This window comes from Candidatus Polarisedimenticolaceae bacterium (assembly GCA_036275915.1).
Taxonomy (GTDB): domain Bacteria; phylum Acidobacteriota; class Polarisedimenticolia; order Polarisedimenticolales; family DASRJG01; genus DASRJG01.
In genome coordinates this window covers 1-57671 of the sequence record DASUCV010000008.1, presented here as the reverse complement: position 1 = coordinate 57671, position 57671 = coordinate 1, and the positions used below count along the sequence as shown (strand labels likewise).

The following is a 57671-nucleotide window of genomic DNA, read 5'->3' as shown; positions in this document are numbered from 1 at the left end:
GACGGCTGGCCGGCGAGCTGGCTCATCGTGCAGGACAAGAACGTCCCGTACGATCTCGTGCTGCGCGTGGCGTTGTCGCAGGACGGAACGTCGATCGAGGACCCGGCGACGATCTTCCTCACGGCGCGGAAGGCGTGGGACGACGACGCGTTCGACGCGGCGTACCAGCTCGCGACCGGGAAGAAGCCGCCGCGCGAGAAGAGCCGCAACGTCGTGCTCCAATCGTTCACGAGCAAGAGCGTCACCGACTACGTCTACACGCTCCCGCCGGCGGGAAAGGGTGCCAAAGGTCTCCTCGCGCAGCTCCCGGAGGGCTCGTACCTTCGCGAGTCGGCGGCGATCGACCTCCGCGACGGCAACCACCACACCGTCGCCGTCGTCCTCAACCATCCGCGTTTCGTCCCGGCCGATTGCGGAACACCGGAGGGGATGAAGACGGGCCACCGCGACGAGGGCGGCATCTCGCTCGTCCTCGCCGGCGAGAAAGAGCTCGAGGACAGCCTCGACATCACCGAGCTCGTCAAGACCGCGACCGGCGCCTCGATGCTCCCCAAGCTCAAGTGCGCCCAGGGCGATGCCGCGCCCGGCGCGATCGACGCCCTCGTCGACGCGAAATTCGAGGGGCGCGAGCCGGTGCGTCTCCTCGATTTCTCCGGCAAGCTCGCCGAGTGCAATCTCGACGGTTTCCCGATCGTCGTCGGCGTGAAGAAAGAAGCGGGGGCGTTCAAAGTGTTCGCGCACCAACGCTGATCGCGGTGGCGCCGAGCCCGCCGGGAAGGATCGAGCCGGGCTGACCCTTTTCCGTCCCCGTTCCGTCACCGATCCGTTTCAAGGCGCTCATACCGTTTCCCCATGGAAAACAGCGCCGTCATCTCGAGCTACCTGAAACGAGTCCACACGGTCCCGAAGCTCAGCCGCGACGAGGAGTTCACGCTCGTCGCCGAGGCCCGTCGCGGTGCGCCGGAGACCGCCGAGCGCCTCGTGCGCACACACGTCGCCTTCGTCATCCGTGTGGCGATGGACTACCGCGGACGCGGCGTCGCGTTCGAGGACCTCGTGCACGAAGGGTGCGTGGGGCTGCTCAAGGCCATCCGCCGGTTCGATCCGGCGAACGGCGCGCGGTTCATAACGTACGCCGCCTTCTGGATCCGGAAGGCGATCCTCGAAGCGATCTCCGACGGCGGCCGTCTCGTCCGCGTTCCGCGGTACCAGCGCGTGCACGGCCGGCCCACGATGCGCGAGCTGCGCTTCGACGACCCGATCTCCGCCGATGATCCGCGCACGCTCCTCGATACACTCGAGGACGAGCGTGGCGAGCGGCCCGACGCCGCCGCCGTCGCGCAAGACGACGTCCGCCGCCTGCGCCGCCACCTCCGCGCGCTGCCGCTCCGGGAACAGGCGGTGCTCGCGTCGCGCTACGGCCTCGACGGCGAGACGCCGATGACCCTCATGGAGGTCGGCACACTCCTCTCCCTCTCGCGCGAGCGCGTGAGGCAGATCGAGAGCGCGGCGCTGGCCCAGCTCAGGAAGGCGATGACGAAGAAGGCCCGCCGCTGATCAACCCTTGGCCTTCTCGGTACGCTTGAGCTCGACGAGATACATCTTGTCGTCCTTCTGGACGAAGTCGAAGTGGACCTTGTCCCCGACCTTGACCTCTTCGACGGCGAGATCGCCCTTCAGCTTGGTCGACGGCGTCCAGAACAGGTTCCACTGATCGCCCTTGTCGCCCTGGACCTGCATGACCATCTGCGACGTGTCGATGGCGGTGACCTTGCCTTCGTGCGGACGATCGTCGGCGCTCGCGAACGAGCCGAGGGTCAAGACGAGACCCAGCACGAGCATCAGGATGGAAACGCTTCTGAGCTTCATAGACACCTCCGTCGGCGCGGTGCTTCAAGAATCGCGCCCACGCGCGATGGCGCGCCATTTCCGGAGATGAGGGCGACACTCCTCGGTGCACGACGTAAGAGATTCACCGTGCCGCGGCGGGGAGGCGTCGACGCGTCTTACGACGGTCGGGGTCCGTGATCGTTGGATGCGGGGGGATCAGTCGAGGGCGCCCGCCGGCCTGCGGTTCGATCCCCACCACAAATATCCGACGAGGGCCAGAAATGCGACGATCGAGACGAGCTGAGAGATCGAGTCCGTGTCGTAGAACGGAAGCTTGATCCATTCTTCCTTGAACGAGGGGACGAGGCGCAGGGCGGCACCGAACACGCCCCCCAATGCGCCGCCGGCCATCATTCCCGACGCGATGACGACGCCGCGCTCGCGCAGCGAGCGGCCCTTGTCGCCTCCCGTCCTCGCGGCCTTGCCGGTGACGAGGTGGTGGAGGAAGCCGCCGACGAGGGCGGGGGAGTTCAGCTCGAGGGGGAGATACATCCCCAGTGCGAATGTGAGCGCGGGCACCTGGAGCATCTCGAGGACGATCGCGATCGCGGAGCCGACGCCGAACAGCGCCCACGCGACCGGCTCTCGGTTCATGAAGCTCTGGACAAGCGCTTTCATGATCGAGGCCTGCGGGGCGGCGAGGATCTTAGCGGCCGCCGTGCCTTCGGGGGCGTCGCCGAAGAAGTATCCCGCGTTGGCGAGGACGGCGATCGTGGCCGCGGTCGCGATCGACGCCGCGATCACCCCGAGGAACTTCACGCGCTCCTGCACCTGCGGCGTCGAGCCGAGCCAGTACCCGGTCTTGAGATCGGTGATCGCCTGGCCCGACACCGAGAGCGCAGTGCAGACCATCCCCGCGATCGCCATGACGAAGAACATCCCCGTCGGCCCCGACAACCCGAACTTCAGCAGGACTACCGATGAGATCATGATCGTCAGCATCGTCATTCCGGAGACCGGATTCCGCGCCGTCGTCGCGATCGCGTTGGCGGCGACCGAGGTAAAGAAGAAGGAGAAGACGAGCATCAGGAGGAACCCGACTCCTACGGCGGTCCATCCTCCAGCCTCGAGGGTCGAGAAGAAGACGATCGCGAGGATCGACGTGACGATCGTGCCGACGAGCATCGTCATGATCGAGATGTCCCGGTCGGTACGGTCGAGCTCGAGATGCTTCTCGCCGTGGCGGAACGCCTTGATCGCGATGCTGAACGATCCCGCCACCACCCGAAGGGACTTCAAGATGCCGAAGATTCCTGCCGTCGCGATCGCGCCGACGCCGATGAAACGGACGTAGCCTCGGAAGACCTCGCCGGCGGACATCGCCGAGATCGCCTTCGTGCCGGGCGGAAGGATCTCCGGAACGTGAGACCCGACGTAGTAGACCAGCGGCACCAGGACGAAGTTCGAGAGCACGCCGCCGGCGCACAGGATCATCGACGACCGGAGGCCCATGACGTATCCCAGGCCGAGAATGAACGCCACAGCGTCGAACTTGAGGACCACCTTCGCCTTGTCCGCGGCGTCCTTCATGAGCGGGACGAACTGGAAGTCGACCATCTCCTTCCAGACGCGGAACGTCGTCACGAAGAAGTCGTAGACGGCCGCCACGACGGTCGCCTGGAGGAGGAGCATCGCCTGCGAGCCCCCCTTCTCACCGGTGACGAGGATCTCCGTGATCGCGGTCGCCTCGGGGTACGGATACTTGCCGTGCATTTCGCGCACGAAGTAACGCCGCAGGGGGATGAGGAAGAGGACGCCGAGACAGCCTCCCGCGAGGCAGATGAATGTCGTCTGGATCGGTTTCGGCGAGAGTTGCAGGGAGTACAGCGCCGGCAACGTGAAGATGGCGCCCGCGACGACCGATGCCGAGACGCCGCCGATCCCCGTCATGATGACGTTCTGGAGGAGCGGCGGATCCTTCGAGACGACGCGTGTGAGCCCGATCGCCAAGATCGCGATCGGGATCGCCGCCTCCATGACCTGGCCGACCTTCAGGCCGGAATATGCCGACGCGATCGAGAAGATGACGCAGAAGACGATCCCAAAGAACACGGAGACCCAAGTCGCCTCGGGAAACGTCGCCGAAGGCGGGACGATCGACTGGTATTCCTCGCCCGGCTTTAGCGGTTCGTAGGCGTTCTCCGGCAGCGACTTGGTATCGACGGCTTCCATCGGCTCTCCCGTGTATCAGGCGTGGGCGTCGCGCCCGGCGTACATCTTCGCGTGAATGAAGAGACCCAGCGCGGCGGCGAGGCCGACGGCGCCGAACGCCCAGAACATCTTCTCGGGGTGGTGAAGCGTGTCGCGCGCCCAGCCGGCGACCGGCCCGCCGATCCATCCGGAGAGCAAGCTCCCCAGCGCGATCGGGAAGAACGCGAACCCGAGATACATCCCCTCCTGGCCGGCGGGCGCCAGGCTCCCGAGGTATTTGTAGAAGTGCGCGGAGTAGATCATCTCGCCGATCGAGAAGACGACGACGCCCGCACCGGCGATGACGGGCGACATCCGGAGCCCGATCACGCCGTACCCCACCGACCCGATGAGCGCCGCGATCCACACCGCGCGCGCGGTCGTCCAGTTGCGGACGAGGTAGCCGACGATCACCTGGGTGCAGACGATGAGAGCGGCGTCGAGCGAGATGATGAAGTTCGCCTTCTGCTGGCTGAGCCCGAGGTCTTGCGTCACGTAGGTCGTGAACGCGCCGAAGAACTGGAAGAAGAGGCTCCAGAACCCCGCGACGAGGAGAAACAGGCTCATGAGGCGCGCCGTCGTCAGGATGCGGAGGAAGTCCGCCGCGAACGCGCCGAGCGTCCGCTTCGGCGTCGCCACGCGCGTCTCTTGATCCGCGTAGAAGATGCGGACGAGCGCGAGCGCCACGAGAATTGCGATCGCGGAGGTCGGGAAGACCATTGAGAGACCTGCCGCCGCCGAGACCGCGCCGGAGACGTTCGGGCCGAGGAAGCCGCCGACGTTGACGAGCGTGTAGTAGATCGAGAAGCCGACGGGCCGCCTCTCCTCGGAGCACGTCCTCTGGACCGTCCCCGTGATCGCCGGCTTGATGACCGACGCGCCGAACGCGACGCACGCGAGCGCGAGCACGACGACGGGGAAGCTGGGCGCCTTCCACACGCCCGCGTAGCCGACGGCGAGCAGGACGTAGGCGAGCATCATCGCGCGGCGGTAGCCGAGCCAGTCGGCGAACATGCCGGACAGCACGGTGACGCCGTAGACGACGAAGCCGAGGTTGCCGCCGACCCGGATCGCCGCGCTCTCGTCGAAGTGCCTCACCTGGACGAGGTAGGGGACGAGGACCGGCGCCATCCCGTAGTACGCGATGCGCTCGAACAGCTCGGAGGCGTTTGCCGCCCAGAACGGACGGCTGAAGCCGCGGACGTAATCGGACAGGGAGAGTCGCGCTTCGGCCATGGCTGCGGATCGTAACCCGGGGCCGCGCGATCCTGCCTCGAAAAGTCGGCACGGAGCCGAACGATTCGGGGTATATGGATGCCCATCCGGGGGGGTGGGCATGCGCGGATTCCGTGTCTCGATCTATCTCGCGTCGTTCCTCGTTCTCTGCGCCGCGCGACCTTCGTTCGCGGACACCTGCACGGGGATGGCCGGCGGTCCCGGCGATCTCGACGGCGACGGCTACGTCGGAGCCAACGACTGCGACGACACGAACCCCGGCCTCTGGGCGCGGATGCAATCGGTCGGGCAGGTCAAGCTCGCGAGAGTGCCCGGTACCGGCGCTGCGGTGCTGAGCTGGAATCCACTCGATTCCGGCGGGCAATCGGCGCCGTTCACGTACGAGGTCGTGCGCTCGCGTGTCGCCTCGAACTTCCTCGACCATCCGACGGATACGTGTCTCGATCCGGGCGGCACGGAGCTTCAGTTCACCGATCCGCAGGTCCCGCCGGCCGGTGGCATCTTCTTCTACATCGTGCGCGGCCGGAACGGATGCGGCGCAGGAGACTCGGGCACGCGATCGGACGGCACGCCGCGCCAGGTGCGCGACTGCGCCTTCAGCGTCGTCTGCAACGACTCGAATACGTGCACGGACGACTCCGCGAAGAACGGCGTCTGCACGCACACGCCCGTCGCGCCGAAGATCGTCACCGGGCCCTCGAGCATCGGTGTGTGCGACGGCGGTACCGCGCGTTTCACCGTCGAAGCGCAGAACGGCTCCAGCGCGAGCTATGCCTGGACGAAGAACGGCGCGCCTGTCGGCGGCAACAGCCCGACCCTCGCGCTGCCCGTGACGCTTTCCGATCATCGGAGCGCGATCCACGTCACGGTCCAGGACGCCTGCGGAAACATCACGACGCCCGATGCCACCCTCACCGTCTTCTCCGATCCCGCGGCCTGCCAGGGAGGATTGAACGGTTCGCCCGCGCCCAACGGCGGTGGCGATCCGGAAGCGGCGAAGCACTGGGTGCCTCCGGTCTACAACGCAGCGCCTGACTTCGGCGCCGCCGCGCGCGTCGATCTGCACTCCGGAGAGCTGGAGGTCGCGCAGACCGACATGGAGATCCCCGGACGCGGCTTCGACTTCGTGTTCACGCGCTACTACCGCTCGCGCCGATGGCAGAGCACGTCGCAGGGCGTCGAATGGACGCATGCGTACGACCGGCGCGTGTCGAGTCCTCCGACCGGGGGCGTGGTCGTCGTCAATCCGGCATCGGGTGAGACGCTCTTCGCCGCCCCGCCGCCGAGTGGCGGATGCTACGTCACGCCCGCCGGCGGCTTCGAGGAGCTGTGCCCGCAGGCGGACGGCACATTGGCGCTGAACTTCCCCGACGGGCAGATCTGGGTCTTCGGCGGGTTCGACGGCTCGGCAGCCGCCGGGAAGATCCTCCAGTCGCGCGATCAGTTCGGGAACGCGATGAGCTTCGCCTACGACACCGGCGGCAAGCTCACGACGATCACCGACACGCTCGGACGCGCGATCACGCTGACGTACAACACGCGCAATCTGGTCACCGCGGTGACGGACTTCACTGGTCGCAGCGTCCAATACGTGTATTACGACGGGACCGAGGCGGGCGGCGAGCTCGACGACCTGAAGTCGGTGACGTCACCGCCGGTGACCGGAACACCCACCGGGAACGACTTCCCTCAAGGCCGCACGACGACGTACACGTACTCGCGAGGCCACTCGCTCGGCGCGGAGAACAGCAACCTGCTGTCGATCGCCGGACCCGACGGGAAGACGTACGCGAGCTTCTCCTACAGCATGACCGACAACGATGCCGATCCCGCGTTCGACCGCCTCTATCGGATGGAGACCTACGCCGCCGTGAATCCGGCGGACGAGATGTTCACCTACGTGGCGCTCACGCCCGATGCGTCGAACGATTTCGCGGTGAGCAAGACGATCGTCAAGGACGCGACCGACCACAGGAGCGACTACTACTACGACGCGCAAGGACAGATCGTCCGCGTTCGCGACTTCACCGGAGTCTTGCCCGACTCTGCGACGTTCGCGAGCGATCTCGACAATCTGCCCGGCCCACCGCCTTCGCCGACCGATCCGCCGTACTACGAGACCAAGGTCCACCACGACGGCAACGCGCTCGTCACGGAGCTGACGATGCCCTCGCTCGCGAGCGTGTCGCGCGTCTATGACTCGGGGAATCCCAGCGTGCTCAAGCGCGGCGATCTGTTGAGCGAGACGTTCGATCCAGGACCGCTCGGCGGCGACCAGGCGCAGATCACGCGCTCGTGGACGTACGCGACGCCGTTCGGAACCGATTGGGGGGCACGCCGCGAGCCGCGCATCATCTATCGACCAGGCGTTCCGTCCGGCGTCTTGCGCCGTATCAGCGACGTCCGCATCGTGCACCCGCCGGCGACGCCGCCTGGAACGTGGAGGACGATCAAGGACATCCACATCGTGCATCCTCCGGCCGAGCCGCCGGGGCTGTGGCGGAAGCTGAATCCCAAGCTCTACCAAGAGAGCGTCGATCCGTTCGCGGGTGCGGGCGCGGGATCGGAGAAGATTTGGGGTGACACCTGGTACACGATGGACAGCGACGTCTGCACGGCGGCGGGGCGCCGCTACACGAGCGACAGCTCCATCTGCACGGCAGCTCGTCGCTACACCGGCGACAGCTCCATCTGCACCGCCGCTCGATACACGGGCGATAGTTCGATTTGCACGGCCGCTCGCCATGCGCTGGGACGAGACGGAGGCGACAGCGTCATCGACCCCGCGGGCCGCTACACCGGCGACAGCTCCATCTGCACCGCCGCTCGATACACGGGCGACAGCTCCATTTGCACGGCCGCACGCCATGCGCTGGGACGAGACGGAGGCGACAGCGTCATCGACCCGGCGGGCCGCTACACCGGCGACAGCTCCATCTGCACCGCCGCTCGCCATGCGGTGGCACGAGACGGAGGCGACAGCGTCATCGACCCGGCGGGCCGCTACACCGGCGACAGTCACATTTGCTTGGCTGGGAAACAGACGCTGGGATCCACACTCAGCAACGGGCACTGGAACGACTGGGGCGAGGTCTCCATCAAGGAAGACTGCGACGACAGCGATCCCGGGATTTTCCCGGGCGGCCGCGAGGTCTCGCCGGGCAGGCTCATTGCGATCGGAACGTCGCGTGACCGGACGCTCGCGTTCGGCGGCACGCTGCCTTCGTCGGGGTTCCCGACGACGGCGACCGACGAGAACGGCCAGACGTGGACGTTCACGTACGACACGTCCGGCTTCTTGACCGATCTTCAGGCGCCTTCGGTCGTGACAGGTACGCTCACCGGCGCGCCCCAGACGATCCATCATCACTGGGACCGGAATGCCTACGGCCAGATCGTCGCGTACACCGACCCGCAGAGCCACGTCTCGACGCTCGATTGGTCGAGCTCGGGCTCCGACAACGGATACCTCAGAACGCTCACCATCCCGCACGGGACGCTCAGCGCGGGGACGCAATACACGTGGAGCGCGCGCGGGCAGCTCGTCGGCACGACCGATCCGAACGGACATACGACGACGATGACGATCAACGACGACGACCAGGTCGTCCGCGTGACGTCCGCGGCTCCGTTCTCGTATCAGAGCGATTCCTACTACGACGCGAACGGCGATCTCGTCCGCCATGACGTGCAGAACGTCGACGAGAACGGCGTGCTCCGGCCCGACCCTTACCTGAGCACGCTCTACGTTTACGACGGTCTCGGCCGGCTCAGCGGCCTGAGCCGTGAGATCGACAGCGCGCAGTGCATGATCGACGACGTGGAGTACGACCCGCTCGGCCGGATCACGAAGCTCTCGAGGGGCGGCTCCGGGGCGAAGCTCGTCAAGGAGCTCGCGTATGCGAGGGTGAAGGTGAAGTTCCCCACGCTCTCGCAGGACAAGGACGAGCTGGGCTCCGTGTGGGCACGGCAGGCCTACGATTACGACGCGGACGGCAACCTGATCGCCGTGCACGACGGCATCGACCCCTCGGTGGCGGACACGACGTTCCAGTACGACGGCTACGGACGCCTGACGAAGACGACCGACGCCGAGGGGAACGAGTGGTCGTCCCATTACGACGCCGCGGGCAACGAGGTCTCGTCGAGTCTCGACGGCGAGCTGGCCGACGGCTCGTCGGGGCCGAACGTGAAGCTCGCCGAGTGCACGACGACCTACGACGAGATCGACCGCGCGATCAAATGCGACTGCACGCATCTGCGCCGCGCGAACGGCGCTCCGATCGGCGACGGCTCGAACACGTGTCTGGGGTACTACGACGAGAACTCGAATTGGAGCCGCATCCAGGACGACAACGGCCACGGGACCGACTTCACCTACGACTCGGGGCAGTTGCTGAAGCTCGTCACCGATGCGATGGGGAACACGACTCAGCTTGACTACGATCTGGCCTCGAACGTGATCCAGGTGACCGAGACCGACGCCGCGACCGCCGGCGGCCCGCCGTCCTCGGCGGTGACCCACTACGAGTACGACGCGCTCGACCGGCGGACGGCGGACGTCGATCCGGCGGGCGGGCGCACCGAGAGGAAGTTCGACGGCAAGTACTACGTCGTTGGTGTCACGCACAAGACCGGAAACAAGACGCGATACACGTACGACGGCCTCGGCCAGCTCGTGCAGACGCAAGACGACATGACCGACACCGGCGACGGGAACGGCAATGTCGTCGCGACCCTCGTGTCCTCGCAGACGTGGAACGATCTCGGCCAGCTCACCTCGACGGTCGATGCCGAAGGGAGCACGTGGACGTACGCGTACGACGGCGGCGGGCGCGTCTCGGTCGCAACCGCGCCCGACGCGCGGACGACCAGCCTCGTCTGGTCTCCGCGAAGCAACTTGGTCAGTGAGACCGACCCGGACGGCTCGGCGAGCACGTTGACCTACGACAAGCTGGGACGCTTGACCGACGTCTCGGTCGCCCGCGGCCCGGGCGTCGCGGGCACGACGAGCGAGCACTACGTCTACGACGGCAGCGGTGCGCTCGTCTCCGCCTCCGATGACGACTCGACCGTGACGCGCACCTACGACTCGTTCTCGCGCATGCTGAGCGAGACGCAGCAAGCCGGCGGATCGCCGCCGCACACGGTGACGATCGAGCGGGACGCCGTCGGCAACCCGACGAGCATGGTCTATCCGGGCGGCCACACGATCAGCTACGGCTACGACCCGCTCGACCGGACGCAAACCGTCTTCGCGGACGGCGCGCTGGTCGCGTCCTACAACTATCAGGGAGCGACGAAGCTCTCGCGCGTCGTCAACGGCAACAGCGTCGGAACGAGCTATCTCTATGACGCCGCGGGACGCCTCGAGCGCAAGACGGTCACCGGCGCCGACGGCGACATCGTCGACGCCACGATCACGTGGGACCCGCTCGGAATGACCTCGCGCAGCGAGCCGCTCTCGTCGTCGACGACGAGCTACGTCTACGATTCGATGCACCGGCTGACGAAGAGCACGACCACGTCGTCGGGGAGCGCCTCGTCACGCGTCTACACGCTGAGCGCGATGGGCGACCGCGTCCTGGTGAGCGGCGGCATGGACGCGGGCTCGTACACGCGCGATGCGACCCTCCCCGAGCCTGCCGACCTCCAGATGCACCAGTACACATCGACGCCGTCGGGCACGCGCACGTACGACGCCGACGGCAACCCGCTGATCATCCACGGCGGCACGCCTGCGGAGCTCGCGATGACCCACGACTATCGCGGGAACATCGTCACTGCGGGCGGGTTCTCGTACACGCAGGATGCGCTCGGCCGGTACCTGCTACGGGCCGGCGTCCCGTTGCGCTTCGATTCCGCCGGCAGCGATTACATCCAGGAGTACGCCGGGGGCGCGTCTCGAGCGAGCTTCGTCGTCGGCGAGGACGGCCGCCTCCTCCAGATGATCGAGGATGCCGACATCAACGGGAACGGCGTGCTCGACCGGTACACCTATCACACCGACGAGCAGGGAAACGTGCGGGCGCTCACCGACCAGAGCGGCGCCGTCGTCGAACGGTACGCTTACGACGATTGGGGCAACCCGTCGTTCTTCACAGCGGACGGAACGCCGATCGGGTCGTCGGCCGTCGGGAATCCGTTCCTCTACCGCGGCATGTTGTGGGAGCCGGAGACGCAGCTCTACCGGGTCGGAGGCACCGCGTACGACCCGCACATCGGGCGTCCCATCCGGTGCCCCTCCGGTCTTTGCCGGATGTCGAGCTCCGCGGGGGGAATGGACCCGTTCGACGGCGAGCCGCCTCCGGCCAGCACCGGGCTGGGCGCAACGATCCACAACGGCCTCTACGTGCGGCTTCCGCTCTAGCCGGGTCCGCGGCGCCGCCGGGACGAGAGAGCCGCGGCGACGATGCCGCAAGCGGTGAAGCCGACGAGCGTGATCAGGTCGTGCTTCTCGGCGACCTCGATCCTCAAGTACGGCGTCATGAGGAAGAAGTCCATGCTGAGGACCGACGTGACCGCCGTGGCCAGCGCAGCCCGGCGGCCGCCGAACTCCGCTGCGATCATCGTCAGAATGATGAAGGGGTAGGCGACCCACGAGCTGGTCACCGACTCGCGGACCGGCGTCAGTGCGGCACCCAGGACCAGCGCCGCGAAAGGTCCCGCACCGAGGAAAATCAGTCGATCGTCGTCCGCGTCGCTCATGCTCATTTCTCCAGGTGGTACGGCACGCTCGTGACGACCACGTTGCGACGGAACAGGAGCGCGGTCTTGAGGAGGAGCCCGCGCTGATTGTGGTAGAGGTGCTGCCACCAACGCGCCGGGACGAACTCCGGCAGGACGACGCTCACGAAATTTCCCGGCCGCTCGGCATCGGTGATCTCGATGTACTCGAGGAGCGGCTCGACGACGGAGCGAAACGGCGAGGCGACGATCTCGAGCCGGATGGCGTGGCCCCAGCGCTGCCACTCCTCTTGGATCTGCGCCGTCGCGTGGGGATCCACGTCGACGCACACGGCGCGCACGTCCGGCGAGAGCGTGCGCGCGTAGTCGAGCGCCCGCACGACCGCACGGTGCACGCCGGCGATCGGGACGATCACGACGTTGTGCCGCTCCCGTCCGGCCACGAGGCCTTTGAGCGAGAGCTGCGCGGCGACCCCGCGGTAGTGACGGCGGATCGCGAGGAACAGGAAGACGTTCAGCGGGATCAGCGCGACGATGATCCAGGCGCCCTCGCTGAACTTGGTGACGCACACGACGACGAGCACGATCGCCGTCAAGATCGCGCCGACGCCGTTGACGACGCTTCCGGCGAGCCAGCCGCGACGGCGCTCCCGCCACGCCTTCAGGACCATTCCGGTTTGCGACAGCGTGAACGAAACGAAGACGCCGAGCATGTAGAGCGGGATCAACGCGTGCGTATCCCCGTGGAACGCCACGAGGAGCACCCCGGCGAGCAGCGCCAGGACGAGGATCCCATTCGAGAAGGCGAGGCGATCGCCCTGGTTCGCGAGCTGCCGCGGCAGGAATCGATCGCGCGCGACGATCGAGGCGAGCCGCGGGAAGTCGGCGAAGGCGGTGTTCGCGGCGAGCACGAGGATCATGGTCGTCGCAGCCTGGATCGCGTAGTACACGATGGTCCCGCCACCGAAGATCGCTCGGTTGAGCTGCGAGATCACCGTCTCGTCGGTCGTCGGCGTGATCTGGTAGGCATGGGCGAGAAACGTCACACCCATGAAGCAGGCCACCGCGCAGGTGATCATGATGAGGAGCGTGGTCACGGCGTGCCGGGCCTCGGGCGGCTTGAACGCGGGCACGCCGTTCGAGATCGCCTCGATCCCGGTCAGCGCCGTGCACCCGTTCGCAAACCCACGGAGCACGAGGAAGATGGTGAGGGGTGCCGTCGCCGACGGCAGCAGTCCCGACGGAGCCGCGGGGGGCGCCAGGCCTCCCGTCAGGATCCTGCTGCCGCCGACGATGAGGAGCAGAGCCATGCCGCCGAGGAACACGTACGTCGGCGTCGCGAAAATCCTTCCCGATTCCCGGATCCCGCGGAGATTGCCGACGGTGAGGATGACGAGGAATCCGAGCGCGAGCGCGACGCGTGCTTCCTGCCATTGCGGGAACGCCGACGTGATCGCGGCGACCCCGGCGGCGATCGACACCGACACGGTCAAGACGTAGTCGAGGAGGAGGGAGGCCGCGGCGACCAAGCCGGCGACGACGCCGATGTTCTCTCCGGCGACCCGGTAGGCCCCGCCGCCGTTCGGGTAGGCCAGGATCGTCTGCCGGTACGAGAAGCCGATCACGAGCATCAGGCCGGCGATCACACAGCCGATCGGCGTGACCAGCCACAGGGACGCCGTTCCGGCGACGAGGAGCGTGCGCAGGATCTCCTCGGTCGCGTAGGCCACCGACGAGAGCGCGTCCGACGAGAGAATGGCGAGCCCGGTGGCGACGCCGAACCGTTCGCGATGCGCGAGGTGAGAAGGGATCCGGCTACCGACGAGCAGGCGCTTCAAACCGACGAGCAGGGACGGCGACGGCATTGCCGGATCGTACGAAGCCAGCCTGGGACTTGGGGGGACCGCCGGCGATCTTGATGAGATCTTGATACCGGCGGCCCCGCACCCATCGAATCAGGGGCAGGCCACCCCCGACGCCGCGATCTCCCCGTCCCGGAAGCCGCTCTGCGACGGCGAGCCGTCGTCGTAGCTTCCGGCGGAGCAGCTCCCCAGCGTGCCGCGCACGAGGAAGTACCAGCCGTCGCCGGCGGGCGGCGCACCGGTCGTGTCGACGAGCAAGCCGCTCGCGTCGTTCGCGGTGCACTGGTCGAGCGACGTCGTGAAGTTCCCGGCGGAGCTGCGGAGCGACGAGAGCACGCCGCGCACGACGTCATAGCTCGTCGCGCCCGGGATCGAGAGCCACTGAAGGCGCGTGCCGCCGGCCACCGGCGCGAGCGCGAGCGACGTCGTGCCGGTCGGGGGCTCGTCGACGACGCCGTTGCAGTTGTTGTCGACGCCGTCGCACACCTCGGCGTGGCCGGGGTTGACGTCGGCGCGCGTGTCGTCGCAGTCGACGCCGGGGAGCGCGCACTTCGAGCCGGCGGCGCCGTAGCCGTCGCCGTCGAGGTCGAGACAGGGGTTCGTGCGCAGATCGGTCTCGGTCGCGTTGTTCCACGGGTGCGAGGCCCACGTCGACCACGGGAAGAACGGCGAGTTGGTCGCCACGCGCACGCGCCAGCGGTACGCGGTGCCGAAGTTGAGGCCGGTGACCAGCTCGTCGAGCGAGACCGAGCTTCCCGGGTTTCCGGTGGTGACGAAGCTCGCGCCGCCCTTGACGGCGGTGCCGCTCAGCGGAGACGAGAGCGGCTTGACCTCCCACTGAAGCCGGACGCGCGCGCGGCCGGCGGCGCTCATCCCCTTGGCGTGCACGCGGAACGAGACCGGCGAGCTCGAGAGCCCGTTCTGGTCGATCGGGGCCGAGTCGTCCGCCTGGAACTGCTGCGGCGAGCCGGCGAGACCGCGGAGGACGCGGCCATAGAGGTAGCCGGTCCCCGTGGCCGCGTTCTGGACGGCGCCTCCGGTCGAGCCGACCACGATCTCGGAGTCGCCGTCACCGTTGGTGTCGCCCGCGGTCCCGACCGCGATGCCGAAGTAATCGGTGGTCGATGTTCCCACCGCGGTCCAGATCGGAGTCGTCTGAGGGCCGGCGGGGCCGCCGAGGTAGGCGTAGGCCTTGCCGAACGGCTCCATGCCGTTGATCCCGCCGTGGAACTGCGGCGCGCCGATGACGACGTCGGAATAACCGTCGCCGTTGATGTCGCCGGCCGTGGCGACGGCGGAGCCGAAATTCGAGAGGTGCGCGAAGTCCTGCTCGCCGTCCACGTACCAATCGGGCGGAGGATTGTCGATGAACGTCGGTGCGCCGAGGAAGACGTAGGCACGACCCGCGTTGAGCGCCGGGTTCGAGAGATAAGGATCGCCGACGATGAGGTCGGAGTAGCCGTCGCCGTTGACGTCGCCCGCGGTGCCGACCGACGTGCCGAACCGGGCCCCGTGGACGGGGTCGCCGAATGCCTCCCAGCATGGAGAGAGGCTGGGGCCGCAGAAGGCGAACGCCCCTCCCGCCACACCCACGCCGGTCACCGAGTTGGGGAACTGCGGGTCGCCGACGACGATGTCGGAGTAGCCGTCGCCGTTGATGTCGCCGGCGGTCGAGACCGATTGTCCGAAGGCGGTGTTCGCCTGGAGGCCGAGCCGGATGTCGGGCCGCGCCGAGAGACCGTTCGCGGAGCCGTAGTAGACGAAAACCGCGCCGATCTGCGTTCCGAAGGCGGTGTAGTTCGGATCGCCGACGACGATGTCGGAGTAGCCGTCGCCGTTGATGTCACCCGCCGTCCCGACGGAGAACCCGAGACTGCTCGTCGGATCGGAGGCGACGAACGCGGGCGTCGCCCCGAGCCCCGTCGGCGAGCCGTAGTAGACGTAGATGGTGCCGCTGCCCGGAGCGCCCACGACGACGTCCGAGTAGCCGTCGCCGTTGACGTCGCCCGCGGAGGCGACCGAGTAGCCGAACTGGTCGTCGATCGCGGCGTTGCCGTCCGCCTCCCAGGCCGGCGTCGTCGAGAGGCCGCTCGGCGTGCCGAGATAGAGGCGGGCCTGCGGGAACAAGTGGAAGGGATCGCCGACGATGACGTCGGAGTAGCCGTCGCCGTTGACGTCGCCCGCGGTCGCGATCGACTGGCCGAACTCGCCGTTCGTGCGGCCGGAGACCGACCATCCGGCGGTGATCGACGGAGCATCGGGTGCGCCCATGAACACGAAGGCGCGTCCTTCATACGATTCGCCGTCGTTCGCCATCGGGGCGCCGATGATGACGTCGGAGTAGCCGTCGCCGTTGACGTCGCCCGCGGTCGCGACCGACCAGCCGAACTGCGCGCCCGCGTCCGGGATCTGCGTCGCCCACGCCGCGACCGTCGAGACTCCGGACGCGGAGCCGAGATAGACGTACGCGCGTCCCTGGTCGGTGAAGCCGGTGCCGTCGTAGAGGTAGGCGCCGACGATGACATCCGCGTAGCCGTCGCCGTTCACGTCGCCGGCCGCCGCGACGGAGATGCCGAATCCTTCGTTCACCGAGAAGCCCGTGTAGAGGATCGGCCCGGGGGTGGGAACGCCGGTCGCGTTGCCGTAGTAGATGTACGCGCGCCCCGCGTCGACCTGGAATTGATCGTAGGTGTACGCGCCGACGATGAGGTCGGCGTAGCCGTCGCCGTTGACATCGCCCGCGGTCGCGGCCGAGCGGCCGAAGTTGGCGCCCGCCTGATCGCTCTCCGCCGTCCAGATCGGGTTCGCCGCGAGACCGGACGCCGAGCCGAGGTAGAGGAAGACGCGCCCCTCGTCCGTCTGGCCGTTGTCGTAGAGGCGCGCCCCGATGATGACGTCGTCGTAGCCGTCGCCGTTGACGTCGCCCGCCGTGCCGACCGAGACGCCGAACGCCGCGCCCGCCTGGTTCGACTCCGCGGTCCAGCTCGGCGTCGCCGGAAGGCCCGCGGGCGAGCCGTAGTAGACGAAGACTTTCCCCTCGTCGGTCTGGCCGCTGTCGTAGGTGGTCGCGCCGATGATGACGTCCGAGTAGCCGTCGCCGTTGACGTCGCCCGCGGTCGCCACCGAGCGGCCGAAGTTCGCGCTCGCCTGGTCGCTCTCCGCCGTCCACGCCGGCGTCGCGGAGAGCCCGGTCGGCGAGCCGAGGTAGAGGTAGACCCGGCCCTGGTCGGTCAGTCCGTCGTCGTAGCCGTAAGCCGAGACGAGCACGTCGTCGTACCCGTCGCCATTGACGTCGCCGGCCGGCGCGACCGAGGCGCCGAAGAACGCGCTCGCCTGGTTGCTCTCGGCCGTCCACGCGGGCGTCGTCGAGAGGCCCGACGGACCACCGAGATAGACGTACGCGCGACCTTCGTCGACCTGGCCGTTGTCGTACTTGTCGGCGCCGACGATGACGTCCGAGAAGCCGTCGCCGTTGACGTCGCCCGCCGTCGCGACGGAGGTGCCGAAGTCCGCGTTGGCCTGGTTCGACTCGGCGCTCCATCCGATCGTCATCACGAGTGGATCGACGGTGATCGGATAAGCGGCGTCCTTGTCCTCGAAGACGATGCGGATGCCGCGCGTGCCGGCCTTCGCGAACCCTTCCATGTGCGACGGCAGCGTGCGCCCGCGCGCATCGACGACCGACAGCTCGGCGTAGCGGAGGACGTTCCGCCCATCCTTCGTGTGGAAGTCGATCGCCTGCCCGTCCGCGCTGACGCGCGGCTCGAGCGTCCCGGTGAGCGCCAAGTCGAGCGCGGCCGTCACCGGCCGCTCGAGGACGCTGAACTCGTGCTTCAGCCCGCGCGCCTCGTTCACGTACCACTCACGAACGCCGCCCCAGTCGCGGTCGAGGCGGTTCTCCTGCGCGGAGGTGCGAACCGTCGCTGCCGTCCCCATGAACGCGAGACCCCACTCCCACTCGGGACTCTGCGAAAGCCGCGGCGCGAGATGGACGCCTCGCTCGGTGAACGACACCCGGAAGCCCTGCGCCCGGTTCGGCGCCTGCCAGGTCCCGTCCTTCAGGCTGAGCTCCATTTCCCGCGCGGAGAGGTCCGCCGCGATCTGGGATTGCCAACCCGCATCCTGAGCGGCGGCGATGCCGGCCCAGAGCGCCGTCACGGCCAAAATCGGGATGATTCGATGGAAGGCGCGGCCTGTCTTCATGGTCCCTCTCCTCGCGGTGCGCGCAGCGATGGGCTGCGTTCACCGGGTACTAAGGAGAGGGGCGGGCTCCGTTACAGGGCGATCAGCTTCCCGCCGCCACGAACGCTCCCCAGTGGATCGGGCCCGTGTCGAGGCCGCGCTTGCGGCGGTCCTTCAGGATCTCGAGCGACGCGTCGCGGGCGGCGCCGGCGGCGGGCTCGCCGTTCTTGAAGCGGGCGCGGTAGGCCGCGGTCATGAAGCGGCGGGCGTCGCGGTCGTCGACCGGCCAGAGCGTGAGGACGAGGGTCTTGGCGCCGGCGATCGCGAAGGCACGTCGCAAGCCGAGCACCCCCTCGCCGTCGGCGACGGTGCCGCCGCCCGAGTCGCACGACGACAGCGCCGCGAAGCGCACGCGCGAGAGGTCGATCGATGCGATCTCCTCCGCCGTGAGAACGCCGTCGGCGAGCGCGAGCCCCGCGATCTCGAGGGCCGAACGCCCCCGGGACGGGCAGCGGGCGCCGAGGACGATCCCGTGCGTGGCGAGGTGGAGGACGCCGGCCTGCGGCGCGAGCGTCCGGAACGCCGCGGCCGTCGCCTGCGCGCCGGTGAGGACGCGCGACGTGCCGCCGAAGATCGCACCGATCTCTTCGGCCTCGCGCGCGGCGTTCGGAAGCGGCGGAAGGGGGAGCGATGCGGGACCGCATCCTTCGGAACCCGCAGCAGGCGCGGGCATCTCCGGGCCTCCCATCGCGAGGACCCCACCGGCGGGGGGGCTCGCGCCGCCGAGGAGATCGCGCTCCGCGGTCACGTACTGGAAGAGGATCCCGCTCTCCACGAGGTAGCCGTCGCCGTCGGGAAGCGCGCCGAGCGGCGCCAGATGAACGGCGCCGTCGGGGACGATGACCACCGACTTCGTCTTGCCGAGCGAGGGGGCGACCGGATCCCAGAGGGCGCCGCGAAGATCGGCGCCGAGGCGACGAGATTCCTTCTCTCCCGCGCGCGCCGTCTCGACGTCGGCGGCGGCCCCTCCGACCGCCGCGCGCCAGCGCGCGATGCGCCCGTCGATCGCGCCCGCATCGCCGAGCGGACGGAGCGCGACCGTTCCTCCCTCGAGCACGAAGGCGGCGTAGCAGGGCTTCGGTGCGGTCTCGGTCCCGGCGTCGTAGGTGGCGTACGCGACGAGCGCCGTCCCGCCGGTGAGAGGGCGGCGCACGTCCTCGAGCGAGGGCTCCCGCGCCTGGACCTCCCGCCGGAAGTCGGCGCTCGCCTCCGCGAGCGCGCGCTCCGCCGCCTCGACCTCGCTCCGCGCGGCGTCGAACGCCGCGCGCGGGTCTCCTTTCTTGCCGGCGCCTTCGGTGACGAGGCGGCCCCAGGCCGAGACCGCCGCGACGAGCCTCGCCTCGGCGGCGCGTGTCGCCGGGTCGCCGCTCTTCCTGACGGCCCTCGCGCGGCGCGCCATCTCGTCGAGGACGAGAGCGCGCGAGCGAAGCGCGCACTCCCAGACGCGGCGCAGCCGCTCCTGCGAGACGCGCGCGCCGGGCGCGGCCGCGGTCGCGATCGCGACGTCGAGCCCGCGCGCGCGCTTCGCCGCGTAGGCGAGCGAGGTCGACTCCGGGAGGAAGCGCGCGATGCGCCGCACGTCGGCGCGCGAGACCGCCTCGGCCGCGATGGCCGCGTCGATCGCCTCGTCGGTCTTTCCGAGCGCGGCGAGAACGCGGGCGCGAAGCACCTCGGCGCGCGCCGTGTCCGGGTGCGAGGGTCCCAGCTTCGCCTCGCGGATCGCGAGGGCGCGCTCGATCAGCGGCAGCGCGTCTGCGGCGTGCCCCGATTCGTAGTCGACGCGCGCGAGGTTCGAGAGCGACACGGCCAGGTCGGGATGATCCGGGCCGAGCTTCCTCTCGCGGATCGCCATCGATTGCTCGAGCATCGGGACCGCCTCGGCCGTTCTTCCCGTCTCGTGCAGCGCCATCGCGAGGTTTTGCAGGCTGAGGGCCGTGGACGGGTGCTCATCGCCCAGCTTGTCCCGCCGGATCGCGAGCGCGCGCTCGTAGAGCGGCACCGCGTCCTTCGTTCTACCGATCTTCTTCATCTCGAAGGCGACGTTGTTGAGGAGGGAGGCGATGCGCGCCGAGCCGGGCGACGATTTCTCCTGGATCGCGAGGGCGCGCTCGTAGTACGCGTGCGCGGTCTCCGGGTCGCCCAGCTCGTCGATCAAGCCGCCGAGATTCCCGAGCGCAGCGACGGACTCGGGCTGGTCCTTGCCGTGCAGGCGCTCGCGGATCGCGAGCGAGCGCTCGTAATCGTCGCGGGCGAGGCGCAGCTCGCCGAGGTCCTCGTCGACCTCACCGAGATAGTTCAGGCTCATCGCGGTGCGCATGTCGTCCTCGCCGTACCGCCGCTCGATCACCGCGAGCCCGTCCGCGATCATCGGCCTCGCCGCGGTCAGGTCGCCGCTCAGGTAGCGGGCGAGGCCGCCGGTCGCGACCGCGACGCCGTAGCGTCCGTCGGCGGCGCCCCACGCGGCGCGGGCCGCGGCTGCGGCGTCGTCGCACAGCGGGATCATCTCGGCGTAAGCGCCGCGGCCGAGCGCGAGCGTCGCGCGGCCGAGCCTACCCCGCACCTTCCGCCAGGGATCGCCGCCTTCCTCGACGGAGTTCCAGTAGGCGAGGTCGCGCGCGGCCGCGGCATCCGCCTCGGGAGCGGGCGGCGGCGACCCGGCTCGAACGGAGATCGTGACCTCGCCGCGCGCCTCTTCCGTCTCGTCCGCCGGCCGGACCTCGATGCGGTACCGGGCGCCGGCGGCGGCCTCGATCCCGGCCACCGCATCGGTGCCGCCGAGACCGTTGTCGTCCTCCGCGACCGGCTTGGCTCCGTCGGCGTCGAAGATCGCGACCTTGACGTCGAGGTCGAGCGAACGTGCCTCGACGGTGATCGGCCCGGCATCCAGGGCGGTGAGGACGACCGTCGCGACCGACGACGGTTCGCTCGTCAGCGTCAACCGCGCCGGACGGCCGGGAGCGACCTCCGGCGAGGCGGCGAGCGCCGACCACAAGAGAAGGGACGCGGTCATCGAGTTTCCCCCACCGCTCGTGAATTGTACGGCGGAGAGGAATTCGGAGGCGTCGCCCGTTTCTTCCTTCCGGCGGCCGGCTTGACCGTACTCGGCCGCTGGCCGATCCTGGCGGCATGCACGGGGGATCGGTGAACGTCGATCCGGGGATCGACGCCGAGCGGTTACGCTCGCAGCTCGAGCGCGCGGTTGCCCGGATCTGTCCGCGCTGGCTTCGGGGGGAGAGGGACGACCTCGTGCAAAGCTCGCTCGTGCGCATCCTCGAGCAGGTCCGGGGCGGAGGCGTGTCGTTCAACGCGACCTATCTCTGGCGCACGGCGTACGCCGTCGTCCTGGACGAGGTGCGCCGCGCCCGGCGCAAGTACGAGCGCCCGCTCGACGACGAGGGCGTGGGTGAGGCGGAAGCACCTGCCGCCGATCCGGAGCGCCGCGCGCTCGACGGCGAGCTGGTGCGCGCGATCCAGGCCTGCCTGCGAGGCCTCACGGCCGACCGGCGCCGCGCGGTCCAGCTCCGTCTCGCGGGGCTTCGCTACGCGGAAGCGGCCGAGCTGCTCGGCGCGGACGCGAAGCGCACGGCAAACCTCGTCTTCCGCGGCTTCGAGGACCTTCGTCACTGCCTCCGGGAGAAGGGAGCGGCGTGATCGACGACGCGAAGCTCGCCGACGCCTGGTCCTCCGGCCCCAAGGGCGCCGGCTGTCCGGACGATGACCGATACCTCGCAATGGCGCAGGGCCTCTTGGCCCCGCACGAGATCGAGCGACTTCTCGATCACACCGCATCGTGCCCGGCTTGCGCGCTCGCGTTGCGCACCGCCGCGGCGATTCATGAGGCGTCGGGCGAACCGCTCGCGGAGCGACGCGCGTCCCTGTGGAGCCGCCTCACCGTGACCCTTCTGCGGCCGGAGGCGGCGCTCGCGTACCTGGTGCTCCTCGCGCTGATGATCCCGGCGTACCGCTTCGTCCGGCCGTCTCCGGCGCCCGTGGCCGAAGCGCGGATCGTCGGTCTCGAGTCCGAGCCGGTGACCCGCGGTGGAGAGCCGCCTGCGCCGCTCGCGCTCTCCGCCGGCGGGCCTCTCGTCTTGCGGCTCTTCGTGGACCGGGACGATGTGAGGCCGGAGGTACCGCTCGAGCTGACGCTCGGCAACTCGCACACGACGATCCCTGCCGCGACGCTCGACGCGGACGGCGCCCTCGCCGTGACGCTCGATCCCAAGAGTTTTCCCCGTGGCGAGGCTCTGAGGCTCGAGGTTCGTTCGGGGACTTCCGTCGTCTTCGCGCGCTCGATCGTCCTCGAGGGAGATTCTTCGCCCGGCAGGTGAGGAGTTCTCTCCGCCGTCCCGTTCCTCTGCCGCATGGGGGATCACGTCATGCGCAGGAACGGCATCCTCGGCACGATCGCGGCATCGCTCCTCTCTTTCTCGCTCGTCTCGGCGGCCGCCGGCGTCGACGAGGCCTGGCTCGCCCGGGTGAAGGACAACCTCGAGCGGATGGAGTACGAGTTCCATGCGCTCCCGAGCGGCACGATCTCGGCGCCGAACCGGGCGCAGGGGTTCCGCGTCGGGACGACGGCGGCCGGCATCGTGGTCACGCCGCGCGAGGGCGGCGAGGGGTGGCGGCTCGGCCTCGAGGCCGCGCGATGGGGCCGCTCCGGGTCGGAGACCGCGCTCGCCTCCGGAGTTTTCACCCGCACCGGTGCCGCGATCTCGTTCTCACGTGACGCGCTCGTGGAGCGCTACGTGAACGATGCCGCCGGCCTGGAGCAGGTACTCGAGATTCCGGCGCGCATGCCGGGGTCGGCACCGCTCGTCGTCTCGCTGAAGCTCACCGGCGATCTCCTCGGCAGGGCCGACGCCACGGGGAGCGCGATTCTCTTCGCCGATCCCGCCGGGAAGCCGCTCCTCAAGCTCGGCGAGCTCCACGTCATCGACGCCGGCGGGCGTGAGCTTCCCGCGCGGTTCCGGCTCGCGCCGGAGTCGCTCTCGATCGAGATCGACGATCGCGACGCCGCGTACCCGATCACGGTCGATCCGCTCCTCACGAGCGCGACGTGGTCCGTCGAGTCGAACCAGGTGAGCGCGTTCTTCGGATCGTCGGTCGCCACGGCCGGCGACGTGAACGGCGACGGCTACTCCGACGTCATCGTCGGCGCGCCGCAGTACGACAACGGCCAGGTCGACGAGGGCCGGGTGTTCCTCTACTTCGGCTCGCCGTCCGGCCTCCCGCTCACCGCCACGCGAACGTTCGAATCGAATCAGGCCGACGCGCGCTTCGGCTCGTCAGTGTCGACGGCCGGCGACCTCAACGCCGACGGCTACGACGATTTCGCGGTCGGCGCCGAGCGCTGGGACGGGACGCAGGTCGACGAGGGCGCCGTCTTCGTCTACACCGGATCGATCAGCTCGGTCGGGATCGTGCTCGCGAAGACGCTGACGGCAGGGAATGCCGGCGCGCGCTTCGGCACCTCGATCGCCTACGGCGGCGACGTCGACGGCGACGGCAACGACGACCTCGTCGTCGGCGCGCCCTACTACACGAACGGCCAGAGCCACGAAGGGGCGGTTTACGTCTTTCTCGGCGACGCGTCGACCGTCATCGCGGCCGGCACGCCGTTCCACGTCGAATCGAACCAGGTCGACGCGAACCTCGGCATTCACGTCGCGGGAGGTGTCGACGTCAATGCCGACGGCTTCGACGACGTATTCGCCGGCGCGTGGCAGTGGGACACCGCGACCCTCGTCGACGCGGGGCGCGTGCTCGGCTTCTACGGCTCGGCCTCCGGCCTCTCGACGACGCCGAGCTGGACCGAGGACGGATCGGGCGGGCTCTTCGGCTGCTCGGTCGCCGGCGTCGGCGACACGAACGGCGACGGCTTTGCTGACATCGCGATCGGCGCCTCGTCATTCACCTCGTCGTTCTCGGGCGAGGGCCGCGTGTACATCTACCGCGGATCGTCGACCGGCCTCGGCTCGGCGGCGGCGCAGACACTGAACGGCGGATCGGTGAGCGCGGGCCTCGGCTCGTCGGTCGCGCCGGCGGGCGACGTCAACGGCGACGGCTTCGCCGACGTCGCGGCGAGCGCGCCCGGATTCACCTCGGGAGGGCTCGCGAACGCGGGGCAGATCCGCGTCTTCCAGGGGTCGCCGAGCGGGATCGGCACGACGCCGAGCTGGACGTTCACCGGCGATCAGGCGAACGACGCGCTCGGCGCGGTCTTCGCCGCGGGCGACGTCAACGGCGATGGTTACGGCGATCTCATCGTCGGCGCCGCAAGCTACGATCACGGCCAGACCGACGAGGGCCGCGCCTGGCTCTTCCTCGGCTCGGGCGACGGACCGTCGACCACGTCGCTCGCGGCGCTCCACGGCGCCGACACGACGCAGACCGAGAACTTCGGCTGGAGCGTCGCCTCGGCGGGGGACGTCAACGCCGACGGGTTCACCGACATCATCGTCGGCGATCCGCAGTACGGCGGTGCCGATCTCGGCGCGGCGTTCATCTTCCTCGGGACCGCGACCGGTCCGTCGACCGTTCCGGCGACGACGCTCGACGGCTTCCAGTTCCACGGCGGCTTCGGCGATTCCGTGGCCGGGGCGGGCGACGTCAACGGCGACGGCTACGACGACGTCATCGTCGGCGAGCCGCACTTCAACGTTCAGAGCGGCGGCGAGGAAGGGAAGTTCTACGTCTATCACGGCGGTGTCGGCGGCGTGAGCACGACACCGGCGTTCTCGCGGACCGAGAGCATCGTGAACCAGAACCTGGGTTCGGAGGTCGCGGGCGTCGGCGACGTCAACGGCGACGGCTTCGCCGACATCGGCGTCTCGGGCGGCGTCAACGACGGGACGAGGATCTACTACGGCTCCGCGACCGGGGTCCATCAGACGCCGGTCGAGTTCCTCGACGGTGAGAACGTCGAGGCCGCCGGCGACGTCAACGGAGACGGCCTGTCGGACGTCCTGACCAACGACTACACCGGGCTCGGCGCGCAATCGTCGCGCGTCTACTACGGCGGCGCACCGCGCATGGACCAGAACGACGACTGGACCGAATTCGGAGATTTCTCCTCATCGGTTCACGCCGCCGGCGACGTCGACGGCGACGGCTACGACGACGTCGTGTACCACCACTCCGACGCCTCGGGAACCACCGACGCGCTCTACCTCGGCGGACCCGCCGGGCTGTCGATGACGACCCCCGACCAGGCGCTGACGTTCTCGGTCGTCAACGCGCGCCTCGCCGGCGACGTCAACGGCGACGGCTTCTCCGACATTCTCACCGTCGGTCAATTCAGCGCGATCGAGATCCACTTCGGCTCCGCGACCGGACTCGGCAACACCGCCGGCTGGAGCGTCACCGGTGCCGCGAACACGAAGTTCGGCCAATCCTTCGCGATGGCCGGCGACGTCAACGGCGACGGCTTCTCCGACGTCGTCATCGGCGCGCCCGACGGCACGTCCGGCGGCAGCGCGTTCGTCTACCTCGGCGGCGGCGGCGATGGCCTCGACTTCATCCCGCGCAACTACAACGGCGCCGGCACCGGCCCCGTCGCGTTCCTCGGATCGAGCGGCTCGTCGGACCGCTTCCGCATCCTCGCGCGCGGCCGCAACGCGCGCGGGCGCGCGATGATCTCGATGGACCACGAGGTCGCGCCGCTCGGAACGCCGATCGCTACCGGGACGTACGTCCACGGCAACGCCTTCGACACCGGCACGACCGACGGCTCCGGCGCCGACGTCAATTTCAACCGGCTCGTCTCCGGTCTCGATCCGCTCACCGCTTACAAGTGGCGCATGCGCTTCTCGACGACCGATCCGATCTTCCCGCGAACGCGGTGGATCTCGCTTCCGGGGAACGGCCCGGAGGGAATCGACATCAGGACGTCGTGCCAGCTCGTCACCTACTACCGCGACGCCGACGGCGACGGCTACGGCAACTCGAGCGTGTTTCTGGCGGCCTGCTCGCAGCCCAACGGTTACGTGGCGGCGAGCGGCGACTGCAACGACTCCGACCCGACGATGTTCCCCGGCAACCCCGAGGTGTGCGACGGGAAGGACAACAACTGCAACGGCGCGATCGACGACGGCTTCATCGCACCCGCGGGCCGGCCTTCGGTGAGCGCGTCGAAGAGCGGCGCCACCGAGACGTTCACCTGGGCGGCGGTCGCGGGTGCCGATCGCTACGACACGGTGCGGGGCCTTCTGTCGACGCTACGCAGCTCGGCGGGTGACTTCTCGACGCTGGACCAGTGCGTCGCGAACGACTCGCTCACGCCGACGTCCAGTGACGCCGCTACTCCGGCGCTGGGTGACGGCTTCTGGTACCTCGTCCGCGGCGTCGACTGCACGGCACCGGGAACCTACGACGAGGGACTGGCGAGCCAGCAAGGCGCGCGGGACGCGGAGATCGCGGCGTCGCCGTCGGCGTGTCCATGAGTCTCAGTAAGCGTTCTGCTCACCCGCAGCGGCTTTCTTCAAGTCGGGATCGCGCGCATTGACGGTGAGATGGCCGCGAATCCGAGCGGCCATTCCCTTGACCTTGTCGGGGTTCGTGAAGTCCAGCATCGTCAGCTCGCGCCGGCTCTACGCCCTCAATGCGTTGGCACCGACCGTCCGAACATCGCCGAGAGCATGGCCAGATCGATCCCGTCGACGATGCCGTCGCGATTGAAGTCCACGCCGCGGTCGAAGCGCGCGTCGGTGGACATTGCGCCGAAAGCGCGGCCGAGGCGCGCTAGATCGAGCCCGTCCACGCGCCCTGACCCGTCGGCATCGACGAGTGGGATGCCAAGCTCGCACGCATCGCCGATTCCGTCGCCGTCGTAGTCGTTCTGGTTCGCATTCGCGATGTTCGGACAGTTGTCGCAGAGGTCGCCGATGCCGTCGCCGTCACCGTCCCTTTGATCTGCGTTGGCGATCGTGGGGCAGTTGTCGCAGGCGTCGCCGATACCATCGGCGTCGCCGTCGGTCTGGGCTGGGTTGAACGCCGTGGGGCAGTTGTCGCAGGCGTCGCCGATCAAATCCTCGTCGGTGTCGCGGGCGATGGCCTCGGGTACCGTGGGGCAACGATCGCAACTGTCGGGCTGGCCGTCGCCGTCGGTATCGAGCGGAACGTCGTCGGCGCCGTTCAGGCGTCCGTCGAAATCCGGATCGTAAGAGAAGATGCAGAGCTCCTGGAGGCTTTGTACGAGCCAGCCCGTGTCGCCGGGGAGCGTCAGGAGGCGGTTGATCGGCATCCAAGCCTGGATGTTCGGACAGCCGAGTGGGATGGTCCGAAGGAGCGTCCAAGAACTCGTGTCCCACACCTCGACGCTGCCGCCGTCGCTCTGCCGCCCGACGTAGACCACATCGCCGCTCGGTGACGGGCTGGACGGCCCCGGCGAGACGCGCGATCCCTCCTCGAGCAGCGTCCCGGCGCGGTAGACGACGCCGTCGCTCGAGATGATCCGCTTCCCGTCGGGGAGGACCGAGCCGATCGCCTCGGTGAATAGATTGTGTGCGACGAGCGGTGTGCCCGGGCGACTCGTGTCGAACTTGAACATCGACGGTGTGTACTCATTGCTGGTGTAAAGGTACTTGTCGCCCGGAGCGACGAAAGGGTTTCCCCCGCCAAAGTAGATGTCGGGCGGCGTGACCCCGACGCTGGACTGTGTGTTGAGGTCGACGCGGTACATGAACGGGCGATCAGCCTTCGCAGTGACGAAGAACTGACCCGGGGCCTGCTCGACCAAGTAGTTCGGCCGACGTGACGGATCGTCGCCCCACAAGCCGAATTGCGATCGAGTCCCGGTGTCGAGATCGATCATCTCGAGCGCGCTGCCGTCGTACAACGTGCCGTAGAGATGGCGGCCGTCCAAGCCCACGACGAAGCTATAGAGGCGGCTGTCGACGGGGTAGGCGCCGACAACTGTGCCGCATTCGCCCGCGATCGAAGCGATCTCCGGCCGTTCCGTGTCTGGAAACGCCGCATAGATTCGGTGACGCGAGGCGTCGATCCCGATGTCCGTGGGATAGCGGGGGAGGTGGGACGCGATCACCGACGGGAAGGGCGTCGCGAACGCGCCGGTCGAGAACGAGAACGCCGGGCCGGTGACCGTTCCCGCGTCGTTCGTCGCCTCGACTTGCCACGTGTAGGTCGTGTTCGGTGCAAGCGAGGATCCGAGATCGCAGACGGTATGAGGGGTGCTTTGGCAGACGACGTCGGTCGCGATGCCATGGGCGCCGAGCTTCACCGTGTACGTCGTCGGACACGCTTCTGATCCGGTGCCCGACCATTGCAGCTTGAGCCTCGGCGAAACGTCCGTCGCGCCGTCCTGCGGGATCGGCTGACCAGGAACGGCCGGGGTGGTCGCGCAGGGGGATTGCTGCACGCGCCCGCAGACGAGATCGTCTCCGACGACGAGCCAGCCGCCGTCGGGGAGGACGAAGAGCTTGGTCATCTCCTGGAACGCGCACGGAACTGTGTAGGCGTCGAGGAAGGAGTAGCTGTTCGCGTCCCAAGAAGTCAGGGAATCCGGCTCCGTCGCCGACCAAATGACGTTCGGATCGGGGCCGAAGGCCTTGAGACCGTAGGCCGGATTGAGAATCCACGGTCCGTACGCCAGCCATCCCACGGGCCAAAGGCGATCGCTGTCGAGGACGACGCCGCCGTGAAGAAAGAGGCGCTTTCCGTCGGGGGACGGCGTGAACGAACCTGTCCAGTACCACGGATAGAGATAGTCGGTCTCGGTACGCACCATCGCGGCGTCTTCCGTCGTGAGGTCGCGCGCGTCGATCTCGTCGGGTGTGCAGGTCGGCTCCGAGATGAAGAGGCGGCGATTGTCGCTCGTCGCGGCGAGGATCGGACCGCAGAGATCGAGCCCGACACGCACGGGAGCCATGTTGACGTCGGGGCGCACGTAGGCCGTGAAGCTCATGTCGCCGAAGTCGATCCCATTGGCGGTCATGAACACCCGGCCGTCCGGCGACGCCGCGACGTCCCAAGATTGGAGAGAATTCATGGCCTCGCCGAATGGGATGCGACGCACATTACGGGTCGCAAGATCGATGATGCCGAGCTCGCCCGATCCTTGAAGCGCAACATAGAGGCGCTCACCGTCGGGTGACAGGTCGAGCCCGCGCGGGCTCGGGCCGATCGTGAATTGATCCGCGACCTGGAATGTGCGAGTCGAGATGGCTACGACCGCGTCGAGCGCGGGCAAGCTGACGTAGACGCGCTCGCGCGCGACGTCGAGCACCGCGTCGTGCGCCTTCGCCTCGAGCTCGACCTTCGCCACGTACGGCGGAGGAGTGGGCGGAGGCGCAGCGACGAACGACCAGATCGGGCCAGCCGTTCTACCCGTGGCGTTTGTGGCGACCACCTGCCAGTGGTACGTCGCGCCCGCGGTGAGCTGTCCCGGGTCGCAGGCGCGCTCGTGAAGGCCCGAGCAAACGGTCGTCGTGGGCGGGTCGTCGGTGCCCAGGCGGACGTCGAAGGTCTCGGGACACGATGAGTCGTTCCCCTGCCACCGCAGCGTGCCGCGAAGAGCGGGCTTCGCTCCGGCGTCCGCCGGGTCGGGTGACGCGGCAGGTTGCGGCGGCCCGCTGCATGCCGTCGTGGTGACGAACCCGCAGAGGTGATCGTCGCCGGCGACGACGCGATCGCTTCCCCCGTTCCACACGGCCAAGCGTTCGACGTATTGGAACGAACACGGAAGAGTCGTCGTGTCGATCGGGGCCAGCGTCTGAGCATTCCAGCGCGCCAGCGTCCCCGGCGCTGTCGCGATGTGAAGGATCGATCCGTCCGCGCTCAGCTCGTGGACGCCGGGAGGCGCGGAGGCGACCGTCTCGAGGACGGAGGTCGAGAGGACCTCGCCGTTCGCGAGGAAAATACGTGATCCGTCCGGCGAGGGTTCGAGCTGATAGAGGACGTCGACCGTTTCCCACGTCCGATGTCCGAACAGCCCCGGCGGTGTCGTGGTACTGAGGTCGATCTTCGTGAGGGTCTTCTCGCTCGCCGCGGGAATGTGGAGTGGGTACTCGTCTTGTCCGACATAGAGAAAACCACGATCGGGACTCAACGCCAGGAAGGGACGGATGTCGAAGATCTCCTGCGGATCCACCCTCTCGAACCATCCGCCTTCATCGACGTGGACGATCCCGACCCCCATCGACACGGGGCGGAGCTCCTGGCTGCCGGAGACGAGCACGTTTCCCTGGCTGCGTTCGAGCACGTCCCAGACCTGGAAGTCCCCCAGCCCTTCGGCGACAAGGATTTCGGTTTGTGTAAGCGTGTCCGGATCCAGAATCGCGATCTTGCCCGAACCGCCGAGAGCGACGTAGAGCCGCGACCGGTCTTGCGATAGATCGAGGCCGTAGGGCGACGGCCCAACGTGGACGCGTGCGACGACCGTCAGCGAGTGCGTCGAAACGAACAGAACGTCATCGGTCCACGGCTGACTGACGTAGATCAGCCCACGGCCCTCATCGACGACCGCGTCTCCGATCACCGACGCGAAGCCGAGATCGACCGGCGTCTGCGATGCGGCGGGCCGGACGCCCGCGAGCGAAAGGAGCGCGATCGCAGCGACGCGAAAACGAAATTTCAAGAGGCCCCCGGCGGTTGCCGAGAGTATACGGTGAGCGGACCGCTCTACCGGATGGTTTCGCTCCGGTGCGGCGGCCCGAAACGCTAGTAGAGCGCGCTCTGCACGCCGGCCGCCGCCTTCTTGAGGTCCGGATCGCGCGCATTGACGGTGAGATGGCCGCGAATCCGAGCGGCCATCCCCTTGACCTTGTCGGGGTTCGAGAAGTCGAGAGTCGTCAGCTCGCGGCGGAGCGCAGGCTCGGTGAAGTAGAACACGCCCATCGCGGCGCGACAGACGCGGCGCGGTGCGGTGAGAAGCCGCAGCGCCTGCATGCGCGCCTGGTCGGGGGAGGCCTTGAGGAGCGCGCGGAGCGCGAGCGCCTGCTCCTCCTGGAGCTGCTTGCCGTCGGGGCGCTTGCGGAGGAGAGCGATGAGGTCGTCGACGGCGCTCGGTGCGGCCATGTCGCCCAGCCATCTCAGCGCGGCGAGGCGATCGGTGTTGTCCTCGTAGTTCAGGACGTCGATCGCGAGCGCGGTGACGTAGTCCTTCGGCGCGCCGAGGGTGGCGAGGATGAAGTCGCTCGGCAGCCCCTTGGGCAGCCCCTCGACGTCGAGCTCCGCCATGCGCGCGAGCATGCGCCGCGATGCGGGGATGTCCTCGAGGTCGCCGGCGGTCGGGTGGACGCCGCGCGCCTGGCGCCAGACGATGTCGCGCGCGGCGTCGAGCGCCTTACGCTCGGCGTCATCGTGCGCGACACGCTCCGGATCGGCGGGATGATCGGGGTCGGGGTCCTTCGGGGAGACATCGCGCCGCTCGGTCTGGCTCGTCTGCTTCGCGTCGAGCGCGGGCTGGGTCAGCGTGCCGGGGCCGGGCTTCGTCTGCTCGTCGTACGGGATGACGGGCAAGCGCTCGGGCGGGCGCGGGTCGGGCGGCTTCGCGAGCGCGCCGACACGGCCGTCGCGATCGTTCAAGATCGCGCCGGCGTTCAGGTTCTCGATGAGGAGCGTCTTGCCGTCGACCTTGAGGTCGGCGGCGGCGCGCGAGGTCACCGCGGTCATGCCCGCTTTCACGAGGGATTGACAGAGATCGTCGAGCGGCTTGCCGGAGTACGTGCGCGTCGCGACCGAGAAGGCGGAGGCTTCGGGATCGAGCGGGTCCGAGAGGAACCAGTCGGCCTCGGCGGTCGGCATCCGCGGGATCGCCGCGCGGAGCGAGATGTCGGTGAGGCGCGCGCGATCGGAGCGGATCTCGAGGAGCACCGCGTCCCAGTCGTCGCCGGCCTGGAGCGAGCCCGCCGACGTCCAGACGGAGAGGTAAGCCGGGCACGAAGGCGCCGGCCTGTTGAACGGGTAATCCGGAGGAAGTGGCGGAACGGCCGGCGCGGCCGCGAGGAGAACGAGAGCGGCGGCGGGGACGATCACACGCCGTGCTTGAGCGACTTCACCATCGATTCGAACGCGCCGCGCTGCTCGACGACCGTGGCGTCGGGGCCCGTCAACTTGAAGAACCAGTTCGCGTCGGGACCGGGTGCAACCGCACCGAGGAGGCGATAGCCCGGCTGCGGCTTCGCGGGCTCGGTCCCCATCGTCATGCCGCCGCTGTACGTGCCGGCGACCTCGACGATCGTGACCTTCAAGCCGCCGACGTCCATTTGCGAGGTTTTCATGGCGCTGGTCGCGGGCTGGCCGTCGGGAAGGGTGAACTGTCCCGCCCAGCGCTGCGCGTTGGCCATCGGATCGCCGCCTTGCCCCGGCCCGAAGTAGAAGACGGCGCATTCGCCGTCGCCCGCTTTTCCGGGGACGCGGTACTGCGCGCGCCGCATCGTCGAGCTGGGCGTCACCGACACCCAGCCGGCGGGCGTGGTCCACGCGAGCGCGGTCTCGCCCGACCCCGCGCCTTCCGGAACCGGCGGGAGCGAGCTCGCCGAATTCGCGTTGATCGCGGGGTGCCCCGGCGGCAGCGGTGCGTTCGGATCGACGGCGCCGAGCGCCGGCTTCGAGTCGGCAGGTGGCTGCGCGTGCGCGGTCTGCGGCGCCGGAGGCGGATCCTTCGGCGTTCCCTGATCGGGACAACCGGAGAGGAGGAGCACCGAGGAGAGGGCGACGAGCACCGCGAAGGTCTTCATAGGCGGCCTATCCTAGCGCAGCGACCTTGACGGCGCGCGGCGCGTCGACCGCTTCCGGCGGCGGCGCGGTTTCTTCGCCGTCGACGAGCCAGCGCGCGAGCGCATCGACCCCAGCGGCATCGGCCCGGCACAGCCAAGCCTCGAGATCGCCGGCGGGCGCGTCGCCCCACGCGCGCGGATCGTCGGCGTTGACCGCGTCGCGCTCGGCGTGGCGCCGGTAGCGGCGGAAGAAATCCTGGTGGAAGACGAAGAAGCGGCGCGTGCGCGCGCGGCCCTTCTCGTCGTCGCGGAAGTAGCCGCGGCAGATCTCGACGTAGCGCTTGAGGACGGCGAGACGCGCTTCGACGTCGAGGTCGAGGTCGCGCCGCTCGGCGTACTCCCGGAAGATCCACGGCTTGGCGAGCGCCCAGCGGCCGACCATGACGCCCGCGCACCCCGTTTCTTCGATCCGCCGTTGCGCGTCGTGCCAGGTGAACACGTCACCGTTGCCGATCACCGGGACTTGCACCGTCTCGACGAGCGCCTTGACGTGGTCCCAGTCCGCGGCGCGGCGGTAACGCTGGGCGCGGCTGCGCGCGTGGAGCGTGATCGCGTCGGCACCGGCCTCCGTCGCCGCGCGCGCGACCTTCAGGTAGTCGGAGTCGCCCTCCGACCACCCGAGGCGCAGCTTGATCGTCACGGGGACGGTCACGGCCTTCTTCATCGCGGCGACGACCGCGGCGATCTTCGCGGGCTTCCTCAGGAGCGAAGCGCCGAAGCCGCGGCGCGTGACCTCGTCGATCGGGCAGCCGCAATTGACGTCGACGAAGTCGGCGCCCTGATCCTGGGCGACGCGCGCCGACTCGGCCATGACCTCGGGGATCTTACCCGCGAGCTGCGCGCCGAAGATCTTCTCCGAAGGGTGGCGGCGGAGCAGCGGAAGGTCGCCGCGCTCGCGCCCGATCGTCTTGTGAGCGTAGGCCATCTCGCCGAGGCAGATCTCGGCTCCCCACTCGTTCGCCAGCAGGCGGAACGGCAGGTCGGTGCCCCGCGTCATCGGGGCCATGATCAGCCGCCCGCGGAAGAGCTCGTCGGCGTTCAATAGCGGATGTCCTCGCTGGCCTTGCCCTCGTCGTCCGCCGTCTCGGCTTCCGCCTCGACGTCGCGCTCGAGCTGCTCGGTGATCGTCTTCACCTGAACCTCGGCGGCGTGGATCTTCTCGCGGCAGAGCGTGACGAGGCCGGCCGCCTCGGCGACGAGCCCCGACAGCTCGTCGATGTCGACCTTCCCTTCCTCGATCTTGCGGAGGATCTCCTCGAGGCGCGCGGCGGCCTCGCCGTAGGAGACGTCCTTGGCGCCCTTGCCCTTGCTCATGGCTCGCTCCCTTCCGAGACGACCGCGATGCGCCCGGCCCGCAACTCAGCGGTGAGACGCGTCCCCTTTGGCGCCGCCGCCGGATCGGTGATCACGCGCCCCGCCGTCGACCGTACGATCGCATAGCCGCGCTCGACGACGCGACGGGGGTCGACGAGGTGGACGCGGCGCGCGCGGGCGTCGGTGCGCTCGCCCTCGAGCGTCAGCGCGCGCGAGGCGCGCGGTCCGAGGCGCGCGGCGCCGTCGTCGACCCTCCGCCTCTCGCCTTCGAGGTCGCGACGCGCCCCTTGCCCGAGCTGACGCGCTCCGGCGAGGAGCCCGGCGCGCGCCGTCTCGATCCGGCGCGTCGGCGCGCGTCGCAGCGCGTCGCGCCGCCGGCGGACCTCGACCCGCTCGACGTCGAGGAACGCGCGGACCGCGCGGGCGAGGCGTGCAGCGGCGTCGCGCCGGTGGAGCTTCTCGGCATGGAGAGACGATCGCGCCTCCGCGAGGATCGCCTGCCCGGTCTCCTCGACGGCGCCCTGAGCGGCGCGCACCGCGTCGACGATCTGGAGCGCCGCGGCCGTCGGCGTCTTCGCGCGCCGCGCGACGTGGTCGAGGACCGAGACGTCTTGCTCGTGCCCGATGCCGACGACGATCGGGACGGGGAAGAGCGCCACCGCGCGCCCGAGGCGCTCGGTGTCGAACCACGCGAGGTCGGTGCGCGAGCCGCCGCCCCGGCAGACGAGAATCGCATCGAAGTGCGCCTGCCGGGCCCGGAACCAGTCGAGCGCGTTCAGGACCGAGGGTTCCGTCTGCCGTCCCTGCACGCGTGCGCCGTGGACGGTGACCTTGAACGCGAACCCGCTCTCGCGGAGCGTGCGGAGGACGTCGTGGTAAGCGTCGGAGCCGAGGCTCGTGACGAGCCCGATCGAGAGCGGGAGCGGCGTCATCGGCAAAGCGGCGTTCCGGCCGAGCAGGCCGTCGGCGGTGAGCTTGCGGACGATCTCCTCGCGCCGGCGCGCCGCTTCGCCCATCGTGTAGGCGACGTCCAGGTCCTCGATCTGGACGCGGTACGCGCCCCACGGCTCGTAGAGGTCGACGCGCACGCGAACGCGCACGGTCACCTCATCCTCGAGTCGGAACGGATCGCCGGCCGCCGCGAGCTTCTTCTCGATCTCGCGCCGAGCGCCCTCGAAGAGGATCGCGCCGACCTGCGCGTCTTGCTCGCCCTCGCCGTCGCGTTCGAGGAGGGAGAAGCCGACGTGGCGCTTGTGCTGCGAGCGGTTCCATCCGGCGATCTCGCCGACGAGCCAGAACGCCCCGGGGAAGGCGGCCTCGAGCGCCGTCTTCGCGGCGTGGTTCAGCCGGCCGACCGTCCAATCCTCGGAAGGGGCGGGCGCTTCCGCGGGCGGCGCATCGAAGAGGCCGCGCGGTGAGGGCGCGCTTCCGGCGCGGAGCGTCCGGACGCCGCCCGCCTCGGTGTAACGGCGGCGGACTTCCTCGTCGAAGGCGAACCCCTCCGGCTGCAGCAGCTCGACGAGCGCGACGACGTCGTCGTCGGGAACGGTCCAGAGCTTGTCCTCGGCCAACCACCGGCGGCGCGTCAGCGACTTGACGAGATCGACGAGGCGGCGGTCGAACGAGAAGCGGATGCGCAGCGACCGCTCGCCGTCGTGGAAGACCTCGCGGCTCACGTCGTCGATTCCGCGATGAGCGCTTTCACCGCCGCGACGAGGCGCTCCGCGACGGCGTCGATCTCGGCCTCCGTCGTCCCGCGGCCGGTCGTCAGGCGCAGGGTCGCGGTCGCGATCTCCGGGCGCACGCCCATCGCGAGGAGCACCTTCGAGGGCGTCGTCTTCCCGCTGTGGCACGCGGCGCCGGAGCCGGTCGCGACGCCGTCGAGCCGGCTCAGGAGCTCCTGCGCGTCGCAGCCGGGGAAGGCCGCGTAGAGCGTGTTCGGCAGTCGCGGCGCGCCGCCGCCGTGGACGACGAGCGACGGGAGGGCGGAGCGCAGGCGCGTCTCGAGCCGGTCGCGCATCGCCTGGAGGTGCGAGCGCCTGAGCTCGAGCTCCCGCCCGGCGAGAGCGCACGCCGTACCGAGCGCGGCGGAGAGGGCGACGTTCTCCGTGCCCGACCGCCGGTTCGCCTGGTGCCCGGCGCCGCGCACGAGCGGCTCGAACGGGGTGCCTCGCTTCAGGTAGAGCGCCCCGACGCCCTGGGGGGCGTAGAGCTTGTGCCCGGCGATCGTGAGCAGGTCGGCGTCGAGCTCGGCCACGTCGACCTTGATCTTGCCCATCGACTGCGCGGCGTCGGTGTGGACCGGGATCCCCGCCGCGTGAGCCGCGCGCGCGGCCGCGGCGACCGGCTGGATCACGCCGGTCTCGTTGTTGGCGTGCATCACCGAGACGAGCACGGTGTCCGGCCGGATCGCGACCTCGACGCTGCGCGGATCGATCTGGCCCTGCGGGTCGACCGGGACGCGAGAGACGGCCCAGCCGCGCCGCTCGAGCACCTGGCAGCACTGCTCGATCGAGGCGTGCTCGATCGCGGTGATGACGATGTGCCGCCCGCGCGAGGCGAGCGCCTCGGCGACCCCGTAGACCGCCGCGTTGTTCGACTCGGTGCCGCCGCTCGTGAAGACGATCTCGTCGGCCGACGCGCCGATCGTCGCGGCGACCTCGGAGCGTGCGCGCTCGACGACGTCGCGCGCGGCGGCGCCGAACGCGTGGGTCGAGAGGGCGTTGCCGTGGACGTCGCGAAAGACCGCGGTCATCGCGTCGAGCACCTCGGGCGCGAGCGGCGTCGAGGCGTTGTAATCGAGGTAGATCGGCTGCGGCATGGGGGCTCCGCCCAAAGCCGGTATTATCGCGCAGGAGGTCCCCGATGCCCGAATCCGAGGTCCTTTCGCGCGAAACGGTCTACTCCGGCCGGATCGTGACGCTCGCGGTCGAGCGCGTGCGCCTTCCGAACGACGAGACGGTCTCGCTCGAGATCGTCCACCACCGGGGCGCCGCGGCGGCGGTCCCGATCGACGCGGACGGCCGGGTCATCCTCGTTCGCCAGTACCGTCACGCGACCGCGTCGTGGCTTCTCGAAGTTCCGGCGGGCAAGCTCGACCACCCGGGCGAATCGCCCGAGGCGTGCGCGCGCCGCGAGGTCGAGGAGGAGGCGGGATTCCGCGCCGGGGAGATGGTGCCGCTCGGCTGGATCTGGGTCACGCCGGGCTACAGCGACGAGAAGATCTGGCTCTACCTGGCGCGCGACCTCACGCCCGTGCCGGCCTCGCTCGAGCCCGACGAGGTCCTCACCGTCGAGCCGCTGCCGCTCGCCGAGGCGGTGCGCCAGGCGACGAGCGGCGCGATCGTCGACGCGAAATCGGTCTGCGCGATCCTGCGAGCGGCATCGATCAATTCGACCCGATGAGAGCCGCCGTCGGCGCCGACGCCTGCGCGACCGCCGGCTCCTGGAAGCGGAACGTCGTGCCGGTCGAGCGGAAGCCGGTCATGACGAGCCTGCCCTCGTCGTCGCGCGTGAACAGCGCTTCCGTCCGCGACGCCCGGTCCGTCGACGCGTCGCGGCGCGCCGACATCATCCCGATGCACTGGTCGTTCACGCGCACCTCGAGGAGCGCGGTCGTCGGGTTGTAATCGCGAAGCGGGCGCACCGAGATCGTGCCGCTCGCGTACTCGTGCGACCCGACGCGGAACGCCTGGGGCACCTCGAACTTCACCACCGGGTCTTCGGCGTGTCCAAGACTCACGGCGAACGTCACCGCCATCGCGAGCCGGAGAACGCCTGCGCTTCTCATGATCCCTCCCTCCTGGCGACGCGTTCACTCGCGCCACGCCTGGAGAGAAGAGCAACGCATATGCCATTTTATAGAAATGCATATATGTAACGAGCGCCAACTTATGAGCTTTTTACGCCATCGGCGCCGAGGGAAAGGCGCGCCGCCGGCACCCTTTGCGATCACCGTTTCGAACCGGTTCACACGCCTACGCGATAACCCCGCTACACACGCGAACGATGACCGACACTTTCGTCGCTGAAAACCTCGTGAGGCGACGCGCGATGTCTACGAGAGGTGCGGAAGGACGTCGCGCAGGTCGGACGACCGCACGACGGCGGAGGCCGCGGCTTCGAGCTCGGTGCTCTTCGGGTTGAACGCGACCGAGAAGCCGGCCAGCTTGACCGCCGCGAGATCGTTCGCGTGGTCGCCGACGAACGCGCAGCGCTCGAGCGGGATGTTCTCCCGGAGGGCGATCGCGCGGAGGGCGACCCCCTTGCCTTCCATGTCGAACGGTGTCGCGTGCCAGTGGGAGATCCGGCCGGCGTCGTCGAAGACGAGCCGGTTCGTGTAGATCTCGTCGAACGGATGGTCCGGGAAGAGGCACTCGAGGAGGAGATCGAGCGTCCCCGAGATCACGGCGAGGCGCATTCCGCGCCCCTTCAGCTCGGCGAGGGTCTCCCGCGCGCCCCGGACGAGCGAGAGCCCGTCGAGACTGCCCGCCAGGACGTCCCTGGTGGCGCCGGCCTTTTGCCACCCTTCGACGTCGAGGGCGACCCATTCGGCATACGAGAGCTTGCCCTGGCGGTACTGTTCCCAGCGCTCGGCGTTCTGGTCGTCGCTCCCCGTGAACTTGAGGTTGAAGACCTCCCAGACGGTCTTGTCCTCGGGGTGGTGGATCAGCGTGCCGTCGACGTCGAAGGCGACGAGGTCGAAGCGGCGGCTCATGCGGGAGCGGGGACGAGCCGCGCGACGATGCTCTTGAACGCGGGCGTTCCCGACTCGCGGTCGACGCGCCGCGGGACGATCGCGTTCGCCTCGGGGTAGTACATCGCGATGTTCCCGGGCACGATGTCGATGAACGCCGCGACGACACGCATCCGGCCCAGCTCGGTCACGACGTCGACAGGGTCGTTCTCGCGGAGGCCAAGCGCCGCGCCGTCGTCGGGCGCCATCATGACGACGTCGCGCCGCGTCGTGCCGCGGTAGAGGTCTTCGTCCTCGTAGACGACCGTATTGAACTGGCCCTCGCTCCGGAGCGTCATGAGGCGGAACTCGCCGGGACCGGGGGCGAACGAAGGCAGGGACGGCACGAACGCGTGGGCGCGCCCGTCGGCGGTCGCGAACACCGGGTCGTGGAAGGTCCGGCCGTCGACGTGGAACTCGCTCTTCGTTGTCCCGATCTCCGCGATGGCGGCGAAGCCGGGGACGACCGCGGCGATGGCGTGGCGCACCGCCTCGTGGCTGGTCATCGTGGCGAACGGGAACGGCCCCGGCTGGAGGACCCGGGCGGCGAGGGCGCAGATCACCTCGACCTCGCTCTTCACTTCCGGGCCGGGGGACGGAGCACCGCCTTCGGACAACCGGATGTAATTGAACATGCTCTCCTGAGTCGTGGCTTGCTTCTCCTCGTCGCGCGCCAGGACCGGAAGCACGACGTTCTGCCGCCCGCGGCCGTGGACGTGCCCTTCATTGAGTTTCGTCGTGATGTAACACGTGGTGCCGATCCGCTGGAGCGACCTTGCGGCCCATGCGCGGTCGGGATTGGCGCCGAACAGGTTCCCGCCGAGGAGCACGGCGACGCGCATCTTCCCAGCGTCCGCCGCCTCCATCGACCCGAAGGTATCGAGGCCGGCCTCAGCGGAGGGAGCGATGCCGTACACCTCTTCCATCTTCTTCGCGAAGCCGGCCTTGAGCGCCGGCGCGAATCCGACCGAGCCGACCCCCTGCACGTTGCTGTGGCCGCGGATCGGCAGGAGCCCGCACCCTTCGCGGCCCAGCCAGCCCCGCGCGATGGCGACGTTGGCGAGGGCGATCACGTTCTGGACGCCATGCTCGTGATGGGTGAGCCCCATCGCCCACAGGACGACGCCGCGCTGGGCGCAGACCATCGCCTCGACGGCCCGGTCGACCGCCTCTCGCGCGAGGCCGCTCGCCTGAAGGAGCGTTTCCCACGATGTCTCGCGGACGTCCGCCTCGACCGCCTCGAAGCCGTGGACGCGGTCGTGCACGAAGTCGCGATCGACGCCTCCCTGCTCGACGACTCCTTTCAAGAGTGCCTTCAGGCACGCGATGTCGGCACCCACGTGCGGCTGGAGGTAGAAGTCGGAGACCGTGGACCCGAACAGGAGCGACCCAGGCCGCGAGGGGATCTTGAACCGTACGAGTCCCAGCTCGCGGACCGGGTTGATCACGATGACCTTGCCGCCGCGCTCGCGGATCTCGACGAGCTTGGTGATCAGGCGCGGATGGTTGGAAGACGGATTCGCGCCGGCGACGATCGCGAGCTCGGTCTTCTCGAGATCGTCGAGCACGAACGTCGAGGTCCCGCTTCCGACGACCCGCGAGAGCGCGACGCCGGACGCCTGGTGGCAATAGTACGAACAGTTGTTGATGTTCGCCGTGCCGTAGGCGCGCGCGAGGGTCTGCATGAGGAAGGCGGCTTCGTTCGATGACCGCCCCGAGCCGTAGAAGAACGTCGCCTCGCGCGGCGCCGCGGCCAGCTCGGCGCCGACCCGGTCGAGCGCCGTCTGCCAATCGACGCGCCGGAAGTGCGTGTCGCCCTTCTGCCACGCGATCGGGAAGACGAGCCGCCCCGCCGCCTCCATCTGGAGCGACGACCATGTCTCGAGCTCCGCGATCGAGTGCTTGCGGAAGAACTCCTCGGTGAGCGGCGCCTGCATGTCGCCGGCCTGGGCCTGGAGCGACTTCTTGCAGACTTCGGGGAACGAGCCGAGCTCGTTCACCATGCCACCCTGCTGTCCGCCCATCCCGTACGCGCAGGTCTTGCACGCGTTCTTCGAGCGCATCCTCTTGTAGAGCTTGGCGACGCCGCCGGCCTCGCGCCCCTTCTTCCAGGTGTAGGCGAGGGCGGCGAACCCTCCGGCGGCGCTGACTCTGGGCTTCGGCACGAAGCCCAGTCTACAGTTTGGGCCGTCAGTTCGTCAGATACGCGAACAGGTTGACGCTCACCGATTTGTCGCTCGAGTTGTAGAAGTAGGTGCGATAGCGGGGGAAGCCGACCAGGATCCGAGTCTGCTCCGACGAGAAGTACGGCGAGGCGGCGGAAATGCCCGGAGCGTTGATCTCGGTCATGAACTGCATCATCCCCTTCTCCTCGAACGCGTGGACGACCTGCTCCTCGTCGGGCAGGACGAAAACGCCGACCGTTCCGCCGCGGGTGATCTCGCCCTTGATCTGTCCCGACAACCCCAGCACCATGGCGGTGAACCCGTCGGTCTCGATCGTGCCGCCCTGGACGAGGCGGATCGTGTCCTTGGGGTTGACGGGGGGAACGACGATCTCGCGCATCGGGATGTAGCGTGCATGGCGGATCGGGCCATCGACGTCGACCTTCCCGGAGATGCTCCAGACCTTGGGGAAGTTGGTGACGAGGACCGAAGCCACCGACTGGGCCTCGTCGCCGAGCGCGCGGCGCGCCGGTGTCACGACGAAGACCGCCGCGGCGGCGAGGACGAGGAGCGCGATCGTGACCGGGTTCCGGAATCTCATGGGGTCCTCCCTGGTTGGGGCGCAATGAGCTCGGCCGAGAGCCTACGACGCCTCCCTGCTTCCTTCTACGGACGCGACGCGCTTTCCGTCGCACGCGATCTGCTCGGAAAGGTCCTTTGTCGGCGACTGCCCGATGGGACGGTGCTCCGTGGCCGGCTCGTCGAGGTCGAGGCGTACGACGGCTTCAACGACCGCGCGAGCCACGCGTACCGCGGACGGACCGAGCGCAACCGGTGGATGTTCGAGGACGGCGGACTGGCCTACGTCTACTTCGTTTATGGGATGCACCACTGCGTGAACGTCGTCACGGGAGTCGCCGGGACGCCGTCGGCGGTGCTCCTGCGCGCCGCGGAGTCACCCCGGCCGGGGGTGTCGGCGTCCGGCCCCGGCCGTCTCACGAAGGCGTTCCGTATCGACCGCACGCTCGACGGGTCGTCGTTCCTGACCGGCCCGTTGTGGCTCGAAGACGCGCCTCGCGTCCCAGACGCGAAAGTCCGGCGGACGCGGCGCATCGGCGTCGACTACGCCGGCACGCACGCGAGCAAGCGCTACCGGTTCGTGCTCAAGGGCCATCCCGATGTATCGGGGCCGAAGGCCATGCGGTAATTGGGACATTCTGCTTTCGTTGGAACCGCCCTGTCACCGCGCTTCGGATACGTTAACGAGGATGTCCATCGTCCTCGACCAGATCACGAAGCGGATCGACCGGCACGCGATCGTGAACCAGGTGTCGCTCGAGATCGGCGACGGCGAGCTGCTCGTGCTCCTGGGCCCGAGCGGCAGCGGGAAGAGCACGATCCTGAGGATGATCGCGGGGCTCACGCCGTGCGACCACGGGCGCGTGATCCTCCACGGCCGCGATGTGACGAATCTACCGCCGCAGAAGCGCGGGGTAGGGCTCGTCTTCCAGCACTACGCCCTCTTCCCGCACATGACCGTCGCCGAGAACATCGAGTTCGCGCTCAAGATCAGGAACGTCGCGCGCGAGACGCGCAAGCGGCGGCGTGAGGAGCTGCTCGAGCTGGTCGGTCTGGCAGGTCTCGGCGCGCGGATGCCGGGGCAGCTCTCGGGCGGGCAGCAGCAGCGGGTCGCGCTCGCACGCGCGCTCGCGCACCAGCCCGAGGTGCTCCTCCTCGACGAGCCGTTCGGAGCGCTCGACGCGAAGATCCGCGTCGAGCTGCGCCGCGCCGTCCATCGCATCCAGCGCGAGCTGGCGGTCGCGGCGATCTTCGTGACACACGACCAGGAGGAAGCGTTCGAGGTCGCCGACCGGGTCGCCGTCCTCCACCAGGGGCGCCTCCTCGAGGCCGGCCCGCCGCTCGAGCTGTACGCGCGGCCGCGGACGGAGTTCGTCGCTCGCTTTCTCGGAGCGGCGAACCTCATCGTCGGGATCAACGAGCCGCAGGGCGTTCGCGTCGGCCCATGCCTCTTCCCGCTCAAGACGCAGGGCCAGGAGACCGGCCGCGTCCAGGTCCTCTTCCGCCCCGAGGACGTCGCCGTGAAGGACGCGCGCGAGGCGCTCGACTGGCCTCTCCTCGGCAAGGCGGTCGTCGAGGAGAGCGCCTTCTTCGGCTCGATCGAGCGTCTCCGGCTCCGACTTCCCGAGCTGACCGGCGTGCGCATGATCGAGCCGCCGCCGGTCTTCGGCGAGGAGGGGATCGTCGTCGAGGCGAGCCGCTCGCAGCACCAGGCCCGGCGTTATCCGCTCGCGGCCGGGGACAGCGCGTGGGTCGGCCTGAGGCGTATCCATGCGCTTCCGCACCCCGGCCTTCGCATGGTCGCGGTCGCGGGGCCGGAGATCGGCGACCGCATCGCGATCGAGCATGCGGTCAAGCTCGCGGCACGCGCAGCGGCACGTCTCACCGTGCTCGCGGGCGACGGCGTCCTCGCCGTACGGGGCGCCGAGACGCGGCGCCTCGTCGGCGATCTGGAAGAGGCGGTGACGCGCGAGTCCGAGCGCGACCCGGTCGATCTCGTCATCGCCTCGCCCGCCGGCGACACGGCGGTCGACGTCGTTCCGCGTCTCATGGCGGGAGGCGATCAGCACGTCCTCGTCATCCGGCCCGCCGAGGTGCCGCTCGAGCGCGCGCTCCTGTGCGTCGCGGGCGGCGAGCAGGGGAAGGTCGACATCCTCTTCGCGGGCCGCCTGCTCCGTCACGTCGGGGGCGACGTCACCGTGATGATGGTCGTTCCCGGCGACGAGCCGGATCCCGGCTCGACCGCGCAGGCCGAGCGGTTCGTCGCTGCGGGCGCGAAGACGCTCGCCTCGTCGCGCATCACCGTCACCACGAAGGTCCTCATGGGCGACCCCGCCGAGGCGATCGAGGCCGAGGCCGCGAGCGGCCGGTACGGTCTCGTCGTCGTCGGTTCGCCCGCCGGTCTCGCTGATCCTGGAGAGCCGCTCGGCGGCGTCGTCGGCCGCCTCCTGGCGTCACCGAAGGCGCCGTCGGTGCTCATCGTGAGGTCCACGTCATGAGAATGCGCATCTTCGCCTCGACGCTCGTCCTCCTCGCCGCGACCTGCGTCTTGGCCAAGGAAGTCAAGCTCCTCAACGTCTCCTACGACCCGACGCGCGAGCTCTACAAGGAGTTCAACGAGGCGTTCTCGAAGATGTGGAAGGCGAAGACCGGCGACGACGTCCGGGTCCAGCAGTCGCACGGCGGATCGGGAAAGCAGGCGCGCGCGGTGGCGGACGGCCTCGAGGCCGACGTCGTCACGCTGGCGCTCGCGTACGACATCGATGCCATCGCCGTCTCGGGACTCATCGCGCCCGACTGGAGGACGAAGCTCCCGGACGGCGCGTGCCCGTACACGTCGACGATCGTCTTCCTCGTCCGCAAGGGGAATCCGAAGGCGATCAAGGATTGGGACGATCTCGTGAAGCCCGGGATCCAGGTCATCACGCCGAACCCCAAGACGTCGGGCGGCGCACGGTGGAATTACCTCGCCGCGTGGGGCTACGCGAAGAGGAAGCTCGGCGACGACGCGAAGGCGAAGGACTTCGTCGCGAAGCTCTACAAGAACGCGCCGATCCTCGACACCGGCGCGCGCGCCTCGACGGTGACGTTCGTCGAGCGCGGGATCGGCGACGTCCTCATCGCGTGGGAGAACGAGGCGCTCCTCGCCATGAAGGAGCTGGGCAAGGACAAGTTCGAGCTCGTCGTCCCCTCGATGTCGATCAAGGCCGAGCCTCCGGTCGCGGTCGTCGAGAAGATCGCCGCGAAGCACGGGATCGCCGAGGTCGCGCGCGCGTACCTCCAGTTTCTCTACGCGCCCGAAGGGCAGGAGATCGCCGCGAAGCACTACTACCGGCCGCGCGATCCCGCGGTCGCCGCGAAGTACAAGGACCAGTTCGGGCCGGTCGAGATGTTCACGATCGACACCGCGTTCGGCGGGTGGGACAAGGCGCAGAAGCAGCACTTCGCCGACGGAGGCGTGTTCGATCAGATCTTCGGGGCCGCGAAGTGAGCGTCTCGGGCCGCCGCGTCCTGCCGGGATTCCGGCCTGCGATCTCGATGACGGTCGGCTACGTGTCGCTCCTCATCCTGATCCCGCTCGCGGCCCTCGTCTTGAAGTCGGCCTCCCTCGGGCCGTCCGCGTTCTGGGCGGCGGTCAGCGCGCCGCGCGCGCTCGCCGCGTACCGCCTGAGCATCGTGACCGCAGCGGCCGCCGCGTCGATCAACGCGGTCTTCGGAGTCCTCGTCGCCTGGGTCCTGGTGCGCTACCGCTTCCCCGGGCGCCGTCTCATCGACGGGCTCGTCGACCTTCCGTTCGCGTTGCCCACCGCGGTCGCCGGCATCGCGCTCACCTCGCTCTACGCCGAGAACGGATGGGTCGGGCGGTACCTCGCGCCCTATCACGTGAAGGTCGCCTACACGCCGCTCGGCATCATCGTCGCGCTCACGTTCATCGGGCTGCCGTTCGTCGTCCGCACCGTGCAACCGGTGCTCGAGGACCTCTCGCCGGAGCTCGAGGACGCGGCGGCGGTGCTCGGCGCGGGCCGCTTCGCCACGGTCGTGCGCGTCGTCCTCCCGGTGCTCATGCCCGCGCTCGCGACCGGCTTCGCGCTCGCCTTCGCGCGCGGGCTCGGCGAGTACGGGTCGATCGTCTTCATCGCCGGCAACATGCCGATGGTCTCGGAGATCACGCCGCTCCTCATCATGATCAAGCTCGAGCAGTACGACTACGCCGGGGCCACCGCCGTGGCGCTCGTCTTCCTCGTCGCCTCGTTCACCATGCTCTTCGCGATCGGCGCGATGACACGGCGTGCGGCGGCGCGCCTCAAGACCGGGGACATCGCGTGACCAGGCCGCATCACCGCGACGAGAGCCCGCTGACGCGCGCCCTGCTCATCGGGACCGCGCTCGTCTTCCTCCTGCTCGTTCTCTTCCTTCCGCTCGTCGCCGTCTTCGTCAAGGCGTTCGAGAAGGGCGCCGCGGCGTACCTCACCGCGATCGCCGATCCGAATGCCCGGGAGGCGATCAAGCTCACGCTCGAGATTGCGGCGACCGTCGTGCCGATCAACGTCGTCTTCGGCGTCGCCGCGGCGTGGGCGATCGCCAAGTTCGAGTTCACCGGCCGCGCGCTCCTCATCACGATCCTGGACGCGCCGTTCGCCGTGTCGCCGGTCGTCTCGGGGATGGTCTTCGTCCTCCTCTTCGGCGCGCACGGCTTCTTCGGTCCGTGGCTCCAGGCGCACGACATCAAGATCATCTTCGCCGTCCCCGGCATGATCCTCGCCACGCTCTTCGTGACCTCGCCGTTCGTCGTGCGGGAGCTGCTCCCGCTCATGGAGAGCCAGGCCAACGACGACGAGGAGGCCGCGCTGACGCTCGGCGCCTCGGGCTGGCGGATGTTCGTCCACGTCAGCCTCCCCAAGATCCGCTGGGGCCTCCTCTACGGGATCATCCTGTGCAACGCGCGGGCGATCGGGGAGTTCGGCGCCGTCTCGGTCGTGTCCGGCCACATCCAGGGGCTGACGAACACGATCCCGCTCCACGTCGAGATCCTCTACAACGACTATCAATTCTCGGCGGCGTTCGCGGTCGCCTCGCTCCTCTCCCTCGCCGCGCTCGCCACGCTCGCGGTCAAGGCGGTCGTCGAGCGCCACCTCCACGGCAGCGCGGGCTGATAGCATGAGGTCATGAGGCGCTCGAGCCTGCGCGCCGTCCTGATCGCGCTCAACGTGTCGGTCGTGCTGCTCGCGATGGCCGGCCTCGCGATCGCCTCGGCCGCCCTTCTGCGCCGCTTCATCGACGACGAGGCGCTCGACCACGTCCGTCTCGCGGCCGACGGCGCGGCGCGCGACATCGCGCGCGAGGGGGACGCGCTCGCGGCGACGGTGCGGCTCGTCGCGGCGCAGCCGGAGCTCTCCGCGCCTCTCGCCGAGCGGCGGTACGACGAGGCCGCGCGGAACCTGGCGACGATTCGCGAGGAAGGCGGGCTTTACGCGGCGGCGATCCTGAGGAACGGCCGCGTCGTCGCCTCGGCGGGCCCCGCGCTCGCATGGACGGACGGGCTCTCCGCGACCCCGACGGGCGGGATCCAGCTCGTCGCCTCGACCCGCTCGCCGGTCGACTCCGCGGCGACCGTCGCCCTCGGCGTCGTTTTCGACGGCGCATACTCGAAGCGGCTCGGCGAGACCGTCGGCGCGTCCGTCCGGTTCGACGACGCGGCGCACGGCATCGGAAGCATCGGCGATCCGAAGCTGCCGCTTCGCGCCAAGCTCCTCCACGACGCGCCGCCCGAGGCGCGCCGGCTGGACGACCTCGGGGTGTACGCCACCGTCGTCGCGCTCGAGGACGCGACGGGGCGTGTCGTCGGCTTCATGGACGTCGAGCTGCCGACGCAGCCGGCGCGCGAAGCGCGCATCAAGCTCATGCGCCGCGTCGCCCAGCTCACGCTCGGCATCGGCACGGTCGCCCTCCTCCTCACCGTCCTCGTCGCCCGCCGGATCGTCGGTCCGCTCACGCAGCTCACCGAGGCGGCGGATCGCATCGGCGGCGGCGACCTCGGAACGCCGGTGGGCGAGGCGGGCTGGGCGGAGATCGGCCGCCTCGCCGCGTCGATGGAGGAGATGCGCCGGCGCCTCCTCACGCTGACCGGAGACCTGGCCGCCCGGCAGTCCGAGGCCCGTGCGATGGTCGACGGGATCGCGGAAGGCGTCTTCGTCGTCGACGGCGAGCGGCGGATCGTGACGATGAGCGCGCAGGCCGCGGCGCTCGTCGGCACCACGCCCGAGAAGGCCACCGGAAGGTTCTGCGGCGACGTCCTCCGCCCCGACCCGCGGCCGTGCGAGGAGAACTGCCCGATCCTCCACGCGCGCTTCCGCGGCCAGGCGCGCGCGACCGAGCGTCTCGTCCTCAAGGACGGCCGGCCTCGCACCGTGGTCCTCACGAGCTCGCTCTCGGGGGGCGACCGCCAGTTCCAGCTCATGCGCGACGAGACCGAGGTCGAGGCCGCGCGGCGCCTGCGCGATGCCGTGCTCGCCAACATCTCGCACGAGTTCAAGACCCCGCTCGCGGCGCAGCTCGCCTCGCTCGAGCTGCTCCTCGAGCGCCTGCCCGACCTCGCGCCCGACGAGACGCACCGCCTCGTGGTCGCGCTCCAGCGCGGCGCCCTGCGACTCACGCAGCTCATCGACAACCTCCTCGAGAGCGTGCGCATCGAAGCCGGGCGCGCGGCCGTGCGCCGCCAGGACGTGAGCCTGGACGCGGTCGTCGAGGAAGCCGTCGAGATGATCCGCCCTCTCGCCGATCAGAGGCGCCAGGCGATCGAGATCGATCTCCCGCATCCGCTGCCGATCGTGTCGGGCGACGGCCCGCGTCTCACGCAGGTGTTCGTCAACCTGCTCGCCAACGCGTCGAAGTTCGCGCCCGACGGCACCGCGATCCGCGTCGGCGGCGAGGTCAAAGGCGGCTCGATCGTGCTGTGGGTCGACGACGAGGGGCCCGGCTGGGCCGACGACGTCGAGCCGCAGCTCTTCGAGCCGTTCGTGCGCTCGCTCGGCGACGAGCCCGAGTCGTCCGGCGTGGGCTTAGGCCTCTACATCGCGAAGTCGATCGTCGAGCGGCACGGCGGCACGATCGACGCCGAGGCCGGAGAGACCCGCACCCGCGTCGCCGTCACGCTTCCGGCCGGGGTGCCCGCGTGAAGGTTCTCGTCGTCGACGACGACCGCGAGCTCCGCGAGCTGATCGGCTTCGTCCTCGGCCAGGCCGGCTACGCGGTCGTCGACGCCGCCGACGGCCCTTCCGCGGTCGCGCGGCACGGCGCCGAGCGCCCCGACCTCGTCCTCCTCGACGTCAACCTCCCGGGCTTCGACGGCTTCGAGGTTCTCAAGCGGATCCGCGCCGCCTCGGAGACGCCGGTCGTCATGCTCACGGTGCGCGGCGAGGAGGCCGACCACGTGCGCGGTCTCGACCTCGGCGCCGACGATTACCTCACGAAACCGTTCAGCCCGAAGACGCTCGTCGCGCGCGTGCGGGCGCGCCTTCGCCGCGGCGGTCTCGAGCGCGCCGCCCCGCTCGCCGCAGGCGCGATCGTCCTCGACCCCGACCTCCAGACCGTCCGCATCGGCGAGGCCGAGCCGTCGCGTCTCACGAACCTCGAATTCCGCCTCCTCCAGCTCATGGTCGCGCACCCCAATCGCACGGTGCCGCCGGAGCGCCTGCTCCGCCACGTGTGGGGCGCGCGCACCACCGAAGACCGCCAGCTCCTGAAGCAGCTCGTCCACCGCGTCCGCCAGAAGATCGAGGACGATCCGGCGGAGCCGCGCTACCTCAAAACAGTTTCCGGGGTGGGGTACCGGCTCGAGATTTGACGCCGAGGGGGATGATCTCGCCGGTGCGGAGCATCCAGAGCTCCGCGCGCACCGTGGCACCGGGGATCGCGCGCGCGACCGCCTTCGCGTACACGCCGAGCTGGTGCGCGTGGCGCTCCGCCGCGCCGTCGCTCGAGGCGTCGGTCTTGTAGTCGGCGACGACGATCGTGCCGTCTCGTTCGCGATAGAGGAGATCGATCGCGCCGCGCCAGCGCGCGCCTCCGTCGTCGAAGAGCATCGGGATCTCGCGGCCGAGGACGTCGAGCGCGTCGAGGCGCGCGCGAAGGGGCGACGCGTCGAACGCCTTCATGAGCTCATCGGCCTCCGGCATGCTTTCGCTGGAGAGCCCCGCCAGGCGCGCGTGGACGACGCTCCCGATCTCGCGGGCGAGGTCGGGGACGAGGGCGCTCTCGCCGCGCTCGAACTCGTGATCGATCAGGCTCGGCGCGCGCATCTCGGGAGCGGCGAGGCGAGAAACGGCGGAGAGCGCTTCGTCGTAGCGGAGGGCAGCGTCCGGCGCTCCCGCCGGCACGGCTCCGGAGGCGACGGTCTCGGGAGGCGGCATGGCGAGGCACCGGTGCAGGACGTCGCCGCAGCGCAGCGGACCGTCCGCGGGGAGCTCCTTGGGCGTGTAGCCCCACGCGGCGAACGCCGCGATCCACGCCATCGTCGGCTCCCCGCCGCCGAAGACGACGAGGCGGTCGCGGGCGCGTGTCAGCGCGACGTAGAGGAGACGGAGGTGCTCCGCGCGCTCGTGCGCGGCGTCGTCGAGAGCGGCGAAAATCGCGGCGCCGTTGCGCAGGCCGAAGCCGCGGAGGGCGAGGCGCCCGCCCGTCATCTCGATCGACCATTCCTCGCGGCCGCCCAGGTTCGGGCGCGTCGCGGTGTCGGCCAGGATCACGACGCGGGCCTCGAGCCCCTTGGCCTTGTGGATCGTCATGACGCGCACCGCGTCGATCGTCTCGTCGGCGAGCGGCGAGTCGCCCTCCTCGTCGAGCTCGAGGCTCTCCTCGATGGCGTCGAGTGTCTCCTTGAGCGTGAGCGAGCCGTCGCGACTGAGCGTGTTCGCGGCGACGATCAGCTTCTCGAGGTTCGCGACGCGCTGCGCCGCCTCGAAGGCGAGGCCCGAGACGGCGATCATCCCGGAAGCCTCGAGCACCCTGCGGATGGCCTCGTCGACCGGAAGATCGGCCACGACGGCCCTCATGGCGTCCAGCTGCTCGAGCGCGGCGGCGAGCGCCGGTGTCCTGCCTGCGTGCGCGGGCGTCTCGGGCCGCCATGCGTGGTCGTGATGCTGCGCGTGGAGCGCGAGCTCGCGGTCGTCGACGCCGCCCGCCGGCGAGCGTAGATAGGCGAGGAGCGCCACCTCGTCCACGGGATCGGCGACGGCTCGCAGCACGGCGAGCGCCTGCACGATCTCGGTTCTCTCGAAGAACGACCGTCCGCCGCTGACGACGAACGGGATGCGCTGCGCCCGAAGCGCCCTCAGGTAGATACCGGCCTCCCGGAAGCCGCGGAGGAGCAGGAGCACGTCCGCGTAACGCCAGCGCTTCCCGGGACCGGCGAACTCCCCGATCTCACGCGCGAGCGCAGCCGCCTCGAGCCGGCGTCGATCCGCGGCCAGCGCCTTCTTCGGAAGCAGGGGACTCCAGACCTCGACGCACCGGCTCTCCTCGTCGCTCGTCCGATGCGCTTCGATCGCCTCGTAGGGCGGCAGATGCGCCGAGGGCGTCCACGAGGGTGAGGGGTCCGTGAAGAGCGCGTTGATCGGTGCGAGCACGCTCGGCAGCGAGCGGAAGTTCGTCGTGAGCGAGAGCTCCCTCCCGCCCTGGCTCACGACGTGCTCCACGGCGCGCCGGTACGCCGCGTAGTCGGCGCCGCGAAACCGGTAGATCGACTGCTTCGCGTCGCCGACGATGAACAGACGGCCGGGGGAGAGGCGCGTCGCGTACGCGTCGCGCTCGCACTTCCCTTCCACCTCGGCGATGAAGAAGACGATCTCGTACTGGAGTGGATCGGTGTCCTGGAACTCGTCGAGGAGGAGCATCCGGAACCGGCGCTTCATCGCCTCGCGGACGGCGGGATGGTCGCGCAGGAGGCCGCGCGCGCGGACGAGGAGACCGTCGAAGTCGAGGATCCCGGCGCGGACGAGCGATTCGCGCGCGGCGCGCGCGAACGGCCTCACCGCCTCGAGGAGGTCGGAGGACGCGGCTTCGTCGAGCTTCCGGAGCGCCCTGAGGAGGCTGTTCACGCGGCGGCAGAGCTCCTCGACGCGCGCGCGGTCCTCCTCGGCGACCTTCTTTCCGATCGACGGCCGGTCGCGCAAGCGCTCCGAGCGATCGATCGTGCGCTGCGCGGCCTCGACTCCCTCCATCGCCAGAGTGCGGAGGACGCGCTCGGCCTCCCCGATCCACTCCTGTGGAACCGGGGTGAGGCCGGTCACCGCCCCCGCGACGCGAAGCTCATCGGCCCACGCGATGGCGGTCGTGCCGAACGCGGACTGGAGATCGAGCGGCGCGATCTCGTGCGCGAGCACGTCGTCCGGAACGGCTCCCTTGACGAGCTGACGCGCCACATCCGCCGCGTCGGCGAGCGTCACCGCCGCGAGCACGCGTCCCCACAGCGCGCCGCGGCGTCCCGCGGGTCCCATCTCCTCGGTGACGAACGCTTCCCACGCCGGATCGATGATGCGGCGCGCGAGCGGGCCCTGATCGACCACGAAGCCCGGGATGAGCCCCGATTCGACCGGATGGCTGCGCAGGAGATCGGCGCAGAAGGCGTGGATCGTCGACACGGAGGTCCGGTCGAGCGCGCCGCGCGCCGCCGCCAGGCGCGGCACGAGATCCTGGAGCGTGCATCCCGCGTCCACGAGGCGCGCGAGGACGCGCGAGCCCGACTCTTCCGACGCCCGTCCCTGCGCCGCGTCGGCCAAGGCGTCGAGACCGGCCGCGAGCCTGTGCCGCAGCTCACCCGCGGCTTTCTCGGTGAAGGTGATCGCGGCGATCTCGGGAAGCCGCGCCGTGCCCGATCCGATGGCGTGCAGGATCCTCTCGACGAGGAGCGTCGTCTTGCCGGTGCCGGCGCCCGCGGCGACGACGAGGTTGACCGACGCGTCGATCGACGCGATGAGCCGGGCCTCCGCGTCCGTGGGCGTCATGCCGTCCTCGGGCCGACCTGCGCGAGAAGGGGCGTCTCCTTCTTCTTCTCCCAGCATCGCACCGCGTCCTGCACGTCGGGCGAGACCGATTCCCGGTGCTCGGTCGGGGGGTGATGGCGGCGGCACGCCGTCCGGTAGTCGCAGAACGCGCAGTCGTCGCCGACGCGGATCGGGAACGTGCCCTCCGCGGCGAGATGCGCGAGCACACCGATCGTCTCGATCACGCCGTCGCGCTGATCGGCGCCGTCGAAGCCCGGGAACCGAACGAACCGCGGGTCGGTCTTCTCGGTGCCGTCGGGGACGAGCCGCGGGCCGACGCCGAGGAGCTCCACCGGCACGCCTTCGAGCAGCGCGTAGAGCGGAACTTGAAGCTCGGCGCCGGAGACGATCGCGGCCGGAGCCAGCCTCTTGTCGAGTTTGCTGCTTCCCGTCTTGTAGTCGCCGATCACCCGGCCGCCCGCACCTTCCACGATCCGGTCGTAACGGGCCTTGACGACGAGTCCCGGCGGCCCGCCGGGGATCGTCCTCTCTTCCTTGACCTCGAACTCGACCGGGACGAGCGACTCCGCCTCGAGCCGCTCGAGGTCGGCCGCGATGAAGGCCATGAGCGTCTTCTGCCACCCGTGGCGCACGATCCCGTCGAGGAGCGGAAAGCGTTCGGCGAGCGCGGCCTCGCGCTCGGGAGCGTACTCCGGCCAGACCTCGCCCAGGATCTGCCGCGCTCGCGCGACGCGCGCGGGCAGCGAGAGGCGTGTGAAGGCGTCCTCGCCCGCCAGCGCGCCGTAGACGTGGTGCAGAACCTTGTGCACCCGCGTACCGGTCGTCGCGGCATCGAGCTCGAACGGCGTCTTCGCCTGGGGATCGGCATGCACGTCCAACACATGGCGGAAGAAGAATTGAAGCGGGCAGGCTCCAAGAACTTCGAGGGCGGTTGCCGCGATTCGTGTATCGACGAACCCCGGTCCGATGCGGCCGTCGTACCGGCCCGATCCGGGAGAGAACGCATCGGTCGCCACGACGAGATCGATCGCTCGCCGGAGCCCCGGAGCTCGCGCCGCGACCGCCGGCGCGGCATCGGCGCCCGCCTCCGATTGCAGTGCGACGAGCAGCGTCTCCTCGTCGCGGCGGAGCAGCCCCGGGTCGGCGGCCCACGCGGCGAAACGCGCTCCCGGATGGGCGGGGATCCTCCGCGCCGCGTCCTCGAGATCCTTCGCCGTCATTCCCCGGCCGGTGGCGCGCGCGACGTCACGAAGGGCGAGAGAAGGAGTCGCAGGGCGGCCCGCCTCGTCGGCGCGCCGCCACGACACGACGAGACGCTTCCTGGCGGAGCCGAGCATCATGCCGAGCAGGAGATGCTCTTCGCGCTCGCGTCGCGCGGCGAGCGGCAGAGGATGCCCGGTCGCCTCCATGACGCGCCGCCGGGCGTCGTCGGGCAGGAACGGGTCCTCGCGTCCGACGTAAGGGAAGATGCCGGAGTTCATGCCGGAGAGGAGCACGTGCTCGAAGGTGAGGCCGCGGGCCTGCATCGCATCGAGAACGCGAACGCCCACGCCGGGCACGGCGGGAACGACGGCGGCATCCACGGCGCCTTCCAGCCACGCCGCCGCTTCGGCGCGGCCGATCGCGGCGCGCTCGTCGAGCAGCGTTTCGACCTCCGCGAGCGTGCGCAGCAAACCTGCGAGCGCCGTTCCCGCCGGCGAGCTCCAGCGCTCGCCGAACGCCGCCGCGGCGGCCTGCTCGAACCCCGCCGCATGCGAGGCGAAGGTTCCCGCGTCGTCCGCCATCGCGGCGATCGCGGCAAGGGTGCGGGCGACGGCGGGATCGCGGCGCAGCGCGCGCGCGTACGACGTCTCCCACGGCACGTCGCCCGAGTCGATGAGCACGTCCATCGCGGCGGCGTAGGCGCCGAACGACCGCACGACGATCGCGACCTCGTGCGGGGGCACGCCGTCACGCACCGCCGCGAGCGCCATGCGCGCGGCGGTCGTCAGCTCGGTCAGCGCTCCCTGGGCCTGGAAGAAAGATGCCGCGGCATCGAGCGGCGGATCGTCGTCGCCGCGCGCGCTCGGCCTCAGCTCCACCCCGTCGCGTCCCCGGTCGAGCGCGGCGACGAGCGCCTCGTGAACTCCGATCAGCTCGTAGCTCCCGTGGTGGAGGACACAGCGGAAGCGCGAGGCGTACGCGGCGGCATGCGGAGCGGCCAGAACGGCGAGTGCCGCCGGATCGGCGCCACCGCGCGACGCCACCGCCTCGAGCGCCTCGGTCCATCGCGCGTACAACGCGCCGATCTCGGCGTGCTCCGGACCGAGCGCCGCCCGCGCCGCGGCCGGCGCCACGCCGCCCTCGCGAAGATCGACGAGCGACCGCATGAGGGTCGGCACCGCCGCAGGGCGCTCGCGGAAGAAATCGATCAGGCGACCGGAGGGCGATCGCCGCACGACGCGGCGCGTCAGCGTCTCGAGAAGCGGACTCTCGATCGAGCGCGGCTCGGCGAGGCCGGCGCTCCGCACGATCCGGCGCGCCAGGCCCGCGTGATGCACCACCTCGACGCCGAGCACCGCGCCGAATCGCTCGACGAGGCGCCGGGAGACGTGGTCCGCCAGCCGGCGGCTGGGCACGACGATCAGGATCGGCGCCAGGGGATCCCCGGTCTTCGCCGCCGCCACCCGGTCGAGCAGCTCCCGTTCGAGCACCAGTGACGAGGCGTTGGAGACGACCAGCACGGTGCGGGCAGGATAGCCCAGCGGCACGCGCGCATGATAAAGATGACGCGTGTTCGACACCGCGAAGCTCTTCCTGCTCTCGCTGGCGCTCGGCCTGCTCGTGGGGATCGAGCGCGAACGGTCGAGGGCCCTAGAGGGGCGCGGCACGGCGTTCGGCGCGCGCACGATGGCACTCGTCGCCCTCCTCGGCACCCTCGCCGCGCACGTCGGCCCGCCCGTGGCGATCGTGCTGGCCGCGTTCGTCGCCGCGCTGACGGTCGCGACCTACCTGCGGCCGGGGGACGACGGCCACCACGACGCCGGAACCACGACCGAGGTCGCGGCGATCCTGACGTTCGGCCTCGGCTGGCTCGCCCACCAGGAGCCGCGCCTCGCCGCGATGCTCGGCGTCATCGTCGTGCTCGTCCTCTGGCTCAAGCCGCGCATTCACGCCTTCGCGCACGAGGAGTTGACGAACCGGGAAGTCAACGCCGCGCTCCTCTTCCTCGTCATCGCGCTCGTCGTCCTGCCGCTCCTCCCCGACCGCACGGTGGATCCATGGGGCGTGATCAACCCGTCGCGCCTGTGGTTCATGTTCACGCTCATCGCCGGCGTCGGATTCGCCGGCTACATCGCCGTGCGCGCGCTCGGCCCCGCGCGCGGTCTCGCCGCCGCGGGATTCTTCGCCGGCCTCGTCTCGTCGACCGCCGCCACGCTCTCCCTCGCGCGCCGCGCGAAGGACGAGCCCGAGTTCGCCGTGCCGCTCGCGACCGGCATCGTGCTCGCCAACGCCGCTTCGGCCTCGGCCCAAGCCCTCGTCGTCGGCGTCACCGATCCGGCGCTCCTGCGCGCAGCCATCGTCCTCGTCGGCGCGCCGGTCGCCGTCGGCATCGCCGGAGCGCTCGTCGTCGTGTGGTGGCGCAGGCGGCACGCGCAGCAGAAGGCGCCCGCCGCGTTCGAGCTCTCGAACCCGCTCGAATTGAAACCGGCGCTCGCGATGGCCGCGGCGTTCGGCGGCGTGCTGGTCCTGAGCGCGTTGGCGCAGCGGAGGTTCGGCGACTCCGGCGTCCTCGTCACCGCCGGGCTCGCCGGAACGACCGACGTCCATGCGGCGACGCTTGCCGCCTCGACACTCGCTGCCGAGGGTACGATTCCGCCGGCGCAGGCGCTTCTCGCGATGCTGATCGCCTTCCTCGTCAACATGGCGGTCAAGCTCTCGATCGTCGCGACGGTCGGGACGCGGCGCCTCTTCTTCATCGTCGCGCCGCCGCTCCTCGGCATGGCCGCCGCCGCGATCGGAGCCTATCTGCTCCTTGAAGGGCGTGTGTGAGGATCGGCCAGAGTGCCGCCGTGCCGGCGCTCGCGCTTCTCCTCGCGGCCAGCTCGGCGTCGGCCGTTGCCGCGGAAAGTACGACTTCGCCACCGACGCAGCCGGCGAAGGCCGGACATGCGCTGACGGTGAGAGTCACGGATGGCGCGGCAGGTCACGCGCCGCTCGCGGGCCGCGACGTCCTTCTCTGCGAGCCGCACTCGCAGCGTTGCTCCCAGGCCGCCACCACCGATGCTCATGGGCTCGCACACTTCACCGGTGTCAAGAACGATCAGGTGCGCGTGTCGCTCTTTCCCGATCAGGATGGCGGGAAGATCGTCGACATCACGCACCTCGACGCTTCGACGCCCATCGACCTGATCTCCCCGCCGACCGGAACGCTCCGACTCGTCGTCGAGGAGCAAACCCCGACCGGCAAGAAGCCCGTGGTGCTGCACGAGTTCGAGCTCGTGATGTGGCACGCCGCGCGGGCGGGACACGAGCACCCCTTCAGTTACGGCAAGGTGGTCTTGCGTCCTTCGGACGATCACTACGACGCGGCCGTCCCTGCAGACGAGGCGGTCGACCTCGAGCTCCATCTCGACGGCTTCGACCTCGTGTCGAGCAAGGGGCTCACGGTCCCACAAAACGCGACGAAGGTCGTCTCTCTCGTCGCGAGCAGGAAGAAAACGAAGTGATCGCCCACTTGGAGAATTCCGGACAAACGTAGCGAGCTTCTCGCAGCGTTTTCGACGGCACCCCCTGGCGTTCGCCCGCTAACTGGCGTATCTAAAGAACAAAGCGCTGTCGGCCACTTCGACGCAGCGGATTAGATGACCGGGCTCGCAGCGTTTGAGGGACAAACGAAGACCGGACCAATTCTAGTTAAGCTGCATGAAAAAGCACGAAGACAGGAAGAAAGAACAGCGTCCGATTTCGGATGAGGAAGCGACCGTCGTGAGGTGGCTTCTGGAGAATGCTCCGACAGCGCAGCCTCTACGGGTGGCAACACCCGACGTTTCCTC

General features: G+C 69.6%; 37 protein-coding genes (1 of these 37 running past the window's edge). 16 read left to right on the top strand and 21 right to left on the bottom strand.

What is annotated here, in order from left to right:
- Positions 1–750, top strand: the 3' portion of a protein-coding gene (locus tag VFV19_06790; GenBank protein ID HEX4824001.1) for a hypothetical protein. The gene continues 222 nt to the left of window position 1, outside the view; 750 of the gene's 972 nt are visible here — the last part of the coding sequence; its start codon lies off the left edge, out of view; it ends in the stop codon at positions 748–750.
- Between the two features lie 102 nt (positions 751–852).
- Complete coding sequence (locus VFV19_06785) at positions 853–1557, top strand: sigma-70 family RNA polymerase sigma factor (protein HEX4824000.1); 705 nt, start codon at positions 853–855, stop codon at positions 1555–1557.
- Here VFV19_06785 and VFV19_06780 read toward each other — a convergent pair whose 3' ends face one another.
- The 3 genes from VFV19_06780 to VFV19_06770 all read right to left on the bottom strand — a co-directional run bounded on the left by VFV19_06780 (position 1558) and on the right by VFV19_06770 (position 5316).
- A complete protein-coding gene (locus VFV19_06780; protein ID HEX4823999.1) occupies positions 1558–1869 on the bottom strand; it encodes a hypothetical protein in 312 nt (103 codons plus the stop codon).
- Positions 1870–2046: 177 nt separating this feature from the next.
- Positions 2047–4062 carry an oligopeptide transporter, OPT family gene (locus VFV19_06775; protein HEX4823998.1) on the bottom strand — a complete coding sequence of 672 codons (2016 nt, stop codon included), beginning with the start codon at positions 4060–4062 and terminating at the stop codon, positions 2047–2049.
- A gap of 15 nt (positions 4063–4077) precedes the next feature.
- Entirely contained in the window at positions 4078–5316 is a 1239-nt protein-coding gene (locus VFV19_06770) for an MFS transporter (protein HEX4823997.1), read from the bottom strand.
- Between the two features lie 100 nt (positions 5317–5416).
- On the opposite strand from VFV19_06770, the gene VFV19_06765 reads away from it, so the two are divergent.
- Complete coding sequence (locus tag VFV19_06765) at positions 5417–11686, top strand: DUF6531 domain-containing protein (protein ID HEX4823996.1); 6270 nt, start codon at positions 5417–5419, stop codon at positions 11684–11686.
- On the opposite strand, the gene VFV19_06760 is transcribed toward VFV19_06765, so the two are convergent.
- The 4 genes from VFV19_06760 to VFV19_06745 all read right to left on the bottom strand — a co-directional run bounded on the left by VFV19_06760 (position 11683) and on the right by VFV19_06745 (position 21117).
- Complete coding sequence (locus tag VFV19_06760) at positions 11683–12024, bottom strand: DUF4118 domain-containing protein (GenBank protein HEX4823995.1); 342 nt, start codon at positions 12022–12024, stop codon at positions 11683–11685. The genes VFV19_06765 and VFV19_06760 overlap by 4 nt on opposite strands.
- Before the next feature lie 2 nt (positions 12025–12026).
- Entirely contained in the window at positions 12027–13868 is a 1842-nt protein-coding gene (locus tag VFV19_06755) for an APC family permease (GenBank protein HEX4823994.1), read from the bottom strand.
- A 90-nt stretch (positions 13869–13958) separates the two neighbouring features.
- A complete protein-coding gene (locus tag VFV19_06750) occupies positions 13959–18068 on the bottom strand; it encodes an FG-GAP-like repeat-containing protein (protein HEX4823993.1) in 4110 nt (1369 codons plus the stop codon).
- A gap of 82 nt (positions 18069–18150) precedes the next feature.
- A complete protein-coding gene (locus tag VFV19_06745; protein HEX4823992.1) occupies positions 18151–21117 on the bottom strand; it encodes a CHAT domain-containing tetratricopeptide repeat protein in 2967 nt (988 codons plus the stop codon).
- Between the two features lie 116 nt (positions 21118–21233).
- Here VFV19_06745 and VFV19_06740 point away from each other — a divergent pair, with 116 nt between their 5' ends.
- The 3 genes from VFV19_06740 to VFV19_06730 are packed head-to-tail and all read left to right on the top strand — an operon-like array spanning position 21234 to position 26548.
- A complete protein-coding gene (locus VFV19_06740) occupies positions 21234–21758 on the top strand; it encodes an RNA polymerase sigma factor (GenBank protein ID HEX4823991.1) in 525 nt (174 codons plus the stop codon).
- Complete coding sequence (locus tag VFV19_06735; GenBank protein HEX4823990.1) at positions 21755–22435, top strand: hypothetical protein; 681 nt, start codon at positions 21755–21757, stop codon at positions 22433–22435. The genes VFV19_06740 and VFV19_06735 overlap by 4 nt, the downstream gene beginning before the upstream one ends.
- Before the next feature lie 48 nt (positions 22436–22483).
- Entirely contained in the window at positions 22484–26548 is a 4065-nt protein-coding gene (locus VFV19_06730) for an FG-GAP-like repeat-containing protein (protein HEX4823989.1), read from the top strand.
- Between the two features lie 3 nt (positions 26549–26551).
- On the opposite strand, the gene VFV19_06725 is transcribed toward VFV19_06730, so the two are convergent.
- The 8 genes from VFV19_06725 to VFV19_06690 all read right to left on the bottom strand — a co-directional run bounded on the left by VFV19_06725 (position 26552) and on the right by VFV19_06690 (position 36977).
- Positions 26552–26677, bottom strand: a complete 126-nt coding sequence (locus VFV19_06725; GenBank protein HEX4823988.1) for a hypothetical protein — start codon at positions 26675–26677, stop codon at positions 26552–26554.
- A 26-nt stretch (positions 26678–26703) separates the two neighbouring features.
- Positions 26704–30699, bottom strand: a complete 3996-nt coding sequence (locus VFV19_06720) for a thrombospondin type 3 repeat-containing protein (GenBank protein ID HEX4823987.1) — start codon at positions 30697–30699, stop codon at positions 26704–26706.
- Between the two features lie 83 nt (positions 30700–30782).
- Positions 30783–32099, bottom strand: coding sequence for a hypothetical protein (locus tag VFV19_06715; GenBank protein ID HEX4823986.1), 1317 nt, complete (start codon positions 32097–32099; stop codon positions 30783–30785).
- The gene (locus VFV19_06710) at positions 32096–32803 is read right to left on the bottom strand and encodes a hypothetical protein (GenBank protein HEX4823985.1); all 708 of its coding nucleotides are present in this window, start codon (positions 32801–32803) and stop codon (positions 32096–32098) included. The genes VFV19_06715 and VFV19_06710 overlap by 4 nt, the downstream gene beginning before the upstream one ends.
- A gap of 7 nt (positions 32804–32810) precedes the next feature.
- Positions 32811–33884 (bottom strand): tRNA-dihydrouridine synthase family protein, encoded by a 1074-nt coding sequence (locus VFV19_06705; GenBank protein ID HEX4823984.1) that lies wholly within the window; start codon positions 33882–33884, stop codon positions 32811–32813.
- Positions 33881–34156 carry an exodeoxyribonuclease VII small subunit gene (gene xseB, locus VFV19_06700; GenBank protein HEX4823983.1) on the bottom strand — a complete coding sequence of 92 codons (276 nt, stop codon included), beginning with the start codon at positions 34154–34156 and terminating at the stop codon, positions 33881–33883. The genes VFV19_06705 and xseB overlap by 4 nt, the downstream gene beginning before the upstream one ends.
- Complete coding sequence (gene xseA / locus VFV19_06695; protein HEX4823982.1) at positions 34153–35832, bottom strand: exodeoxyribonuclease VII large subunit; 1680 nt, start codon at positions 35830–35832, stop codon at positions 34153–34155. The genes xseB and xseA overlap by 4 nt, the downstream gene beginning before the upstream one ends.
- Entirely contained in the window at positions 35829–36977 is a 1149-nt protein-coding gene (locus VFV19_06690; GenBank protein HEX4823981.1) for a cysteine desulfurase family protein, read from the bottom strand. Before VFV19_06690 ends, xseA begins: the two co-directional genes overlap by 4 nt.
- A gap of 44 nt (positions 36978–37021) precedes the next feature.
- Between VFV19_06690 and VFV19_06685 the strand changes: the two genes are divergently transcribed.
- Complete coding sequence (locus VFV19_06685) at positions 37022–37561, top strand: NUDIX hydrolase (GenBank protein HEX4823980.1); 540 nt, start codon at positions 37022–37024, stop codon at positions 37559–37561.
- On the opposite strand, the gene VFV19_06680 is transcribed toward VFV19_06685, so the two are convergent.
- From VFV19_06680 to VFV19_06665, 4 genes are all read right to left on the bottom strand, one after another.
- The gene (locus VFV19_06680; GenBank protein ID HEX4823979.1) at positions 37545–37946 is read right to left on the bottom strand and encodes a hypothetical protein; all 402 of its coding nucleotides are present in this window, start codon (positions 37944–37946) and stop codon (positions 37545–37547) included. The genes VFV19_06685 and VFV19_06680 overlap by 17 nt on opposite strands.
- A 267-nt stretch (positions 37947–38213) precedes the next feature.
- A complete protein-coding gene (locus VFV19_06675; GenBank protein HEX4823978.1) occupies positions 38214–38873 on the bottom strand; it encodes an HAD family phosphatase in 660 nt (219 codons plus the stop codon).
- Positions 38870–41056 (bottom strand): FdhF/YdeP family oxidoreductase, encoded by a 2187-nt coding sequence (locus VFV19_06670; GenBank protein HEX4823977.1) that lies wholly within the window; start codon positions 41054–41056, stop codon positions 38870–38872. The genes VFV19_06675 and VFV19_06670 overlap by 4 nt, the downstream gene beginning before the upstream one ends.
- A 25-nt stretch (positions 41057–41081) precedes the next feature.
- Complete coding sequence (locus tag VFV19_06665) at positions 41082–41657, bottom strand: hypothetical protein (GenBank protein ID HEX4823976.1); 576 nt, start codon at positions 41655–41657, stop codon at positions 41082–41084.
- Between the two features lie 24 nt (positions 41658–41681).
- On the opposite strand from VFV19_06665, the gene VFV19_06660 reads away from it, so the two are divergent.
- The 7 genes from VFV19_06660 to VFV19_06630 all read left to right on the top strand — a co-directional run bounded on the left by VFV19_06660 (position 41682) and on the right by VFV19_06630 (position 49478).
- Positions 41682–42263, top strand: coding sequence for a DNA-3-methyladenine glycosylase (locus VFV19_06660; protein ID HEX4823975.1), 582 nt, complete (start codon positions 41682–41684; stop codon positions 42261–42263).
- A 61-nt stretch (positions 42264–42324) separates the two neighbouring features.
- Entirely contained in the window at positions 42325–44133 is a 1809-nt protein-coding gene (locus tag VFV19_06655; GenBank protein HEX4823974.1) for an ATP-binding cassette domain-containing protein, read from the top strand.
- Positions 44130–45125 carry a sulfate ABC transporter substrate-binding protein gene (locus VFV19_06650; protein HEX4823973.1) on the top strand — a complete coding sequence of 332 codons (996 nt, stop codon included), beginning with the start codon at positions 44130–44132 and terminating at the stop codon, positions 45123–45125. Before VFV19_06655 ends, VFV19_06650 begins: the two co-directional genes overlap by 4 nt.
- Positions 45122–45961 (top strand): sulfate ABC transporter permease subunit CysT, encoded by an 840-nt coding sequence (cysT, locus tag VFV19_06645; GenBank protein HEX4823972.1) that lies wholly within the window; start codon positions 45122–45124, stop codon positions 45959–45961. The genes VFV19_06650 and cysT overlap by 4 nt, the downstream gene beginning before the upstream one ends.
- The gene (cysW, locus tag VFV19_06640; protein HEX4823971.1) at positions 45958–46788 is read left to right on the top strand and encodes a sulfate ABC transporter permease subunit CysW; all 831 of its coding nucleotides are present in this window, start codon (positions 45958–45960) and stop codon (positions 46786–46788) included. Before cysT ends, cysW begins: the two co-directional genes overlap by 4 nt.
- 12 nt (positions 46789–46800) lie before the next feature.
- Positions 46801–48810 (top strand): ATP-binding protein, encoded by a 2010-nt coding sequence (locus VFV19_06635; GenBank protein HEX4823970.1) that lies wholly within the window; start codon positions 46801–46803, stop codon positions 48808–48810.
- A complete protein-coding gene (locus VFV19_06630; protein ID HEX4823969.1) occupies positions 48807–49478 on the top strand; it encodes a response regulator transcription factor in 672 nt (223 codons plus the stop codon). Before VFV19_06635 ends, VFV19_06630 begins: the two co-directional genes overlap by 4 nt.
- Here VFV19_06630 and VFV19_06625 read toward each other — a convergent pair.
- Positions 49438–52635, bottom strand: coding sequence for a UvrD-helicase domain-containing protein (locus VFV19_06625; protein ID HEX4823968.1), 3198 nt, complete (start codon positions 52633–52635; stop codon positions 49438–49440). The two genes, VFV19_06630 and VFV19_06625, sit on opposite strands and share 41 nt — an antisense overlap.
- A complete protein-coding gene (locus VFV19_06620; protein HEX4823967.1) occupies positions 52632–55385 on the bottom strand; it encodes a PD-(D/E)XK nuclease family protein in 2754 nt (917 codons plus the stop codon). The genes VFV19_06625 and VFV19_06620 overlap by 4 nt, the downstream gene beginning before the upstream one ends.
- A gap of 22 nt (positions 55386–55407) precedes the next feature.
- Here VFV19_06620 and VFV19_06615 point away from each other — a divergent pair, with 22 nt between their 5' ends.
- Both VFV19_06615 and VFV19_06610 read left to right on the top strand, forming a co-directional pair.
- Positions 55408–56667, top strand: a complete 1260-nt coding sequence (locus VFV19_06615) for an MgtC/SapB family protein (protein HEX4823966.1) — start codon at positions 55408–55410, stop codon at positions 56665–56667.
- A complete protein-coding gene (locus VFV19_06610) occupies positions 56664–57344 on the top strand; it encodes a hypothetical protein (GenBank protein ID HEX4823965.1) in 681 nt (226 codons plus the stop codon). Before VFV19_06615 ends, VFV19_06610 begins: the two co-directional genes overlap by 4 nt.
- Positions 57345–57671 lie beyond the last annotated feature (327 nt).

Coding starts and splice junctions, on each gene's coding strand:
- VFV19_06785 (HEX4824000.1), top strand. CDS start 853: ATGGAAAACAGCGCCGTCATCTCGAGCTACCTGAAACGAGTCCACACG.
- VFV19_06780 (HEX4823999.1), bottom strand. CDS start 1,869: ATGAAGCTCAGAAGCGTTTCCATCCTGATGCTCGTGCTGGGTCTCGTC.
- VFV19_06775 (HEX4823998.1), bottom strand. CDS start 4,062: ATGGAAGCCGTCGATACCAAGTCGCTGCCGGAGAACGCCTACGAACCG.
- VFV19_06770 (HEX4823997.1), bottom strand. CDS start 5,316: ATGGCCGAAGCGCGACTCTCCCTGTCCGATTACGTCCGCGGCTTCAGC.
- VFV19_06765 (HEX4823996.1), top strand. CDS start 5,417: ATGCGCGGATTCCGTGTCTCGATCTATCTCGCGTCGTTCCTCGTTCTC.
- VFV19_06760 (HEX4823995.1), bottom strand. CDS start 12,024: ATGAGCGACGCGGACGACGATCGACTGATTTTCCTCGGTGCGGGACCT.
- VFV19_06755 (HEX4823994.1), bottom strand. CDS start 13,868: ATGCCGTCGCCGTCCCTGCTCGTCGGTTTGAAGCGCCTGCTCGTCGGT.
- VFV19_06750 (HEX4823993.1), bottom strand. CDS start 18,068: ATGAAGACAGGCCGCGCCTTCCATCGAATCATCCCGATTTTGGCCGTG.
- VFV19_06745 (HEX4823992.1), bottom strand. CDS start 21,117: ATGACCGCGTCCCTTCTCTTGTGGTCGGCGCTCGCCGCCTCGCCGGAG.
- VFV19_06740 (HEX4823991.1), top strand. CDS start 21,234: ATGCACGGGGGATCGGTGAACGTCGATCCGGGGATCGACGCCGAGCGG.
- VFV19_06730 (HEX4823989.1), top strand. CDS start 22,484: ATGCGCAGGAACGGCATCCTCGGCACGATCGCGGCATCGCTCCTCTCT.
- VFV19_06725 (HEX4823988.1), bottom strand. CDS start 26,677: ATGCTGGACTTCACGAACCCCGACAAGGTCAAGGGAATGGCCGCTCGG.
- VFV19_06710 (HEX4823985.1), bottom strand. CDS start 32,803: ATGAAGACCTTCGCGGTGCTCGTCGCCCTCTCCTCGGTGCTCCTCCTC.
- xseB (HEX4823983.1), bottom strand. CDS start 34,156: ATGAGCAAGGGCAAGGGCGCCAAGGACGTCTCCTACGGCGAGGCCGCC.
- VFV19_06690 (HEX4823981.1), bottom strand. CDS start 36,977: ATGCCGCAGCCGATCTACCTCGATTACAACGCCTCGACGCCGCTCGCG.
- VFV19_06685 (HEX4823980.1), top strand. CDS start 37,022: ATGCCCGAATCCGAGGTCCTTTCGCGCGAAACGGTCTACTCCGGCCGG.
- VFV19_06680 (HEX4823979.1), bottom strand. CDS start 37,946: ATGAGAAGCGCAGGCGTTCTCCGGCTCGCGATGGCGGTGACGTTCGCC.
- VFV19_06675 (HEX4823978.1), bottom strand. CDS start 38,873: ATGAGCCGCCGCTTCGACCTCGTCGCCTTCGACGTCGACGGCACGCTG.
- VFV19_06665 (HEX4823976.1), bottom strand. CDS start 41,657: ATGAGATTCCGGAACCCGGTCACGATCGCGCTCCTCGTCCTCGCCGCC.
- VFV19_06660 (HEX4823975.1), top strand. CDS start 41,682: ATGAGCTCGGCCGAGAGCCTACGACGCCTCCCTGCTTCCTTCTACGGA.
- VFV19_06655 (HEX4823974.1), top strand. CDS start 42,325: ATGTCCATCGTCCTCGACCAGATCACGAAGCGGATCGACCGGCACGCG.
- VFV19_06650 (HEX4823973.1), top strand. CDS start 44,130: ATGAGAATGCGCATCTTCGCCTCGACGCTCGTCCTCCTCGCCGCGACC.
- VFV19_06635 (HEX4823970.1), top strand. CDS start 46,801: ATGAGGCGCTCGAGCCTGCGCGCCGTCCTGATCGCGCTCAACGTGTCG.
- VFV19_06625 (HEX4823968.1), bottom strand. CDS start 52,635: ATGACGCCCACGGACGCGGAGGCCCGGCTCATCGCGTCGATCGACGCG.